At 37.0% G+C, this 53,371-nt stretch carries 51 protein-coding genes and 5 tRNA genes (1 of these 56 cut by a window edge); 15 read left to right on the forward strand and 41 right to left on the reverse strand.

What is annotated here, in order from left to right:
• Window positions 1-931, forward strand: partial view of an MFS transporter gene (locus ACL9RH_RS14870; protein ID WP_422694149.1) — the 3' portion only. The gene continues 362 nt to the left of window position 1, outside the view; the window shows 931 of its 1,293 coding nt (coding positions 363-1,293); its start codon lies off the left edge, out of view; its stop codon occupies window positions 929-931.
• A gap of 54 nt (window positions 932-985) precedes the next feature.
• On the opposite strand, the gene ACL9RH_RS14875 is transcribed toward ACL9RH_RS14870, so the two are convergent.
• On the reverse strand, window positions 986-1,201 hold the full coding sequence (locus tag ACL9RH_RS14875; RefSeq protein WP_422694150.1) for a hypothetical protein: 216 nt from the start codon (window positions 1,199-1,201) through the stop codon (window positions 986-988).
• A 227-nt stretch (window positions 1,202-1,428) separates the two neighbouring features.
• On the opposite strand from ACL9RH_RS14875, the gene ACL9RH_RS14880 reads away from it, so the two are divergent.
• The 5 genes from ACL9RH_RS14880 to ACL9RH_RS14900 all read left to right on the forward strand — a co-directional run bounded on the left by ACL9RH_RS14880 (window position 1,429) and on the right by ACL9RH_RS14900 (window position 4,847).
• On the forward strand, window positions 1,429-2,103 hold the full coding sequence (locus tag ACL9RH_RS14880) for a DUF4919 domain-containing protein (protein WP_422694151.1): 675 nt from the start codon (window positions 1,429-1,431) through the stop codon (window positions 2,101-2,103).
• Between the two features lie 228 nt (window positions 2,104-2,331).
• The gene (locus ACL9RH_RS14885; protein WP_422694152.1) at window positions 2,332-3,183 is read left to right on the forward strand and encodes an alpha/beta fold hydrolase; all 852 of its coding nucleotides are present in this window, start codon (window positions 2,332-2,334) and stop codon (window positions 3,181-3,183) included.
• The gene (locus tag ACL9RH_RS14890) at window positions 3,183-3,653 is read left to right on the forward strand and encodes an RNA polymerase sigma factor (RefSeq protein ID WP_422694153.1); all 471 of its coding nucleotides are present in this window, start codon (window positions 3,183-3,185) and stop codon (window positions 3,651-3,653) included. The genes ACL9RH_RS14885 and ACL9RH_RS14890 overlap by 1 nt, the downstream gene beginning before the upstream one ends.
• Complete coding sequence (locus ACL9RH_RS14895) at window positions 3,643-4,233, forward strand: hypothetical protein (protein ID WP_422694154.1); 591 nt, start codon at window positions 3,643-3,645, stop codon at window positions 4,231-4,233. The genes ACL9RH_RS14890 and ACL9RH_RS14895 overlap by 11 nt, the downstream gene beginning before the upstream one ends.
• Window positions 4,233-4,847, forward strand: a complete 615-nt coding sequence (locus ACL9RH_RS14900; protein ID WP_422694155.1) for a class I SAM-dependent methyltransferase — start codon at window positions 4,233-4,235, stop codon at window positions 4,845-4,847. The genes ACL9RH_RS14895 and ACL9RH_RS14900 overlap by 1 nt, the downstream gene beginning before the upstream one ends.
• A gap of 165 nt (window positions 4,848-5,012) precedes the next feature.
• On the opposite strand, the gene ACL9RH_RS14905 is transcribed toward ACL9RH_RS14900, so the two are convergent.
• Window positions 5,013-6,770, reverse strand: coding sequence for an ABC transporter ATP-binding protein (locus ACL9RH_RS14905; RefSeq protein WP_422694156.1), 1,758 nt, complete (start codon window positions 6,768-6,770; stop codon window positions 5,013-5,015).
• Between the two features lie 455 nt (window positions 6,771-7,225).
• Window positions 7,226-7,963, reverse strand: a complete 738-nt coding sequence (gene truA / locus ACL9RH_RS14910) for a tRNA pseudouridine(38-40) synthase TruA (RefSeq protein WP_422694157.1) — start codon at window positions 7,961-7,963, stop codon at window positions 7,226-7,228.
• A 110-nt stretch (window positions 7,964-8,073) separates the two neighbouring features.
• Between truA and lpxK the strand changes: the two genes are divergently transcribed.
• The 6 genes from lpxK (at window position 8,074) to ACL9RH_RS14940 (ending at window position 13,648) form a co-directional block, all read left to right on the forward strand.
• Window positions 8,074-9,099 carry a tetraacyldisaccharide 4'-kinase gene (gene lpxK, locus ACL9RH_RS14915; RefSeq protein WP_422694158.1) on the forward strand — a complete coding sequence of 342 codons (1,026 nt, stop codon included), beginning with the start codon at window positions 8,074-8,076 and terminating at the stop codon, window positions 9,097-9,099.
• Window positions 9,083-9,898: a purine-nucleoside phosphorylase gene (locus ACL9RH_RS14920; RefSeq protein ID WP_422694159.1), complete on the forward strand. Its 816-nt coding sequence runs from the start codon at window positions 9,083-9,085 to the stop codon at window positions 9,896-9,898. Before lpxK ends, ACL9RH_RS14920 begins: the two co-directional genes overlap by 17 nt.
• 100 nt (window positions 9,899-9,998) lie before the next feature.
• Complete coding sequence (locus ACL9RH_RS14925) at window positions 9,999-10,514, forward strand: TlpA family protein disulfide reductase (RefSeq protein WP_422694160.1); 516 nt, start codon at window positions 9,999-10,001, stop codon at window positions 10,512-10,514.
• A 20-nt stretch (window positions 10,515-10,534) separates the two neighbouring features.
• On the forward strand, window positions 10,535-10,987 hold the full coding sequence (locus ACL9RH_RS14930; RefSeq protein ID WP_422694161.1) for a GNAT family N-acetyltransferase: 453 nt from the start codon (window positions 10,535-10,537) through the stop codon (window positions 10,985-10,987).
• Window positions 10,988-11,032: 45 nt separating this feature from the next.
• On the forward strand, window positions 11,033-12,130 hold the full coding sequence (gene dinB / locus ACL9RH_RS14935) for a DNA polymerase IV (RefSeq protein ID WP_422694162.1): 1,098 nt from the start codon (window positions 11,033-11,035) through the stop codon (window positions 12,128-12,130).
• 57 nt (window positions 12,131-12,187) lie between these two features.
• Complete coding sequence (locus tag ACL9RH_RS14940) at window positions 12,188-13,648, forward strand: alpha-amylase (protein WP_422694163.1); 1,461 nt, start codon at window positions 12,188-12,190, stop codon at window positions 13,646-13,648.
• Between the two features lie 62 nt (window positions 13,649-13,710).
• On the opposite strand, the gene ACL9RH_RS14945 is transcribed toward ACL9RH_RS14940, so the two are convergent.
• The 5 genes from ACL9RH_RS14945 to ACL9RH_RS14965 form a co-directional block, all read right to left on the reverse strand.
• Complete coding sequence (locus tag ACL9RH_RS14945; protein ID WP_422694164.1) at window positions 13,711-13,884, reverse strand: hypothetical protein; 174 nt, start codon at window positions 13,882-13,884, stop codon at window positions 13,711-13,713.
• Between the two features lie 27 nt (window positions 13,885-13,911).
• Entirely contained in the window at window positions 13,912-14,202 is a 291-nt protein-coding gene (locus ACL9RH_RS14950) for a hypothetical protein (RefSeq protein ID WP_422694165.1), read from the reverse strand.
• A gap of 60 nt (window positions 14,203-14,262) precedes the next feature.
• Entirely contained in the window at window positions 14,263-14,523 is a 261-nt protein-coding gene (locus tag ACL9RH_RS14955) for a hypothetical protein (RefSeq protein WP_422694166.1), read from the reverse strand.
• A gap of 156 nt (window positions 14,524-14,679) precedes the next feature.
• Window positions 14,680-16,044: a carboxylesterase family protein gene (locus ACL9RH_RS14960; RefSeq protein ID WP_422694167.1), complete on the reverse strand. Its 1,365-nt coding sequence runs from the start codon at window positions 16,042-16,044 to the stop codon at window positions 14,680-14,682.
• 126 nt (window positions 16,045-16,170) lie between these two features.
• Window positions 16,171-17,073, reverse strand: a complete 903-nt coding sequence (locus ACL9RH_RS14965; RefSeq protein WP_422694168.1) for a helix-turn-helix domain-containing protein — start codon at window positions 17,071-17,073, stop codon at window positions 16,171-16,173.
• 131 nt (window positions 17,074-17,204) lie between these two features.
• Here ACL9RH_RS14965 and ACL9RH_RS14970 point away from each other — a divergent pair, with 131 nt between their 5' ends.
• Window positions 17,205-17,609: a cupin domain-containing protein gene (locus ACL9RH_RS14970; protein ID WP_422694169.1), complete on the forward strand. Its 405-nt coding sequence runs from the start codon at window positions 17,205-17,207 to the stop codon at window positions 17,607-17,609.
• A gap of 31 nt (window positions 17,610-17,640) precedes the next feature.
• On the forward strand, window positions 17,641-18,693 hold the full coding sequence (locus ACL9RH_RS14975; protein ID WP_422694170.1) for an NAD(P)-dependent alcohol dehydrogenase: 1,053 nt from the start codon (window positions 17,641-17,643) through the stop codon (window positions 18,691-18,693).
• 58 nt (window positions 18,694-18,751) lie between these two features.
• On the opposite strand, the gene ACL9RH_RS14980 is transcribed toward ACL9RH_RS14975, so the two are convergent.
• The gene (locus ACL9RH_RS14980) at window positions 18,752-19,180 is read right to left on the reverse strand and encodes a winged helix-turn-helix transcriptional regulator (RefSeq protein WP_422694171.1); all 429 of its coding nucleotides are present in this window, start codon (window positions 19,178-19,180) and stop codon (window positions 18,752-18,754) included.
• An 81-nt stretch (window positions 19,181-19,261) separates the two neighbouring features.
• Here ACL9RH_RS14980 and ACL9RH_RS14985 point away from each other — a divergent pair, with 81 nt between their 5' ends.
• The gene (locus ACL9RH_RS14985; RefSeq protein ID WP_422694172.1) at window positions 19,262-20,140 is read left to right on the forward strand and encodes an NAD(P)H-binding protein; all 879 of its coding nucleotides are present in this window, start codon (window positions 19,262-19,264) and stop codon (window positions 20,138-20,140) included.
• Window positions 20,141-20,236: 96 nt separating this feature from the next.
• On the opposite strand, the gene ACL9RH_RS14990 is transcribed toward ACL9RH_RS14985, so the two are convergent.
• The 32 genes from ACL9RH_RS14990 to ACL9RH_RS15145 all read right to left on the reverse strand — a co-directional run bounded on the left by ACL9RH_RS14990 (window position 20,237) and on the right by ACL9RH_RS15145 (window position 53,370).
• Window positions 20,237-21,520, reverse strand: coding sequence for an ectonucleotide pyrophosphatase/phosphodiesterase (locus ACL9RH_RS14990; RefSeq protein WP_422694173.1), 1,284 nt, complete (start codon window positions 21,518-21,520; stop codon window positions 20,237-20,239).
• A 104-nt stretch (window positions 21,521-21,624) separates the two neighbouring features.
• The gene (locus ACL9RH_RS14995) at window positions 21,625-22,470 is read right to left on the reverse strand and encodes a GNAT family N-acetyltransferase (RefSeq protein WP_422694174.1); all 846 of its coding nucleotides are present in this window, start codon (window positions 22,468-22,470) and stop codon (window positions 21,625-21,627) included.
• Window positions 22,471-22,640: 170 nt separating this feature from the next.
• Entirely contained in the window at window positions 22,641-23,399 is a 759-nt protein-coding gene (locus ACL9RH_RS15000; RefSeq protein ID WP_422694175.1) for a T9SS type A sorting domain-containing protein, read from the reverse strand.
• A gap of 1 nt (window position 23,400) precedes the next feature.
• Window positions 23,401-23,925 carry an ankyrin repeat domain-containing protein gene (locus ACL9RH_RS15005; RefSeq protein WP_422694176.1) on the reverse strand — a complete coding sequence of 175 codons (525 nt, stop codon included), beginning with the start codon at window positions 23,923-23,925 and terminating at the stop codon, window positions 23,401-23,403.
• Entirely contained in the window at window positions 23,922-24,467 is a 546-nt protein-coding gene (locus tag ACL9RH_RS15010) for a YceI family protein (protein WP_422694177.1), read from the reverse strand. The genes ACL9RH_RS15005 and ACL9RH_RS15010 overlap by 4 nt, the downstream gene beginning before the upstream one ends.
• Before the next feature lie 10 nt (window positions 24,468-24,477).
• Complete coding sequence (locus ACL9RH_RS15015; protein WP_422694178.1) at window positions 24,478-24,825, reverse strand: c-type cytochrome; 348 nt, start codon at window positions 24,823-24,825, stop codon at window positions 24,478-24,480.
• Between the two features lies 1 nt (window position 24,826).
• A complete protein-coding gene (locus ACL9RH_RS15020; RefSeq protein ID WP_422694179.1) occupies window positions 24,827-25,669 on the reverse strand; it encodes a DUF5777 family beta-barrel protein in 843 nt (280 codons plus the stop codon).
• A 125-nt stretch (window positions 25,670-25,794) separates the two neighbouring features.
• Window positions 25,795-26,445 (reverse strand): Crp/Fnr family transcriptional regulator, encoded by a 651-nt coding sequence (locus ACL9RH_RS15025; RefSeq protein WP_422694180.1) that lies wholly within the window; start codon window positions 26,443-26,445, stop codon window positions 25,795-25,797.
• Window positions 26,446-26,686: 241 nt separating this feature from the next.
• Window positions 26,687-26,992, reverse strand: a complete 306-nt coding sequence (locus ACL9RH_RS15030; RefSeq protein WP_027375539.1) for a DUF3467 domain-containing protein — start codon at window positions 26,990-26,992, stop codon at window positions 26,687-26,689.
• A gap of 87 nt (window positions 26,993-27,079) precedes the next feature.
• Complete coding sequence (gene rpoC, locus ACL9RH_RS15035) at window positions 27,080-31,345, reverse strand: DNA-directed RNA polymerase subunit beta' (protein WP_422694181.1); 4,266 nt, start codon at window positions 31,343-31,345, stop codon at window positions 27,080-27,082.
• Between the two features lie 126 nt (window positions 31,346-31,471).
• Window positions 31,472-33,022, reverse strand: coding sequence for a hypothetical protein (locus tag ACL9RH_RS15040; protein ID WP_422694182.1), 1,551 nt, complete (start codon window positions 33,020-33,022; stop codon window positions 31,472-31,474).
• A 53-nt stretch (window positions 33,023-33,075) separates the two neighbouring features.
• The gene (rpoB, locus tag ACL9RH_RS15045; protein WP_422694183.1) at window positions 33,076-36,897 is read right to left on the reverse strand and encodes a DNA-directed RNA polymerase subunit beta; all 3,822 of its coding nucleotides are present in this window, start codon (window positions 36,895-36,897) and stop codon (window positions 33,076-33,078) included.
• A 657-nt stretch (window positions 36,898-37,554) separates the two neighbouring features.
• Window positions 37,555-37,920 (reverse strand): 50S ribosomal protein L7/L12, encoded by a 366-nt coding sequence (gene rplL, locus ACL9RH_RS15050; protein WP_422694184.1) that lies wholly within the window; start codon window positions 37,918-37,920, stop codon window positions 37,555-37,557.
• Window positions 37,921-37,966: 46 nt separating this feature from the next.
• Complete coding sequence (gene rplJ, locus ACL9RH_RS15055) at window positions 37,967-38,557, reverse strand: 50S ribosomal protein L10 (RefSeq protein ID WP_422694185.1); 591 nt, start codon at window positions 38,555-38,557, stop codon at window positions 37,967-37,969.
• Window positions 38,558-38,574: 17 nt separating this feature from the next.
• Entirely contained in the window at window positions 38,575-39,267 is a 693-nt protein-coding gene (rplA, locus tag ACL9RH_RS15060; protein ID WP_047099699.1) for a 50S ribosomal protein L1, read from the reverse strand.
• 11 nt (window positions 39,268-39,278) lie between these two features.
• Entirely contained in the window at window positions 39,279-39,725 is a 447-nt protein-coding gene (gene rplK, locus ACL9RH_RS15065) for a 50S ribosomal protein L11 (protein WP_034702033.1), read from the reverse strand.
• 434 nt (window positions 39,726-40,159) lie between these two features.
• Entirely contained in the window at window positions 40,160-40,828 is a 669-nt protein-coding gene (locus ACL9RH_RS15070; protein WP_422694186.1) for a hypothetical protein, read from the reverse strand.
• A gap of 7 nt (window positions 40,829-40,835) precedes the next feature.
• Window positions 40,836-41,483 (reverse strand): hypothetical protein, encoded by a 648-nt coding sequence (locus ACL9RH_RS15075; protein ID WP_422694187.1) that lies wholly within the window; start codon window positions 41,481-41,483, stop codon window positions 40,836-40,838.
• 15 nt (window positions 41,484-41,498) lie between these two features.
• The gene (locus ACL9RH_RS15080; protein ID WP_422694188.1) at window positions 41,499-42,119 is read right to left on the reverse strand and encodes a hypothetical protein; all 621 of its coding nucleotides are present in this window, start codon (window positions 42,117-42,119) and stop codon (window positions 41,499-41,501) included.
• Window positions 42,120-42,515: 396 nt separating this feature from the next.
• Window positions 42,516-43,058: a transcription termination/antitermination protein NusG gene (gene nusG / locus ACL9RH_RS15085; protein WP_002976412.1), complete on the reverse strand. Its 543-nt coding sequence runs from the start codon at window positions 43,056-43,058 to the stop codon at window positions 42,516-42,518.
• 21 nt (window positions 43,059-43,079) lie between these two features.
• A complete protein-coding gene (secE, locus tag ACL9RH_RS15090) occupies window positions 43,080-43,286 on the reverse strand; it encodes a preprotein translocase subunit SecE (RefSeq protein WP_422694189.1) in 207 nt (68 codons plus the stop codon).
• Window positions 43,287-43,298: 12 nt separating this feature from the next.
• Window positions 43,299-43,369: transfer RNA gene (locus ACL9RH_RS15095), tRNA-Trp, on the reverse strand.
• A 57-nt stretch (window positions 43,370-43,426) separates the two neighbouring features.
• A complete protein-coding gene (gene tuf / locus ACL9RH_RS15100) occupies window positions 43,427-44,632 on the reverse strand; it encodes an elongation factor Tu (protein WP_291938601.1) in 1,206 nt (401 codons plus the stop codon).
• 254 nt (window positions 44,633-44,886) lie between these two features.
• Window positions 44,887-47,985 carry an efflux RND transporter permease subunit gene (locus tag ACL9RH_RS15105; RefSeq protein ID WP_422694190.1) on the reverse strand — a complete coding sequence of 1,033 codons (3,099 nt, stop codon included), beginning with the start codon at window positions 47,983-47,985 and terminating at the stop codon, window positions 44,887-44,889.
• Between the two features lie 75 nt (window positions 47,986-48,060).
• On the reverse strand, window positions 48,061-49,146 hold the full coding sequence (locus ACL9RH_RS15110; RefSeq protein WP_422694192.1) for an efflux RND transporter periplasmic adaptor subunit: 1,086 nt from the start codon (window positions 49,144-49,146) through the stop codon (window positions 48,061-48,063).
• 5 nt (window positions 49,147-49,151) lie between these two features.
• On the reverse strand, window positions 49,152-50,393 hold the full coding sequence (locus ACL9RH_RS15115; protein WP_422694193.1) for a TolC family protein: 1,242 nt from the start codon (window positions 50,391-50,393) through the stop codon (window positions 49,152-49,154).
• A gap of 224 nt (window positions 50,394-50,617) precedes the next feature.
• Window positions 50,618-51,982, reverse strand: a complete 1,365-nt coding sequence (locus ACL9RH_RS15120) for an ATP-binding protein (protein ID WP_422694194.1) — start codon at window positions 51,980-51,982, stop codon at window positions 50,618-50,620.
• The gene (locus tag ACL9RH_RS15125; RefSeq protein WP_422694195.1) at window positions 51,983-52,663 is read right to left on the reverse strand and encodes a response regulator transcription factor; all 681 of its coding nucleotides are present in this window, start codon (window positions 52,661-52,663) and stop codon (window positions 51,983-51,985) included. It lies immediately after the preceding gene.
• 262 nt (window positions 52,664-52,925) lie between these two features.
• Window positions 52,926-52,997, reverse strand: a tRNA-Thr gene (locus tag ACL9RH_RS15130).
• A 40-nt stretch (window positions 52,998-53,037) separates the two neighbouring features.
• Window positions 53,038-53,110, reverse strand: a tRNA-Gly gene (locus tag ACL9RH_RS15135).
• A gap of 87 nt (window positions 53,111-53,197) precedes the next feature.
• Window positions 53,198-53,278: transfer RNA gene (locus tag ACL9RH_RS15140), tRNA-Tyr, on the reverse strand.
• Between the two features lie 18 nt (window positions 53,279-53,296).
• Window positions 53,297-53,370: transfer RNA gene (locus ACL9RH_RS15145), tRNA-Thr, on the reverse strand.
• Window position 53,371 lies beyond the last annotated feature (1 nt).

Genomic DNA, 53,371 nt, shown 5'->3' on the forward strand with positions numbered 1-53,371 from the left:
AAGATTGCTTCAGGGATTAAGCGTTGGAGGAGAATATGGAGTTTCCGCAACCTACCTCAGCGAAATGGCAACACAAGACCGAAGAGGATTTTATTCAAGTTTTCAATATGTAACGTTAATTGGAGGACAGCTTATCGCTTTAGGAATCCAGCTTATTTTGCAAAAATTATTATTAACAGAACATCAGCTGGAAGAATGGGGCTGGAGAATTCCATTTGTGATTGGTGCTATGCTTTCGATCATCGCATTATATCTGCGGGCTAATCTTCACGAGACGGAAGCTTTCGAAAATAAAAAAGTGATCAGTGAAAAGAAAAAAGGAACCGTAAAAGAACTCCTTAAGCATCCAAAAGCACTGCTTACTGTTGTAGGATTAACGCTAGGAGGAACCTTGGCATTCTACACCTATACCACCTACATGCAGAAATTTTTAGTCAATACCGTAAAGCTTACTAAAGAAGAATCTACCTTGATATCGTTTATCTCTTTATTCATATTTGCCTGCTTGCAGCCTGTATTTGGAGCCTTGTCAGATAGAATTGGAAGAAGACCTCTTCTTTTAGGTTTTGGAATTCTGGGAACTTTATGTACTGTTCCTCTTCTTACTGCATTAAGCACCACAACTTCAATGTTGAGTGCTTTTCTCCTGATTATGGCCGCTCTGATTATTGTAAGCGGTTATACTTCCATCAACGCTGTAGTAAAAGCAGAACTTTTCCCTTCTGAAATAAGAGCTCTCGGAGTGGGACTTCCCTATGCCATTACGGTAGCGATCTTTGGAGGAACAGCCGAATATATTGCGCTTTGGTTCAAAAAAATAGGCTCAGAGGAATATTTCTACTGGTATATCACAGGATGCATCCTTTTCTCCCTGATTGTGTATATCGGAATGAAAGATACCAAGAACTCCTCTACACTGGATAAAGATTAATATAAAATCATAAAAACCGTGCGCCGAAGATTCTCTTCGGCGCACGTTCTATTTTTAGTGATAAGCTTGCTTAAATTTTTCTATGATAGTGTCCAGATTATGACGTTGGACATACACACTTTTTACCTCCTCATACCTTGGCGATTTGTAGAAAACCTCGTGGAAATCCATACTGCCATTTCCTACTTTTACGACCTTCTGTACTTCGATATTCAACTTTCTCAATTCGTCTTTAAAGACTTTAAATTCATCTTGGATACTGCTACTCATTAATATTTTTGGATTTTAATTAAAAAACTGTTTTTACCATTGAGCCCCCTGTCTATTTTAGGGGTTGCCTCTCAAATTCCGAATAAAGTTACTAAATTTATTGACACAACATAACAGTTTATCAATATTTTACTATATTTTTTACAAATAATCAGAATATTTTATTCCATTGGTACATATTCCGTATTTTTACCTGAACGATCAATTGTAATAACCTCATAAAAAACATGACTATCAAAGTATTTTTCTCTTTATTCTTCTTCATTGGATTCACTTTCCTACAGGCCCAGAAACTAAAATTCAAGGCTCCTGATTATTCTTTAATTGAAAAAAATATTCAGGATAAAAACTCAGAATTCTATTATCCGAAGCTTTTAAAAAGATTACAACAAAATGATACTATTCTTACAAACGATGAATATCGACATCTTTACTTCGGTTATATATTTCAAAAAAGCTATAGTCCTTACAAAATAAGTAAGAAAGCAGAGGAAATGACCAAATATTACCGTGGAGAAGGAATCACGGAAAAAGATTTGCCAAAAGGAATTCAGCTGTTTAAAGAAGCACTCGAAGAAAATCCGCTCGACATTCGTGCCATGAATTACCTTGCTTATATGTATCACCTCACAAATGATGAGACCACAGCTAAAAAAATTGCTGAAAACTTTCGTGGATTATTGGAAGCCATCCTTTCTTCGGGAGATGGCTTAACGTGTGAAACCGGGTTTCATGTCATTTCAGTGACCGATGAATATGTCATGATGAACAGATTTCAGATGGAACCCATATCTCAAAGCTATAAGGGACAATGTGATTATCAGAAGTTTGAAAAAGACAAATATACAGTTCCAGGCCTGTACTTTAATGTCAGTAAATTTTATGGGAAAATAGTAGACTGATCTGCTTTTTTGCACAAAAATTATAATCCAATATCTTACTCTCTATAATATATTCTGACAGCTACCGTAATTCTGAAACACCCTATTCAAATAATACCGATGTAATAATATCCTAAACACAGAGATTCCAGAGAAGGAAATTTTTTTTTCAAAAAAAGTAAAATGAGTTGTAACATTTTAAAGAGGTTCGTCTCTAAAAGACAAATAAACCTTAAAACTTTAGAAATCATGAAAAAATTAACATTCCTTCTTATCATCATGTTATTCTTTTTAGCAGTATGTAATATATTCGGGCAGACAAAAACCTATCCTTTTGAAGTAAAGAAAACCGGAAAAGGTAAACAGTCTTTAATTTTCATCCCGGGATTTGCTTCTTCCGGAGAGGTATGGAACGAAACCGCTGCAAAGTTTGAAAAAAATTTCACCTGTTATACCTTAACGATGGCAGGATTTGCCGGGGTAAAACCTGAAGCCAATCCCAGCTTCACAAACTGGGAAAACGAAATCGCCGCTTACATCAAAAACAATAAAATTGAAAAACCTGTAGTGATAGGACACAGCATGGGCGGAGGACTGGCGTTGGCTATTGCCGCAGATTATCCTGACCTTGTAGCAAAAATCATTATTGTAGATACTTTACCTTGCCTCGCAGCCCTTTCTGATGCTAATTTTAAGGCCAAAGAAAATAATGACTGTACTCCTATGATTAATAAACTGACAGCAATGACCGATGAACAGTTCCGCCAAATGCAGACGCACGCTATCCCAAGCCTTCTTGGAGATACTTCTATGCAGGAAACGGTAATCGGATGGAGCATGAAATCTGACCGAAATACATTTGCTAAAATATACTGTGATTTTTCCAATACAGATCTCCGAGACAAAATAAAAAATATACAATGTCCATCTCTTATTCTGCTGGAATCTTTTTTTGCTAATATGAAGCCTGCTATTGAAGCTCAATACAAAAACTTAAAGAACCCCAATATGCAGTACGCTTCAAAAGGATTACACTTCATCATGTACGACGATAAAGATTGGTATTTCAACCAGCTTACTAACTTTTTATCTGCGAAATAATGGCTTTCGAAGAGATATATGAACTCTACTGGCAGAAAATATTCCGTTTGTGTATGGGATATGTGAATAATTCGGAACTGGCACAGGATCTGGCGCAGGAAACCTTTATCATTGTTTGGCAGCAGCTTCCAAAGTTCAGAAACGAATCCAGCGTGGGAACATGGATTTTCAGAATCGCTTCCAACCATTGTCTCCGCCAAATTGAAAGAGAAAAGAAATTCGCCAAAACAGATCTTCCCATGAATCTGGAAGAAAAGAAACAGGAATCTTTGGAACCTCAAATTCAAATGCTTTATCAGTTTATTTCTGAACTTCCTGAAACCGACAGAATTATTATTTCATTGGAACTGGAAGAAGTAAAACAGGCTGAAATAGCTCACATTGTAGGCCTCTCAGAATCGAATATACGGGTAAAGATTCACAGAATAAAAGAAAAATTAACGCAAAAGTTTAAAGAAAATGGATTCTAATATCGACTTCAAAAATATCTGGAAACAGCAGACTTCCAACAAACCCAACTTGGAAGAGCTCCTCGGAAAACTTAAAAAATTCAGAAATGAAAATCTGCGTAAGCTGATCTGTTCCAACCTTTCATTGATAGCCACTTCCCTGTTTATTGCTTTCATATGGTATTACTATCAGCCTCAGATGATCAGTACCAAACTGGGAATTGTTCTGGTTATTCTGGCCATGATTATTTTCCTGACTGCCTATAACAGATTGTTCATGACATTTTATAAAATAGACAGCACACAATCCAACCAAGAGTATCTACAAAGTTTATATATGGTAAAAAACAAGCAGAAATTGATGCAAACTACGATGATGAATCTTTATTTCATCATGTTGTCTCTGGGAATATGTCTTTATTTATATGAATATACTTCGCTTATGACCCTTTTTTCAGCTTGCTTGGCTTATGGAATCACTTTATTATGGATCGCCTTCAACTGGTTTTATCTGAGACCCAAAACAATAAAAAAACAGGAAAGTAAACTTGATGCATTAATAAGTAAATTTGAAGAAATAAATAATCAATTAAAAGAATAATGAGCTCTTCAGATCACAAAAACCATTGGGAAAATGTATATGAAACCAAAAATCCTGATCAGGTAAGCTGGACGCAGAAAAAGCCTCAAACATCACTCGATTTCATCCACGCATGCGGACTTGGGAAAGAGGCAAAAATTATCGATATCGGTTGCGGAGACAGCAATCTTGTTGATTTTCTTCTCGAAGAAGGATATGAAAATATTACCGTACTTGATATTTCTGCCAAAGCATTGGAAAAAGCACAACAAAGACTTGGAACCTTAGCCGGTAAAGTAAAATGGATAGCCACCGATATTACCGCTTTCGAACCTATGGAAACCTATGATATCTGGCACGACAGAGCCGCTTTTCATTTCCTTACAACACCAGAGCAGATTTCAAAATATATTGATATTGCGACAAAGAATGTAAATCATTTCATGATCCTCGGAACCTTTTCCAAAAACGGACCTACAAAATGCAGCGGATTGGATATTCAGCAATATGATGAAACCTCATTATCCGAAACCTTTGAAAAAAGCTTTGAAAAAGTACAATGTATTACCGAAGATCACACCACCCCTTTTGAAACCATTCAGAACTTTGTATTCTGCCGTTTTAGAAAGAAATAGAAAAACATGATAAAAGCAGCAAATCATTAACACACCAAAAAGTGTCTACAAAATCTTATCAGGTAATTACTGAAAAAAAAGAATGGCTTAGAGAAAAGTATCAACTGTTATTCTCTAAGCCATTTTATATTTTACACTATTTTTTGGGAATTCCCCTCTTACAAACTAAGATTCTTTTTCCTCCTCCATCTCCACTTCATGACGAAGCTGGGCTTTGTAAAGAGTTGCATAATAGCCATCCTGATCAAGAAGATCTAAGTGCTTGCCCTCTTCCACAATTTTACCATGCTCCATGACAATAATTTTATCTGCTTTCTCAATGGTTGAAAGTCGGTGGGCAATGATGATGGAAGTTCTGTTTTTGGTAATTTTTTCTGTAGCTTTCTGAATCAGCTTTTCACTCTCATGGTCGATAGAAGATGTGGCTTCATCCAGAATTAAAATTTTAGGATCAGAAAGATACGCTCTCAGGAAAGACAACAGCTGCCTCTGGCCTAAAGAAATGGAAGATCCTCTTTCGCTTACAATATAATCATACCCTCCCGGAAGCTGCTCAATAAAATCATCTACTTCAATTTCTCTGGCCCCTGCTCTAATTTTTTCCAAAGTAATACTTTCATCTCCAAAAGCAAGGTTCTCGAAAATGCTTCCGTGGAAAAGAAAAACATCCTGCAAAACCACCCCAATATGACTTCTCAGATTATACAATTCATAATCTTTCAAATTCACATCATCGATAAGAATATTTCCTGAATTGATTTCATAAAGTCGGGTAATCAAACTGATGATCGTAGACTTTCCGGCTCCTGTTGCACCTACAATCGCAACAGTTTCTCCAGGATTTACTTTAAAGTCAATTCCTTTTAAAACTTCCTGCTTTTCATCGTATGCAAAATGTACTTTTTCGAATTCGATTTTACCGGCAAAGTGATCTTTTTTCACTGTTCCCGTATTCGACATAGAATTATCTTCATCCATTATTCCCAGTACTCTTTCAGCTCCTACAATACCCCTCTGGATATTATTGAAACGGTCTGCAATCTGTCTCAAAGGACGAATCAGCATCGAAATATACTGTATAAAAGCAATGACAACTCCTGCACTGATGGTAATATATCCTCCATAGAAAAGAATAAAACCAATAAACAGAGAAGAAATAAGTTCTACCACCGGAAAGAAGAGTGAGAAGATAAAAACCGTTCTCAGCAAAGCTCCTTTCAGGGTAATATTGATATCGTCAAATTTCTTGAATTCCGCTTCTTGTCTGTTAAACACCTGTATGATAGGCATCCCTGCCAGCCTTTCCTGTACAAAAGAGTTTTGATTGGCGGTCCAGGTTCTTTCGTCTCCAAATGCTTTTTTAAGTCTTTTCTGGAAAAATCTTGTGATCACCACCATCAAAGGAAGAATCGCCAATGTGATGTAACTTAAATGAACATTCGTACTGAACATCATGATCAATACGAAGAGAATTCTCAGAATATCTCCGAAAACCATCAAAAATCCATCTGTATAAACCGTAGCAATGGTTTCTACATCTCCCACCGCACGGGTTACCAGCTGTCCGATAGGTGTTTTATCAAAAAAGGAGGTTTTAAAATAAATAAGTTTCGCATACAGCCTTTCTCTGATGTCTCGGATAACGTTCTGCGAAATAAAGTTTGAAAAATAAACCAGAAAAAAGTTTAAAACAGTTTCTGCAAACACCAACCCTACCAGGATATAAATATGCTTCATCATTAAAGCTTTATCCTGAAGTTTGGTAATATCATTATCTACCACCTGCATCGTCAGATAAGGCCTGTAAGTAGAAACAATAGAAAGTATTACGGAAATTATCAGAGTAAGAATGAACCAAGAACGGAATTTCATTCCGATAAAGAACAGTCTTTTTATAATTCCCCAGGTATCTTGTTTTTTCATTGTACGAATCGAAGAAAAGAATTAAAATAAAATTCTATGCAAAAATAAGACTTTATAACCGGACTGCCTTTACAACTTTTACAAATCGTTATAGAAAATTTCAGATACCTGTCATTTACAGAATGAATATCTTTCCACTGCTTAGATGCTGTATTCCGGCCCGTTAAGAGATGATGAGACGCATTAAGCAGGATTTTCCTACCCAACAATTTTATCATTAATCAAAACAACTCTGTTTAAGACCTACACAACATCTCCGGAGGTTTAAAACAATAGTGAAACAAACTTCCGGAGGACTCCGTTGGTTTAAAACAAGGTTGTTTGTGACTTCCGGAGGACTCCGGAAGTCTCCTGCAAGTTGCGGGAAACCTCCGGAGTTCTCCGGTGATTTGTTTTAAGCCTGTTTGTAACCACAGGACTTTTTTACTGCTTCTAAAATTAAGGGCTGTTATTTCTCAGAATTCAAATTCGTATCCTACATCCACAAGATACAGTCCGTGTCCCGGTGCCGAGGTTCCGGCTGCATTTCGGTTTTTATCTTCAATCACTTTACGAAGATCTTCCGGCTTCAGTTTTCCTGTCCCTATTTCCACCATTGTCCCTACAATGGCGCGGACCATATTTCTGAGAAAACGGTTGGCGGAAACAGTGAACTTCAATTCCGTTCCGTTCTGTTCCCATTCTGCTTTATACATTTTGCAGATATTGGTTTTGTTATCGGTTTTGAGTTTGGCAAAGCTGGTAAAATCCTCATATTCGAAGAGAATCTTACAAGCTTCGTTCATTTTTTCAATATCCAGCGGTCTTTTCCAGTGCTGCCAGGCAGATTCCTGGGTAAACGGATTCTTCGTTAATGAAATATAATATTCGTACGTTCTGTAAGTGGCATCAAAACGGGCATGAAAATCATCCTTCACCTGGAAGATTCTTTCAATAGAAATATCGGGTGGCAAAAAACTGTTCAGCCTTCGGGGAAGTTCAGGAGTCAATTCCTGTTCTGTATCAAAGTGAGCGAATATTTTTTTGGCGTGAACTCCTGTATCGGTTCTTCCTGCTCCTGTTGTTTTAATGTCTTCCCGTAAGATGGTGGAAAGTGCTTTTTCCAGCTCTTCTTGTACAGAAATGGCATCCGGCTGTATCTGATAGCCGAAATAATTCTTCCCGTTGTAAGAAAATTCAATAAAGTATCTCAATTGTATAGTAATAACTCCACAAAAATACTGTAATTTAACGAAATATTTATTGAAAAGTCTTTGAGAATGTTGTTCCAAATGCTTCTGAAAATTCCTATTTTTGCAATCGTATGAAAAGATGGTACCTTTATCCTTTTTCCCTCGGTTATCATTTGGTAACGGGTATCCGGAACACGATGTATGATCTGGGAATTTTTAAGTCGACAAAATTCAAAACACCGATAATCAATGTCGGAAACCTTTCTGTGGGCGGCAGCGGAAAATCGCCTATGGTGATGTATCTCGCTCAGTTTTTATCCAAACATTACAGAACGGGGGTTTTATCCCGTGGATATGGAAGACTCACCAAAGGGTATGAAGTCACCAATTACGACAGCAACTACAAAATAGTAGGTGATGAAGCGATGCAGCTTTTTGAACGTTTCAAAAACCGTTTTGTCATTGCCGTTTCCGAAGAACGTGTTCCCGGAGCCAAAAAAGTAATTGATGATATGGACCTGGGAGTTTTGGTATTGGATGATGCCTTTCAGCACAGAGCGATAAAAGCAGGTTTCAATATTCTGATGACCGACTTCAACGATCCGTTTTTCAAAGACTATATTCTTCCTGCCGGAGATCTGAGAGAATCGAGAGCAGGTTATAAAAGAGCTGATATTATTATGGTCAGCAAATGTCCTGATGAACTGACGGAAGAAACCAAAAGATATTATATTTCAAGAATAAGACCTTCATACGGGCAGAAAGTATTCTTCTCCTCTATTGGCTACGACGAAAATGTATACGGAAAAGATAAGATCCTTCCTGATAACAACCTGAACTATTATGATATTCTTCTCATTACAGGAATTGCTAATCCGAAACCGCTTCTGGAACATCTGGCGAAATTCTCGAAAAGGGTAAAACATTTAAAGTTCAGAGATCATCATAATTTCACGGATGATGATATTAAAAAAATCGTTGCCGAGTACAAAAAATTAGGAGAATATAAGCTGATATTAACCACAGAGAAAGATTACGTACGTCTGAAAACTTTTGACTATCTTAGAGAAATTGTTTACTACTGGCCTATCAATGTTGTCATTGATAAGAAAGAAGAATTCAATCAAATCATCTTAGATTATGTTAAAAAAAATTAAAGAGACCGCTGATTTTATCAAAAATATCATTCAGGAAACTCCTGATTTTGCAGTCGTTTTAGGATCAGGACTGGGTAAGTTACAGCATGAGGTAGAACCGATCCATGTTTTAGAATACGAAGAGATTCCCCATTTTCCACAAACAACAGTTGCCGGACATACCGGAAAGCTTATTTATGGAATTTTAGAAGGAAAAAAAGTACTGATGATGAGTGGCCGTTTTCATTATTATGAAGGACATTCTATGGAAACAGTAACTTTCCCTGTAAGAGTGTTTCATCTGCTGGGAATTAAAAACCTCATCCTCTCCAACGCTTGTGGCGGAGTAAACCAGGCTTACAGTGTTGCAGATATCGTTATCTTAAAAGATCACATCAATATGATGCCTGAGCACCCGCTTCGGGGAAAGAATATTGACGAACTCGGACCACGTTTTGTGGATATGAGTGAACCTTACAATAAAAAAATGATCAGCACTGCTGAACAGGTTGCTTCAGAAAATAATATTAAAATTCATCAGGGAGTATACGTTGCCCTTCAGGGTCCCACCTTTGAAACTCCTGCAGAGTATGGAATGATCAAAGCCATTGGTGGAGATATGGTAGGCATGAGCACCGTTCCTGAAGTCATTGTTGCCAAACATATGGGAATGGATGTATTCTGCATGTCTGTGATTACAGATCTTGGTGGTCCTGATATTGCTTTCGCTGTTTCTCACGAAGAAGTTCTGGATGCAGCTAATAAAGCAATGCCTAACGTCATTACTGTTGTAAAAGGCTTGATAAAAAAGTATCAGTAAAATTTAAGATCCAAAATTCATAGAATTTTTCAATGGATTAATTTTCCTACTCTCCAATTCCAATTCATTGTTTAGCTTTGTATAAATGAAATTGTACGAAATGAGAAAGTTGTTATTAATGTTTATGATCGGTATTTTTGGAATCAGTTATTCACAAAAAGTACCTGCAGTTCTTAAAACCGGTTTTTCCAAAGAAGCTTTACAGCAGAAACTTGAAGATGAAGACGGAAAAGCGATTACCATTCAACAGATCCTTGATCAGCATAAAGGAAAAGTTTTATTAATTGATTTTTGGGCCGGATGGTGCAGAGACTGTCTTCAGGCCTTTCCAAAAGCTGAAATATTAGAAAAAAACAATCCTAATATAGATTTTGTATTCCTTTCCCTGGAAAGATCTAAAGAAGGTTTTGATAAAAGCCTTGTAAGATTCAATATGAAAGACAAAGAGAACTATTGGTTTGCTTCAGGATGGAAAAACGATTTCAACAATTATATTGACCTGAACTGGATTCCGAGATATATGATTATTGATCAGAAATCCGGTATCGCAAAATACTATGCTATTGCTCCGGACGACCCGGAAATTCAGCAAACGATAGACAAGCTTTTACAATAATTATCCATTCCATTTACACCATGATCACGAGAGAAGCCACAAAAGAAGACCTACAGGTTCTTCTAGCATTTGAACAGGGAATTGTTTCGGCAGAAAGACCTTTCAACAGCACCCTTATTGATGGAGAAATTCATTATTATGATCTGAATGAGTTTATTGATTCTCCGGATGCTATTTTAATCGTTGCAGAGGAAAATGATGAAATTGTAGGCTCAGGATATGCGTTGATAAAAAAGTCAGAGAAGGAGTATAATAATTTTAAAAATTATGCTTATCTGGGATTTATGTATGTAAAACCCGAATACCGAGGAAAAGGAATCAACAGAATAATTACTGATGAACTCCTCCATTGGTCCAAAACCAAAGGTGTTTCAGAAGTAAGACTGGATGTATATGCTCAGAATGAATCTGCTATAAAAGCTTATGAAAAAGCAGGTTTTGAACCTTTCCTTCTTACCATGAGACTGAAATAGTAACGAAAAATATATCGTAAATAAAGGAATCCATATCTTTGTGATATGGATTTTCTGTTACCACTCCGTAAAATTATTCACGTAGATATGGATGCATTTTATGCGTCTGTGGAACAGCATGATAATCCAACACTGAAAGGTAAACCTATTGCTGTAGGAGGCCAACACCGCGGAGTTGTTGCTGCGGCAAGCTATGAAGCAAGAAAATATGGCGTTCGTTCGGCAATGCCCAGCAAAACAGCGAAAGAAAGATGCCCTCATCTGATCTTTGTTCCTCCCCGCTTTGCCAGATATAAAGAAATCTCTAAAAAGATCCGGGAAATTTTCTATGAATATACCGACCTGGTAGAGCCTCTTTCCCTGGATGAGGCGTATCTGGATGTCACGGAAAATAAAAAAGGAATAGAATCTGCGAACCAAATCGCAAGAGAGATCCGTCAAAAAATATTTGAACAAACAGGGTTAACGGCTTCTGCGGGAATATCCGTCAATAAATTCCTTGCCAAAGTAGCTTCCGATATTAATAAACCCAACGGACAAAAAACCATTCATCCTGATAAAGTAGAACATTTTCTGGAAGAATTACCTGTTGAAAAGTTTTATGGGGTAGGAAAAGTTACGGCCAATAAAATGTTCAGTTTGGGAATTTATAAAGGAAAAGATTTAAAGAAAAGATCACTGGAAGAACTCGTGAAGATTTTCGGAAAATCCGGAGGACATTATTACAATGTGGTACGCGGCATTCATACTTCCGAAGTGAAACCTCATCGTATTCAGAAAAGTGTAGCGGTGGAAAGAACTTTCTTTGAAGATCTTTTTGATGAGCAGCAAATCAATGAAAAACTGGAAAGTCTAAGTGAGGAGCTTCATCAGCGTCTGCAGAAAAATAATATTCTGGGAAGAACTTTGACCTTAAAAATTAAGTATAAAGATTTTTCTCTTTTTACAAGAAGCATCACGAGAGAAGAATATTTCACGAATCCCGAGCAGTATTTCAATACGGGGAAAAAACTTTGGGAGCTTCGCCCTTATGACAAAGCTGTCCGTTTGCTGGGATTGTCTCTTTCTCACCTCAATACAGAGGAAAAAAAGCAAATTTCCGTTCAACTAAAAATCCCGTTTGAGGAATTTGAGAATCAGTAGATCATATTTTTTTGCTAAATTGTATACATCAAATCAGCAAAATTTATGAACCCAACAATGATTCAGTTTTTTCACTGGTATTCTGAAGGAGATGGAAAACTATGGAAAGAAGCCGAAAAACAGGCCAAATATCTCTCAAAATTAGGAATCACTTCAATATGGTTCCCTCCGGCTTATAAAGGAACAAATGGTGGGTATTCTACAGGATATGACGCTTATGATCTCTATGATCTGGGAGAGTTTGATCAAAAAGGAACCGTTTCTACCAAGTATGGTCTTAAAAAAGAATATCTCAAAGCTATCAACAGTTTAAAAAAACACAATATACAGGTTATTGTTGATATCGTTCTGGGTCATAAAGCCGGTGGTGATGAGCTGGAAAAATTCAAAGTGGTGAAGGTAGATGAAAACAACAGAGAGAAAGTTATCTCTGACATTATTGAGATAGAATCCTATACAAAATTCACCTTTCCCGGAAGAGGAAAAAAATATTCAGATTTTGAGTGGAACTTTACCTGCTTCAGCGGTGTGGATTATGCGGAAGGAATGGATTCCCACATCTACAAAATACAGTCTGAATACGGAAACGACTGGGAAGAAATGATAGATGATGAAAAAGGCAATTACGATTATCTCATGTACAACGACGTTGAGCATCGCAATCCTTTTGTTCGGGAAGAACTCAACAACTGGGCGAAATGGTATTTTGACCAGACTGATTTTGATGGAGTAAGGCTGGATGCTTTAAAACATATCTCTTTTGATTTTTATAAAGAATGGGTTACTCTTTTGCGCTCCAATTCAGGGAAGGATATTTTTGCTGTTGGGGAATATTGGGCTCCGGGATACCTTCATCTGCTTCAAAAGTATATTGATGTAACGGAGGGTTGCATGAGTTTGTTTGACAGTTCTTTGCAAAATAATTTCCATACGGCCTCAAAGGAAGGGGCGTCTTATGATCTCAGAAATATTTTTGAAGAAACCCTTACCCAAGCCGATCCTTTGCATTCAGTAAGTCTTGTTGCCAATCATGATACACAACCGCTACAGGCTCTGGAAGCTCCTGTTGAGCCTTGGTTCAAGCCTATAGCGTATGCTTTGATCTTATTGCGAAAGGACGGCTATCCGTGTGTTTTTTATCCGGATCTTTATGGAGCACATTATGTGGATAAAGACAAAGAAGGTAATGATCAGGAGATTTTCATGCCGAAAATTGATGGTATAGAAGAGCTTTTGAAAGCAAGAAAAGATTATGCTTACGGAGAACAAAAAGATTATTTTGAGGACGCTAATTGTCTGGGATGGGTTCGTGAAGGAGATGAGCAACATGCCGGATGTGCCGTAGTTCTAAGCAATAAAGATTCTTACAACAAACCTATGGAAATGGGAATGCTTTATGCCGGTAAAAAATTCAAAGATCTTTTGAAACGGTTCAAAGACAAAGTAACCATCGATGAAAACGGCTGGGGAAATTTTCCTGTTCCCGCAGGTAATGTAAGTGTTTGGATCCCTGAATAGAATTAATATAATAAAAGCATACATGATAGTCATGTATGCTTTATACGTTTTAAAGAGTTTTTTTAGCAGTAAATATATTGGCAATACCAAATATCTTTTGCCCATTCGCAGCAGTAGCCGTCTTCGTTGGAAGTACAGCATACCCGATCTCTATTAAGACCTTCTCCTTTGATATTCATTAGTTTTTTACGATCGAGCTTTCGCCCTTGATTCAATGTTGTGTTTGGATTTTTCATAGTAAAGTATTTTTGAATTGATATAATTTAATCACTAAAACAATTATTTGGACACGGATCTGAGGTCACATAAGAATAGGTACCACAATAGCAGGTGTGTATAGGGCCTGTTGTGCCCCCTCCTGTTCCTCCACCTGGTCCACCGCCGGAAGGGGTATAGGGAATGCACCGTCCGTTTTCACATATGTCACCCGGGTTGCAGCCTCCTTCTCCAGGACCTCCGCCTGAAAAACAATAAGCCGGTTCTCCGGGAGATCCTACGAGCAAATTACGGAGTGTTTCTCTGTTCAGCTCATGCCATTTCAATTTTGCATTCATAGTATGTTGGATTTTGGTCAATGGCTTTTAGAATTCATGAGTATATAGTATACTCTTTATTTATACGGTTTGCTCGGGATCAGGGCCGCCAGTATTTCCACCACCGCCAATTCCGCCGCCAGAGCCCCAGCCTCCTGTGCCTCCAGAATTACCATTACCGCCATTATTTCCGGAAAGTTCACATCCGTAAGGGCCACAAACATATGGATATAAGCACTGTCCTCCTCTGGCTGATACATTTGTACAGATATCGATATTACCTGCCTGTATTTTTTTGAGAATATCTCTGCTCAGTGGGTTCTTAGAAATTTTTGTTTTCATAATTATTATATTTTTAAAGTTTGGCAAATCAAATATACACAAAAAATAAAATAATAACCAATTCATTAACAATACAATACCAATTTCATCTTATATACTTATTTCTTCGTAAACAAATAAGTAACCCATCTTTATATTTACTTTTCAGATTTCGACCTACTGCTTACTTTCTGCAATACTTCGTTCAATTTTTTGCAACTCCAGAATTTCAGGGATTTCAGAATTATCGGAAATTCTCCCTGTTCTGGCGAACTCAGCCCAAAGAGCTCTTAGTTTTTTTCCATTCTCATGAATACGATTCCAGGGAATATCTTTCAGCATTTCGGATGATTTCCATGCAGATTCATTACCGAAGATCAAAGGAAGATCAATACAGTGAGAAGCTCCTATGTGATTCGCTTTTAATTTGGAAAATATTCTGAACAGGTAAACATTTCCTCCTCCATTGACATGATTTTCTGCAAACTTACGGGCAGGCTTTCCATAGATGAATTCTGTAGATTTTTCCACCGTCTTATCCAGAATTTTCAAACCTATACCCTTTCCGAAATATTTATTTAAGGCTTCAGAAGTTTTTAGATAGAAAGCAGTTTCATCATTATTTAACCCGATAAGTACATCATATTGAGGAGCATTTTCTTTCCATTTCCCTAAAGATTCTTCTTCTTTACACAAAGGAGGAAAACCATATTGAGTACCGAAAGGCATTGCGGCTTTCAACCCATATTTGATCACAGAGGGTACCAGTTTTCCATAATAGTCCATCATTTTCTGAACATCTGATTCATCTTTCAAAAATTCGGTTTTCTTCAGAAATTCTTCGGACATTCTCTGCCTTTTATAACGCAGCCCCAATGGTGCACTCTGGATAATCAGACGTTGGAAAAGGCCTTCTACTCCATCCGAGATCATAAGGTGAGCAATAGCATCTCCTCCTGAAGATTGTCCTAAAAGAGTAATATTATTTTCATCTCCTCCAAAATCTGCAATATAATTTTTGATCCACTGTAAAGCTTCTATAATGTCGAACAAACCTAAATTGGCAGGTCTTTTTTCATTCCCACCCAAAAAACCAAAAAGTCCTAGGCGATAAGAAACGGTAACAACAATAATGTTCTGCTCTTTTACCCATTCTGCGGGATCTGCTGTGGATAAGTCTCCACATCCTATTTCATGAGAACCTCCGTGAACCCAGACTACAACAGGAAGCTTTTTATTTTCAATTCTGCTCTCAGGGAGGGTTATGGAAAGGTATTGTGTAGATTCATCAGCTTCAAAACTTTCAACAGGAGTTGCACCAATCATTTTTTCTACGAGCGGGCTTAGCTTCTGTGGGCAAACAGGAGTTTTAGCAGGGGTGATAATTTCTGAGTCTGAAGGTTTTTCAGGTAAAGGTTTTTGATACCTTTCAGAATGGGCATACCTAATACTTCTTGCTTTGATAACTCCGTTTTCCTTTAATGCTGCGATTTTTCCAAAACGGGTCTCAAAAATAATGGTGTTTCGTTGATTGGGTGTCATCTTTAAAACTGTGAAAACTTTTCTCTTTAAATTTAATTATTTAAACACAAATTCCACAAATAAATCTAAACACAAATGACGCAAATGCAATCACAAATTGATGTAGTGCTGTTACTGTTGAAAAGCTTAGTTCAGGATTTTATACTCACTCGGAGAAATGCCCACTTTGGTTTTGAACAGTCTTGTAAAATGCTGTGGATATTTAAAACCTAAATCATAAGAAATTTCACTGATTGTTTTTGCCTGATCAAGAATCTGTTCTTTGGCAATATCAATAAGTTTGTTGTGGATAAATTCCTGAGCGGAGATTCCCAGTTCTTTTTTGATCAGATCACCGAAATAATTGGCTGAAAGATTCAGTTTTTCTGCAAAATAGTTAACCATAGGAAATCCTATATTTTTTGGATTTTCAGATTTTAAATAATCATCCACCAGATTTTCAAATTTTCCAATCACTCCTTGGTTGATATGATCTCTTGTAATAAACTGACGGTCATAGAAACGCATACAGTAATTTAGAAAAAGTTCAATATTATTAACAATCAGGGATTTACTATGTTTATCAATAGACTGCTCGAGTTCAAGTTTGATATTTTTAAAACATTCGAGAACAATTTCGCGCTCTTTTTCCGAGAGATGCAAGGCTTCGTGTACTTCGTAAGAGAAGAATGAATAATCTTTGATGTGCTTGCCCAGATTTGTTCCTTTTATAAGATCTGGATGAAAAATCAAAGCAAAACCTGCCGGCTGAACAAATTTGTCTTTATTATAAATTCCATAGGTTTGTCCGGGAGCAATGAAAACCAATGTTCCTTCCTGATAGTCGTAGCTGTTTTTACCATACAACATATCTCCACACATCACATCTTTCAAAAAAACGGTATAAAATCCGAATTTTCTTTTATACTGACAGATGGGATCGGACTTGGAAAAATCAATGACGCTTACCAACGGATGCAGCGTTTCATGATTAGCCATTTTATTGTATTCCGAGACACTATTATAGATTTCAACTTCCTGATTTTCCATAGAATGAATTTAAATTCTTAATCAAAATTACTACTTTCTCAGAGAACTGAAATTGTGTCTGTAAAATTGGTAAGTAATTCGGTAATCTGTATAAGTTGGGTTTGTTTAAAAGTTTCGACTTTTGTACCGTTATGGAAACTTTTAATTCAAACATCTTTCCGAAAGGAGAAAAAGCTTCTTCAGATTATTTTTCCGGAGGAATAGCGTGGGTCCAGATTGTAAAGCCCAATGACAGTGAACTGAACTGCCAAATTGGAAATGTAACCTTTGAACCGGGATGCAGAAATAACTGGCATTCTCATAGTGGCGGACAGATTTTAATTGTAACTTCAGGAACAGGATTTTATCAGGAGAAAGGGAAGCCTGCACAAGTTTTACATTCGGGAGATGTGGTGAATATTCTTCCCCATGTAATTCATTGGCACGGCGCAGCTCCTGACAGTGAGTTTACTCATCTTGCTATTAATACGAATACCCAAAACGGAATCGTAGAATGGCTGGAGCCTGTAACGGATGAAGAATACAAGAACTTATAACACATACTTATTAAAACTTAAACTAAAAAAGATGAGCACATTTACAGTAAAAGCTTATGGCGCAGAGTCCACGACAGCGGACCTGAAAGAAATGAATATTCAAAGAAGAGAGATCACAGCTAAAGATGTTGAGATTGAAATTCTGTATTGCGGAGTTTGCCACTCTGATCTTCATACGGCAAGAAATGACTGGGGAGGATCTTTGTATCCTGTAGTTCCTGGGCACGAAATTGTAGGGAGAATTACAAAAGTAGGAAGCGAAGTTTCGAAGTTCAAAGTAGGAGATCTTGCGGGAGTAGGATGTATTGTAGACTCTTGCGGACATTGCGACAGCTGCCAGCACGATTTGGAACAGTACTGTCTGAACGGTTTCACAGGAACTTATAATGGCAAAGACAAGCATTTGGGAGGTCATACTTTTGGAGGATATTCTCAAAAAGTGGTTGTAGATTCTCACCATGTATTAAAAGTACCTGAAAATCTTGATCTTGCAGCAGTAGCCCCCCTTCTTTGTGCGGGTATTACGACATGGTCTCCTTTAAAACACTGGAACGTAGGTCCGGGATCTAAAGTAGCCGTTGTTGGATTAGGAGGGCTAGGACATATGGCCATCAAACTTGCTAAAGGATTGGGGGCTGAAGTCACTTTATTTTCGAGAACTCCGGGAAAAACTGAGGATGCCAAGCAATTAGGTGCAGACCATGTTGTTATTTCAACAGACGATACACAGATGGAATCTGTAAAAGGAAAATTTGATGTGATTATTGACACCGTTCCTTATGTACATGATGTAAATCCGTATGTTGCTACACTAAATATTAACGGAACCCTGGTTCTTGTAGGATATTTAGGAGGTTTGGAACCTATTCTGAATACAGTTCCTATGATTATGGGAAGAAAGTCTGTGGCAGGTTCTGTTATCGGAGGTATTGCTGAAACTCAGGAATTGCTGGATTTCTGTGGTGAGCACAATATTGTTTCAGAAATTGAGCTGATCAAAATGCAGGATATCAATGAAGCCTATGAAAGAATGCTGAAAAGCGATGTAAGATACCGTTTCGTGATCGATATGGAGTCTTTGTAATTCTTTTATAAGATATTATATTAACAGAAACAGGACCTTCAGATTGAAGGTTCTGTTTTTATTTTTTTAGATTCTGGCTAAAAGTATTCTGATCATTATTCATCATATATCTGTTTCCTTCCGCATCTTTGTTTTCATTTCTTTCCATATCGTGAAAGGCCCAGGCTGCCATGGCATCAATAACAGGAGCCAGTTCATTTCCTGCTTCACTCAGTTTATAGGTTACATGAGGAGGGACTACTGGTTTTGCAGTTCTGATAATTAAACCATCGGCTTCCAGCTGCTTCAGATGTTGAATCAGCATCTTTTCTGTTACGGCTGGAATCGACTTTTTCAATTCGCTGTATCTTTTTTCTCCGGTAGAAAGATTGAACAGGATGATTGGTTTCCAAAATCCTCCAATTCTTTCCATAACGTACATTACAGGACAATCCTGTACAATCTTTTTATTTTCCTGAATGGTTGAACTTTCTTTAATGGCTGTCATATTTACATACTTTAGGGTAAGTACTTGTATAAAAGTAAGTACAAATATAACTTTGTTGTCAGAAATAAAAAAATATTTATTATGAAAATTGTAATCACCGGATCATTAGGAAATGTAGCCAAACCGTTAACTCAACAATTACTTTCAGTAGGTCATCACCTTACTGTAATCAGCAGTACCGATGCGAGAAAACAGGATATTGAAGCTTTAGGAGCTACTGCTGCTATAGGATCTATAACAGATGTAGATTTTTTAACAAAAACTTTTGAGGGAGCAGATGCTGTTTTTGTGATGACCCCTCCTGCCATCAGTGCCAGTAATATTGTTGAAAATACGACACAGGCAGGAAAAAATTACGCCGAAGCATTGAAGAATGCTCATGTAAAAAGAGCGGTTATGCTAAGCAGTGTTGGTGCTGCGTCTCCAATAGAAAATGGACCGATAAAAGGTCTTCATCATATTGAAAATCTATACCGCGACGTAGAAAATACTTCTTTTACTTTTTTGAGAGCCGGATATTTTTATAATAATTTTTTTAACGATATTCCATTGATACAAAATGCGGGAATCATTGGTGGAAATTATCCGGAAAATACTGAAATTCCGGTTGTACATCCCCAAGATATCGCTGAGGCAGCTGCGGAAGAGCTTGTGAAAAATGAAACCGGAAAAAGTATACGATACATTGTAAGTGATCTCCGAAAAGCTTCTGACTTTGCTAAAATTTTAGGGACTTCTGTCAGTAAACCGGAACTTCCATGGGTAGAGTTCTCTGATGAGGATTCATTGAATGGCATGCTTCAAGCAGGTCTTCCAAAAGACATGGCTGAGTTATATGTAGAAATGGGCCTTGGATTGAGAAAAGGAGTCGTACAGAAAGATTTCATTGAACATGGATCACCTGTTGCCGGAAGTATTAAACTGGAAGATTTTGCAAAGGAATTTTCTTCTAAGTTTTAATAATCTTTTCAGGTAAAGCTCCAGAAATAACATTTTTAACGGGATTCGGCGCACCTTTGGTGCGCCGAATCTTGTTGTATATGATCGTAATCTTTATTATTTGTCTTCTTTCAGTATTCCTTTTAATACTTTGAATTTCCCATCAATGGGCTGGTCTATCTTTAAGCCTAAGATATCGGCAACTAAAGGATAAACGTTAATATTGGCAAATTCATCAATAACCAGATTATTTTTAAATTCAGGTCCCCAGGCAAAGAATGTGGCTTTCATTTCCGGAACTTCTTTAGGGTTGTAACCATGTTTTCCTACTGAAGTTTTCTTTCCTTTTTCTAAGAAGATCTTAGGTGCTTTTGGCATCAGAAGAATTTGTCCTATTCTGTTGTACTTATCGTCTCTTGTTGCAAAATGCAGATATTTAGGAAGCTTTTTATCCAAATAAACTTCGTAATCTTCGGTTTTGTTAGCTTTAAGTTGTTTATACACCGATTTTACCTCATCCGGATTTTTAACATATACTCTTAACAAGGTCTGAGAATTATAGAAATCGAATCTGTTTTTATCAAAAAGAAGAGCCGGAATTTCCAATGGAGTTCCACCATCTACTTTGATCATTCCGTGGTCTGAAACAAAAACGAAATTAACATTTTTTAATCCTAATCCATTTACTTTCTGTACCAAATCTCCTATTGCCTGATCGATCAGATGAACAGCAGTTTCAGTTTCCGGAGTATCGGGGCCGTAGTGATGTCCGCTTCCGTCTACTTCAGGAAAATATAATGAAATAAAGTGTGGTCTTTTATCTTCAGGCAGCTTTAGCCAATTCACTACTTTTCCAACTTTTTCGGAAGGGGTAAATTTTTCGTGATAAGGATAATAATAAGTAGGTCTCATTCCTCCTGCATCACTTGCAGAGCCTACCCACATCAAAGAGGCAGATACGTTACCTTGCTTTTCAGCCAATGCCCAAAGTGGTGTTCCTCCATACCAGCTTCCATCTTCTGCATTTTTCTTGCTGTTCATCGCATAAGACTCTTTTTTCTTATAATCGTAGAAAAAGTTATCGATAAGTCCATGATGAGAAGGATATAATCCGGTGATCAGACTCCAGTGGTTAGGAAATGTGATGCTTGGATAACTTGGAATCATTGCTTTAGCCTGCACTCCGCTGTTGGATAACTTTAGCAGGTTCTCAGCATTATATTTTTTAGCATAATCGTATCGAAAACCGTCTGTAGAAATCATGATTACATAAGGTTTCGACTGGGCTTCCGGGCTGTTATGACGGCCTGGAACAATTACCTGAGCTGTATCACTAGTAACCTGTTGTGCAAAAGCTGTAAAAGAGATCAGTAACAGTAAAAGATGTATTCCTCGCTTCATTATTTAAAATTTTCAGCAAAGTTACGTTCTATACTCCGGCCTGAAAAGTTTACTGTATTAAAAGTATATTAAAACCTTTTATTCCATTACCAACCAACACGTTATTAAATATCCCTTTTCATTTCGAACTGAGACACCCAATTGTTTAATCCAATAGTTTTTTCAAGAAATTTTGTAGTATTTTCAGAAGCTTCATCCACGTTATTGAAAGATATTGGCTGCTTTTGATTGATATCTTTTATCGCTTTAAAAAGTTTTGTTCCTATTCCCTGATTTCTATATTTCTGGTCTACCGCAATTTGATATACTTTTTTTGAAACAGGGTGATAAATAATATATCCTACCAGTATTTCGTCTTTGAAGGCTCCTAATTTCAATACGTCTTTCTTTATATTTTCAAGTATCGAATTTTTTCCCTGCCATGAAGGTTCAATATCCCAGAAAGAACGGAATTTTTCCCATTGAAAATCTTCAAGTTCCTGAATAGATACTTCATTATTTTCTTTTACTGAATTAATATTACCATGGAAGCAAAGGAATTTTCTCACTATGGAAAAACCTAAGTTTTCATATGCTCTAATTGCTCCTTCATTCCCTTGAATAACTTCGAGAAGCAATACCTCAGCATTTCTTTCTTTCAATTGAGGAATAATAAAGTCATACATTTTCCTCACCAGACCTTTTCCTCTGAATTCCGGAACGATACCTGTTCCTCCGTTATAGATTATTTTTCTACCTTCTTCCTCTTTTTCTGCCTGAAGGATGAAACTTACCAGTTGATCATTTTCAAAGGCTCCAACGGAGATATTCAGATCCAGTTTTTCAGAATCGAGCTTTAAGAGTAAAACTTCTTTGGTAAGATGAAAAGGAACAATATAATCTGAAAATGAATGATTGAAAACTGATAAAAGTTCGTCTATTGAAATATGGGATAAGGTCTTAAATTCCATTGTCTGCAAAAAATTATAAGGCTAAGAAACTGCCTTTTATTACGAATTAGGATATACACAAATATATGAATTTTAAAGCATCCTTCCTGAAACAGACTTCTCTGAAAAAATGATACCCCTGAAAAATCAGAGGTATTCATCACTAAATATTTAAGGTGTATTAAAAAAAATTATTCTTTAATCAATTTTTCATAAGATGTGCTACCATCTTTAAGCTGAATTTCAAGATAATAACTTCCTGTTCTAAGATCCTGAACATTGATGTTTTCTCCATTCACTTGTACAGATTTTACTTTTCTTCCTGTAGCATCATAGATATCAACAACCTTTATCTTATCAGCATTCTTAAAGTTCACGGTTTCTTTTGCCGGATTTGGATAAACAGATACCTGTGTATTCTTTGCAGAAGCTTCATTTACTGCTAGAGTTCCAGTCAAAGTAAGTGCAGCATATCCTCTTCCTGCATCATGATACCCTAAAGAAGTTCCTGATCCTTTTCTTGAATAAAAGATATTGATTGTACCTGCCGCGTTAGGAATAGCAAAGTCACCTGCCCCTCCGGAAAGCGATCTTGTTGCAACAACAGTTCTTGTGGTTCCTGATACTGTATTGGAAGTTTCTGTCCAATCCTGAGAAGCATCCACTGTAGGGGTTGTCATTCCGATGAATGTATAGTCTCTGTTAGCCGAAGAATTATAGATAAATCCATCACTACCTGGAGCCATTCCTCCCGTAGAAGATCCGTTACCGCCAAATCCTATTCCCAACATCGAGTTGCTGTCTCCAGTCACCGTAAGAGTTACTCCTGTAGGAGAAGTGTCTAATTTTACCGTCATGGATGTAGCCGGTAAGTTTACCGTTCCTGACGAAAACTGTGCCCACGCAAGGTTTGCCAGGGCTAAACTAATTGTTAGTAGAGTTTTTTTCATATCAATTTTTTAAAAGATTTATAATTTCCTTGTTATTGGTTTGCAATGCATATTCAAATGGGGTCATTCCCGCTGAATCTTTTTTTGTTTTGTCTGCTTTATATTGTATCAGCAGTTGTACCAGTTCTTTGTTTCCAAATTTTACAGCCCAAAATAAAGGGGTAAATCCTGTAGAATCTGCAATATTAGGGTCAGCATTTTTCTTTAAAAGACTTTCTGTAAGATCTCTGTTGTATTTTACAGCCAGCCCGGCCAATGCTGTTCCTTCGCGGCTTTTATAGTTGACATCTTTTACATGGTTTATCAGAAAGTTGGCAACTTCTGTATTTCCTCTGTAACAGGCCAAAATGAGGGGTGAAAAACCATTTTCATTAACCTGATTAATGATATCGGGGTTTTGCTTCATCAAATCCTGTACTTCGGTAACCGTTCCGCTTCTTGCAATATCAAAGATTGATTTTGCTTTTTCCTGAGCATATAATAATGAGCCCAGGAAGATTCCTAAGACTAGCATTACTGTTCTCATTGTTTCAGCATGGTATAGTTATATTCAACATTTACATTTTCTGCCACTTTTTTAGTGACCATTTTAGGGATGGTAACTTTATAATCTGCAGGTTTTACCACGAAAGCTCCCTGCATATAAATTTTACCGTCTTTTGAATAGATTGTAGCTGATGAAGAAACCGCTTTATCTACTCCATGGAAGTTAAGAGTACCCTGAACGGTATATTTCTGAGGGCTTGCAGTAAGTTTTGTTTTATCAAAATTCACAACCTTTCCTTTGAATGTTGTTTTAGGATACTTCGCTGTTTCTGCGTAGCTTTCGTTGAAGTGCTCTTCCATTAATTTTGTTTTAAAATGAAAGTTCTTCACTGTAGAAACAGATGCCATTTCACCATTATCTGCATTTAAGATGACTATGTTGTTATCATCCTGAGCATAAATATCATCAAAGAGAGGTACTGAAGCTTCAAAGCTTAGCTTCCCTGTTTTTGTGCTATACTTCTGTGCGGAAACATATCCTGCAGAAAACACCAATACGCCTAATAATACTAATTTTTTCATATCAATTTTTTTAATTTTCAGTTAATCCGTCTGCTTTCCATTTTATGAAAATATTGATCTGTGCTGAAGACAGAGATCCTCCTTGTGGCATTTTACCGGGAACTCCGTTGGCTCTTTGAATACGGTCTAGAATACCATCAATATTATTTTTCACCTGATCGTAAGTAACCAATGGCTTAAAGCTTGCAGCCGAATGGCAACTTGCGCAGTTGTTATCCATGATAGGTTTTATATCTGCGGTATAGTTCACAGGTACTGTGATAGGTGTATTGTCTGAGATTTCTTCATAGGTTCTACTTTCACAGGCTATCAATAGAGTTGCTGCTGATGCCACCAATAATAATGTTAACTTTTTCATATTAAAAAACTCTATAAAGATTAAACCCAAAGAAAATATGCCCTTTTCCCCAATTTCCTGTAGCATTGGTAAGATATCCGATATCGGAATTGATCTGGGAATTGGTAAATAAAAGCTGGAAAATGTGTCCTCCCGTTTCCAGATCCAGTCCTAGTGAAAGAGGATTTTTGTAGAAACTGTGATTATCAAAATTCACAAAGTATTCTGCATTCACAGAAATTCTTTTAGAGATCTTGTAACGTCCTCCTAATCCTGCTAAAAACTGGTTTTTGTTTTCGATATTGGGATCATAAAGATTTTTATGAACATATGAAGGTGTTAGCTGTAATGATAACTTATCATTGAAACGTCTTGAAATAAGAGCTTGTGTAAGATAAGAAAGTCTGTCGCTGAACGTAAGGTAAGGATAAGCATCTTTACTCAGTTCAGTATTGGCTCCCATTACGTTGTATCCTACGATATCTACCGGAAAGTTTTCATTTTGTCTTAGCAATCGGTATTTTACCCCTCCTTCAAAAGTTTTCATATTGGTTTCTCTTGAAAGGCTTACTGATACGGCATCTGTAAGTCCATAGATTACGCCTAATTTGGTAGAGGCATGATCAAGTCCAAAAAAGTCTTTGAATCCTGCACTTACATCTCCGAATCTATGGGCCACAACAATATACCATTCTTTTTTGGCGGCAAGTTTTGTAGATTGGCCTGTAGCAATCTGAAGTGCTTTAAAGGCGGGTTGTGAAATTTCTGTAGTGGTTTTTACAGTGTCGATATCTTTCAACAGATCTTCCTGTGCAAAGGCGAGACCTGATGAAAATATCGACAAAAATAAGAGAGTTTTTGTCATAAACTAATCCATTAAATTATTGTTATGACAAACTTATAGAGTTATCAATTCAAAATCAGGTGATAAAAGTCACCGAAAGAATTGTTTTTATCAATCATAAAGATATACTTTTCAAACAAGCTAAATTAGACATTACTAACTTTTTCATTTACAGGAACTTTTATCCCTGCTTTGGTTTGTAAAATTTCTCCTTCATTTTCAATTTTTTTCATAACGCGGCTCACTACTTCTCTGGAAGTTCCCAAACTGTTGGCAATTTCACGATGTGTAAGCTTGATAGGGTTGTTTCCTGTGGAAGAAATCTGCTGTTTGATGTAATTGAGAACTCTCTTATCCAACCTGTGAAAAACAGCGTCATTCACCATGTTCATCACTTCTGAGAATCTGCGGTCGTACTCGTGATAAAATACTTTATTGATTTCAGGGAATCTGGTAAGCCATTCATGCATAATGGAAACCGGGATCAGGATTGCTTTGGAGTCTTCTTCTGCAATAGCATATACTCTGCTGATGTAATCGGTAAGAATAGATGAAAAGGTCATCAGACAGCTATCTTTTGGCTTTATATAATAATAGATAAGTTCTCTTCCATCATTCAAGGTGAACACTTTGATGGAACCTTCCACAAGAAAGGGTACAAATTTATTTTTCTGTCCTTCTCTTATGATTTCTGTTTTTGCTTTGATATCAATAACAACAGCATGTTTCTCCAGTTCAGATAAAAAATCAGCTCCTAAAAACCCAAATTTACTTATAGCGAATGAGTTATCAATCATATTTTATATTTTCTACTTTTTCTTAAACAAATATATAAAATTGATATATGGTTATGATATGTTTTTATTTTATTAAAAAAAATTAACAATTCTAAAAAATCTATTAGAAGCAAAAAACTAATAGAATAAATACTAAGATGTGAATGGAAATTATGAGCTTTAAGAAGTAAACAAACAATAATTTTAAATAAAAATGCCTCAGTAAAAAACTGAGGCATTCTATTTTATTGTTAAAGAAATCTTATGCTTGAACGTTGTTTCCTCCTAATACGAAAGGCTCAACTTCTTTGATTTCTCCGAACTGCTGCTCGTAGTTAGCGATGTTCTGTTGAAGAGCGCTTAATACTCTTTTAGCGTGAAGTGGAGCAAGAATAACTCTTGATCTTACTTTAGCCTGCTGAACACCTGGCATCAACTGAATAAAGTCTACTACAAATTCAGATGGAGAGTGGTTTACCAATGCTAAGTTAGCATAGATACCAGCAGCTACCATTTCGTTTAATTCGATGTTGATGTTTCCGTCTTGTGGATTTTGATTGTTGTCCATTGTTATAAATTATGTTTTTAAAATTCGAAATTTGAGATTGTGAAAATATAAAAATAATTCCAAATCCCAAATTTCAAATCATTAATTTTAGTTAAGGTCTTCGAATTCTTTCTTAGAACCTACGATAACACTTTGATACTCTTTAAGACCTGTACCTGCAGGGATTCTGTGACCTACAATTACATTTTCTTTAAGACCGTTAAGATCATCTACCTTACCAGCAACCGCAGCTTCGTTAAGAACTTTAGTTGTTTCCTGGAATGATGCTGCAGACATGAACGACTTCGTTTGAAGTGCTGCTCTTGTAATACCTTGCAGTACAGGAGTTGCCGTAGCAGGAAGAGCTTCTCTTACTTCTACTAAGCTTTGATCTTCACGTCTCAACTTAGAGTTTTCGTCTCTTAATTCTCTTGCAGTAATCATCTGACCTGGTTGGAATTCTTTAGAATCTCCAGCATCTACTACTACTTTAAGACCGAATACTCTGTTGTTTTCTTCCAAGAAGTCATATTTGTGCTCAAGAGCTCCTTCAAGGAATTGAGTATCACCTCCATCTACGATAGATACTTTCGTCATCATCTGTCTAACAATAATTTCGAAGTGTTTATCATCGATTTTTACCCCCTGTAGACGGTAAACTTCCTGAATTTCGTTTACTAAGTATTCCTGAACCGCAGTTGGGCCTTTAATTCTTAAGATATCTTCCGGAGTAATAGATCCGTCTGATAATGGAGAACCAGCTCTTACGAAGTCATTCTCCTGAACCAAGATCTGGTTGGAAAGTTTTACTAGGTAAATTTTTCTTTCTCCAGTTTTAGCTTCAACAATAAGTTCACGGTTACCTCTCTTAATTTTTCCGTAAGAAACTACCCCGTCGATTTCAGTAACAACCGCTGGGTTTGAAGGGTTTCTTGCTTCGAATAATTCGGTAACTCTCGGAAGACCTCCGGTGATATCCCCTGCTTTTGCAGATTTTCTTGGGATCTTAATTAGGACTTTACCAGCCTTAATTTTTTCACCGTCGTTAACCATTAAGTGGGCTCCTACCGGAAGGTTGTATCCTTTTTGTTCAACTCCTTTAGAGTCTACTACTTTTAAGGTAGGTACCGCTTTTTTATTTCTAGATTCAGAGATTACTTTCTCTTCGAATCCTGTTGCTTCGTCAATTTCCAATTGGAATGAAATACCCTGGATGATATCCTCGTATTCTACCTTACCAGAAGTTTCTGCAATGATTACTGCGTTATAGGCATCCCACTTACAGATTGTATCTCCTTTTTTCACTTTATCACCTGGCTTCACAGATAATATAGATCCGTAAGGTACGTTAGCTACCATTAATGGAGTTCTAGACTCATTATCAGCAACTAATCTGAATTCTGTTGAACGAGAAACTACTACTTCAGTTGTGTTACCGTTTTCGTCTTCAGAAGTAATTGTTCTTACTTCATCCATTTCAACGATACCATCTCTTCTTGCAACGATAGATGGGTTTTCTGATACGTTTCCTGCAGTACCCCCCTGGTGGAAAGTTCTCAACGTAAGCTGAGTACCTGGTTCCCCAATTGACTGTGCTGCAATTACACCTACCGCTTCACCCATGTGGATCACTTTACCTGTTGCTAAGTTTCTACCGTAACATTTCGCACAGATACCTTTCTTAGCTTCACAAGTTAATGGTGAACGAACCTCCACTGCTTCTAATCCAGCTTCTTCGATTCTCTTCGCCAATTCTTCAATGATCACCTGGTCTGCACTTGCAATAAGCTCGTCAGTTTCAGGATCGTAAATATTATGAAGAGATACTCTACCTAAGATTCTTTCAGAGATTCTTTCAACGATCTCGTCATTTTTCTTAAGCGCAGTAACTTCTGTTCCTCTTAGTGTTCCACAGTCGTCTTCTGTAACGATAACGTCCTGAGCAACATCTACCAATCTTCTCGTTAGGTAACCAGCATCGGCTGTCTTAAGAGCGGTATCCGCAAGACCCTTACGAGCACCGTGGGTAGAGATAAAGTATTCTAAGATGGAAAGACCTTCTTTAAAGTTTGCAAGGATCGGGTTTTCGATGATCTCCGCACCGGTAGAACCAGCTTTTTGCGGTTTCGCCATCAAACCTCTCATCCCTGATAACTGACGGATCTGTTCCTTAGAACCCCTCGCCCCAGAGTCAAGCATCATATATACAGAGTTGAAACCTCCTTGGTCAACTTTCATTCTGCTCATGATCATCTCAGTTAATCCAGCGTTGGTATTAGTCCAAACGTCGATTACCTGGTTGTAACGTTCTGTATCGGTAATTAGACCCATGTTATAGTTAGCTCTAATTTCGTCTACTGTTTCAATGGAAGTAGCGATCATTTGTTTTTTCTCAACAGGAACTACGATATCTCCTAGTGAGAATGAAAGACCTCCTTTGAATGCGTTTGAATATCCTAAGTCTTTCATTGCATCAAGGAACTTCACAGTTGTAGGGAAATCTGTATCAGCAAGGATCTTACCGATAACGTTTCTCAATGATTTCTTCGTAAGAAGTTCATTGATATATCCTACTTGCTTAGGTACAATTTGGTTGAATAGGATTCTACCTACAGAAGTTTCGATCAATCTTGTTACGATTACTCCATCTTCTTTTACTGGTAGTCTACATCTTACTTTAGCATTTAAAGATACTCTACCTTCAGCATAAGCGATTTCCGCTTCTTCAGGAGAATAGAATGCAAGACCTTCTCCTTTTACTTTCATCGTCTCTGTAGAGCTTAATTCTTTAGTCATGAAATAAAGACCAAGAACCATGTCCTGAGATGGTACTGTAATTGGAGAACCGTTTGCAGGGTTCAAGATGTTTTGAGAACCTAACATCAATAACTGAGCTTCAAGGATCGCTTCTGGTCCTAACGGTAAGTGTACCGCCATCTGGTCACCATCGAAATCGGCGTTGAATGCCGTCGTTACTAACGGGTGTAGTTGGATTGCCTTACCTTCGATCATCTTAGGTTGGAAAGCCTGAATACCCAGTCTGTGAAGAGTAGGTGCCCTGTTCAATAGTACTGGGTGACCTTTCATCACGTTTTCTAAGATATCATAAACTACTGGTTCTTTTCTATCGATAATTCTCTTTGCAGATTTTACTGTTTTTACGATACCTCTCTCGATTAGTTTTCTAATGATGAATGGTTTGTAAAGCTCAGCTGCCATATCTTTAGGAATACCACATTCGTGAAGCTGTAAGTTTGGACCTACAACAATTACCGAACGCGCAGAGTAGTCAACCCTTTTTCCTAGTAGGTTCTGACGGAAACGACCTTGCTTACCTTTCAATGAATCAGAAAGTGATTTCAATGGTCTGTTTGATTCAGATTTTACTGCAGAAGATTTTCTTGTGTTGTCGAATAATGAATCTACTGATTCCTGAAGCATACGCTTCTCATTTCTTAAGATTACTTCAGGAGCTTTGATCTCCAATAATCTCTTCAAACGGTTATTTCTGATGATTACTCTTCTATAAAGGTCATTCAAGTCAGAAGTTGCGAAACGTCCTCCATCCAATGGAACCAATGGTCTTAGTTCTGGTGGGATAACTGGAAGTACACGCATGATCATCCACTCTGGTCTGTTGATCATTCTTGTATTAGCACCTCTTAATGCTTCTACAACGTTCAATCTTTTTAGAGCTTCAGTTCTTCTTTGTTTTGAACCTTCGTTGTGAGCTTTGTGTCTCAAGTCGAAAGACAATGCATCAAGATCGATTCTTTTTAATAGATCTTCAACAGCTTCAGCACCCATTCTGGCGATGAATTTGTTTGGATCAGAATCGTCAAGATATTGGTTTTCTACAGGAAGAGTTTCCATGATATCCAGGTACTCTTCTTCTGTAAGAAATTCCATATTTTCAAAATCGGAACCGTCTAATTTCTTAGCAATACCCTGCTGAATCACTACATATCTTTCGTAGTAGATAATCATATCTAATTTCTTAGAAGGGATTCCAAGAAGGTATCCGATTTTATTTGGTAATGAACGGAAATACCAGATGTGTGCAATTGGAACTACAAGGTTGATGTGCCCGATTCTCTCTCTTCTTACTTTTTTCTCAGTAACTTCTACTCCACAACGGTCACAAACGATCCCTTTGTAACGAATTCTCTTGTATTTACCACAAGCACATTCGTAATCTTTTACAGGACCAAAGATTTTCTCACAGAATAGCCCGTCTCTTTCAGGCTTGTGAGTTCTGTAGTTAATGGTTTCCGGTTTTAAAACCTCTCCTCTTGAGTCCTGTAAAATAGACTCTGGTGAAGCTAAACCGATGGTTATTTTATTAAATCTACTTGATTTATTTTTATTTGACATAAAAAATGTTTTATTCTTTATTTCTAAATCTTTTATTGTACTATTATTTTCTTAGTTTCAGGTGGATATTTTTATCCTCATCTGAATACTTAACAAGCATACTCCAAAGATCAAACTTTAATCTGTTTATTGTTCTTTTTTAAGCTTTAACAAGATTACGTTATCATATTCCGGCTGCCAGACTTTAAGAGGGTTAGAAAAAGTTTTAACAAGATCAAAATCTGTCATTTTTATTTTACTAACATTTCTCTTCAGAAGACTGCTTCTCATTGTGTAGGAAACAGCATCATTCTGGTTGTCCGCTTCAATTCCGATGAACGTCATCGTTCCTTTTTTCTGGAATCCGGATGGAAGTATAACATACTGGATGTTATTTTCCGCCAGATATCTTTCAAAAGGTATTGATGCAATCTGCTCAAAAAAGTGTTTGTCTGCCACCAATCCATCTGCAGGTATAATCTGCAAATCTGAATAAAATGCAAGTTTCCCAGGCATATCATAGGTAAAAACCTTAGAACCTGAGGGAAGGCTTTTTTTCAACTCTTCTGCAAGAGCCCGCACTTTATCTTTTTTAACTTCTGTAATGGTTTCATTACTTCCTCCTACATTATATCCCAAACTTACGTTGGTGTTAGCTTTCATCAATGCCACTGCACTTAGAAAAGCTATACACCCCAGCAACATCGACGCTGTTACAGTTTTCCCCGGTTTAATACCTGACTTCTGTAACATTAAATGTACAGCATCATACAGCATAAAGGCAACTGCCAACATCTGCATGACAAAATACCACTGTCCTATCTGCGACTGAAAGTATAGGTTATATAATACCTGTACTATAGCCCCAGCAACGAAGTAAAGTTTTAATTTCTTAAAATCAACTTTCGTAAAGGAAAGCAATACTGCATATAATATATTTGAAACAAGAAAAATAGTTCCCCACTTATTTCCGAAAACAGAACCTTCTGCATGGGGAAAACTTGATTTTATTCTCCCGCTTATTGGAACCATATTTCCGAATTCAAATTTATTATACAATAGATATACACCTGCCAGTGCAATAAATACTGCTGCTGCTTTTAATAAGTCTTTTGTTTTGGGTTTTGAATCACCGGATAAACAATATAATCCTAAAAAAAGAAGGATAAAAGCATTGTCTAACCGGGATAAAAACACCATACTGGCTGCAAGTCCCAGAAGCCATCCGTTTACTGCTCTGCCCTGCATCAACAGATTGAGCAATAAAGCGGTACAAAATAAATTAAGGTGCGCCTCTGTCAAATACAAGGTTCCGAGTGAGAAAAAAACCAATCCCAAAAATCCGACTCCTACTATTTTCCCAATCCCTCCGTCTTTAAACAAAGGCTGCATACATTTTATACTTAAAAAGAACAATACAATCTGTGCTAACCATAGTATGTAGATCATTTCCTGTTTAGGAATTGCTATCATACTATCTGCTATGATACAGAATACCATCCATAAAGGATGAAAACCATTGGTTGGGTAGATGTCATTGAATTTAAAGCCTAATCCATTCACAAAATTATGGGCTATCTGCGGATAAAAAAATCCATCATCAGCAGGAAATTTTGCAGGACTCAACAAAAAAAATAAAGCAGGAATTATAAAAAGCCAATAGCCGTATTTTTCCGTTTTGCCTAAATTCTGAAACATTATCCTTTCAATAGGGTTTTAAATTAAAGATTGTTCTAATTAAAAGATTTAATTTATTCTTCCAATCTTACGTCTAATCCAAGACCTTGTAACTCGTGAAGTAATACGTTGAATGATTCTGGAATACCTGGTTCAGGCATAGATTCACCTTTTGCAATAGCTTCATAAGTTTTTGCTCTACCAATCACGTCATCCGACTTCACAGTCAAGATCTCTCTTAGGATGTTTGATGCACCGAATGCTTCAAGTGCCCAAACCTCCATCTCTCCGAATCTCTGACCTCCGAACTGAGCTTTACCTCCTAACGGCTGCTGAGTAATCAATGAGTAAGGACCAATAGAACGAGCGTGCATTTTATCATCAACCATGTGACCTAGTTTCAACATATAGATGATACCTACTGTAGCTGCCTGAGTAAATCTTTCTCCGGTACCACCATCATAAAGGTGAGTGTGACCGAATTTAGGAAGACCTGCTTTCTCAGTATACTCAGTAATTTGGTCAAGGCTAGCTCCGTCGAAGATTGGTGTAGCGAACTTCATTCCTAATTTTTGACCAGCCCATCCAAGAACTGTTTCATAAATCTGACCGATGTTCATACGAGAAGGTACCCCAAGTGGATTCAATACGATATCTACTGGTGTTCCGTCCTCAAGGAATGGCATATCTTCTTCACGAACGATTCTCGAAACGATACCTTTGTTACCGTGACGTCCTGCCATTTTATCTCCTACATTCAGTTTACGTTTCTTAGCGATGTAAACTTTAGCTAGTTTCATGATCCCTGCTGGAAGCTCATCTCCGATTGAAATTGCGAATTTCTCACGGTTTTTAACTCCCTGGATGTCGTTATATTTGATTTTGTAATTGTGAATCAATTGTTTGATCAATTCATTCTTATCAGCGTCTACTGTCCAGTCTGCACCGCTAACGTTTACATAATCTTCAACTGAAGTTAATAACTTGTGAGTAAACTTCACCCCTTTACCGATGATTTCTTCGTCAAGGTCGTTTTGTACTCCCTGAGAAGTTTTACCGCTTACAAGGGTATTTAATTTTTCAATTAACGTGTTTCTCAACTCGTCAAACTTAGCTTTGTAAGTGTTTTCAATCTCTTCAAGTCTAAGTTTCTCTTCAGTTCTTTTCTTTTTGTCTTTAATGTTTCTAGAGAACAATTTCTTGTTGATAACAACTCCTCTTAATGAAGAGTCAGCTTTCAATGATGCATCTTTCACATCACCAGCTTTATCACCGAAGATTGCTCTAAGAAGTTTTTCTTCAGGAGTCGGGTCAGATTCACCTTTTGGAGTAATTTTACCAATCATGATATCTCCAGGCTTCACTTCAGCACCGATTCTGATCATACCGTTCTCGTCAAGATCTTTAGTAGCTTCTTCAGATACGTTTGGAATATCTGCTGTAAGCTCTTCCATACCTAATTTGGTATCACGAACTTCTAGAGAATATTCATCTACGTGGATTGAAGTAAACCAGTCTTCACGTACAACTTTTTCGTTGATTACGATTGCATCCTCGAAGTTGTACCCTTTCCAAGGCATGAACGCTACTACTAAGTTTCTACCAAGAGCCAATTCTCCTTTTTCAGTAGCATAACCGTCGCAAAGTACCTGTCCTTTTTCCACTACATCACCTACTCTTACGTTTGGTCTTAGGGTAATCGTTGTACTCTGGTTAGTTTTTCTAAACTTAGTAAGTTTGTATGTTTTAGTAGCAGACTCGAATTGTACTAAATCTTCGTCTTCGCTTCTTTCATATTTAATAACGATTCTGTCAGCATCTACGTACTCTACAGTACCTGTACCTTCAGCATTAATTAAGATTCTTGAGTCTCTTGCAACTTGTTGCTCAAGCCCTGTACCAACGATTGGAGCCTGTGGCTTCAATAGAGGAACGGCCTGACGCATCATGTTAGATCCCATCAATGCACGGTTCGCATCATCATGCTCCAAGAAAGGAATTAATGAAGCGGAAATACCAGAGATCTGGTTTGGTGCAACATCGATAAGGTTAACCTGAGCTGGTTCAACTACTGGGTAGTCACCATCTAGTCTTGCAATAATTCTGTCTGTTAAGAAATCACCATTATCGCTCAACTCAACGTTTGCCTGAGCAATTACTTTGTCTTCTTCGTCTTCTGCATTTAAGTAGATAGGATCTGCATTCAATTCAATCTTACCATCTTCTACTTTTCTGTACGGAGTTTCGATGAAACCTAGTCTGTTGATTTTTGCATAAATACCTAAAGATGAAATCAATCCAATGTTTGGTCCTTCCGGAGTTTCAATCGGACAAATTCTTCCGTAGTGAGTATGGTGAACGTCTCGAACCTCGAAACCTGCTCTTTCTCTTGATAAACCACCAGGCCCTAGTGCAGATAATCTTCTCTTGTGAGTGATCTCTGAAAGCGGGTTTGTTTGGTCCATGAACTGAGAAAGCTGGTTGGTACCAAAGAATGAGTTGATTACAGATGTTAATGTCTTCGCATTTACAAGGTCAAGTGGAGTAAAGATTTCGTTATCTCTAACGTTCATTCTTTCCTTGATTGTTCTTGCAATTCTTGAAAGACCTACTCCGAACTGTCCTGCTAATTGCTCACCAACAGTTTTAATTCTTCTGTTTGATAAGTGGTCAATATCATCAACATCAGTTTTAGAATTTACCAACTCGATCAAGTGTCTTACAATGGCAATAATATCTTCTTTTGTAAGAACTTCAGTGGTAGTTGGGATGTTTAGACTTAATTTTTTATTTAGTCTGTAACGTCCTACTTCACCTAAAGAGTATCTCTGCTCAGAGAAGAATAATTTTTCAATGATTCCTCTTGCAGTTTCCTCATCTGGTGGATCTGCGTTTCTTAACTGACGATAGATGTATTCTACTGCTTCTTTCTCAGAGTTCGTAGGGTCTTTTTGTAATGTATTCTGGATAATAGAGAATTCATTACTGTTTTCTTTGTGGATCAAGATTGATTTCACACCAGCATCCAGGATAAGATCTAAATGTTCTTTCTCAAGGATCGTCTCTCTATCCAAGATGATTTCGTTTCTTTCGATAGAAACTACTTCACCCGTATCTTCGTCTACGAAGTCTTCGAACCAAGTGTTCAATACTCTCGCAGCCAATGTTCTCCCTTCCACTTTTTTAAGGGCGGCTTTAGAAACTTTCACTTCTTCAGCAAGGTCGAAGATCTGAAGGATATCCTTGTCAGATTCGTAACCGATAGCTCTTAATAAAGTTGTTAATGGTAACTTTTTCTTACGGTCGATATACGCGTACATTACGCTGTTGATATCAGTTGTAAATTCCATCCAAGATCCTTTGAAAGGGATAATTCTTGAATAGTAAAGTTTGGTTCCGTTAGCGTGGTAAGTCTGTCCGAAGAATACACCAGGTGAACGGTGAAGCTGCGTAACAATAACTCTTTCTGCACCATTGATGATGAAAGAACCACTTGGTGTCATGTAAGGAACCGGACCTAAGTATACATCCTGAACCACAGTTTGGAAATCTTCGTGTTCCGGGTCAGTACAGTACAGTTTAAGTCTTGCTTTTAGAGGCACTGAATAAGTAAGTCCTCTTTCCACACACTCGTCGATTGAATAACGTGGAGAATCTACCAGATAGTCTAAGAATTCTAATACGAATTGGTTTCTTGAATCCGTAATTGGGAAATTCTCTTGGAAAGTCTTGTAAAGAGCTTCTGTCTTTCTGGCTTCAGGAAGTGTATCAAGCTGGAAAAATTCTCTGAAAGACTCGATTTGGATGTCCAAAAAGTCTGGAGTGATGATTTTTCCTTTCGCTGATGAGAAATTAATTCTCGGATTTCCTTGAGTTGTTGATTTTGTTTTACTCATAAAACTTTTAAGAAAGGGTTAAAAAATATTTTGATTCATTAAAAAATATCAGGAGAGAAAAAGAGAAAAAGAGTCTTAAAAAAAGAAAAAGTAAAGAAAATTTTGGCGCAATTATCGATCTTTGTTCTTTATTCTATGATCTTTAGGTCTTTGATCTGATTCCTAACTGCAACACTGGTATATCTTTTCACAGCGTAATGCAAAATATTTTTATTACTTTTGAGGCAGTTATTACCCGAAACATCTATAAACACAAAATCCCCTCCATGTTTTTACACAATGAAAGAGTTGATTTTCAGTATTTTATAGGTTTACAAACAATTTTTCGCGCCAAAAGAAGGGCAAAGATACAAAAACTTATCCACAATAACAAACAAATCCTCTCATTTTGAGTAGATTAAAAATGAAAGGCTTAACTGAAAAACAGCAGATTCCTCATCACTACTCATTTTTCAACAGTTACATTCCTATTTATTTCTTATTAAAGTTATTGCAAATAGATACCTACTCCCACACCTTTACTTTTTAATAGTAAAGAAATTTCAATTCGGTATTTGCAGTAAAAGTACAAAGCTTAATGTATTACTTTATAATATACAGCATACAAAAAAAGCCCAGGCAAATTGCCCGGGCTCTTATATTTATAATAAAATTGAATTATTTCAATTCTACTTCAGCACCAGCTTCTTCTAATTGCTTCTTAAGAGCTTCAGCTTCGTCTTTAGATACACCAGTTTTGATTGGAGCTGGAGCACCGTCTACGATATCTTTAGCTTCTTTAAGACCAGCACCAGTTAAATCTTTTACTAATTTAACGATAGCTAATTTAGAAGCACCTGCAGACTTAAGAATTACGTCGAATTCAGTCTTTTCTTCAGCAGCTTCACCAGCAGGACCAGCAACTACTACTGCAGCAGCAGCAGGCTCAATTCCGTACTCATCCTTAAGGATAGCAGCTAATTCGTTTACGTCTTTTACAGTTAGGTTTACTAGCGTTTCAGCTAAATTTTTTAAATCTGACATTGTTGTAATGTTTTTGTTGATTATTTATTTAATTTTTTGAGTCAATTTATTCAGCACTTGTTTCTTCAGTGCTTTCTGCAGCAGCTTCTGGAGCTTCAGCAGCAGGAGTTTCTTCTACAGCAGGAGCAGCAACTTCTTCAGTTGTAGCTTCTACAGCTTCAGATTTGTTTTGAAGAGCAGAAACAACTCTTTGGATTGGAGACTGAAGTAATCCGATGATTTCACCGATCATTTCTTCTCTAGACTTGATGTTAGCCAACATATCTAGGTTGTTGTCACCCACATAGAAAGTTTCTTGAACAAAAGCAGACTTTAAAGCTGGCTTCTCTTCTTTCTTTCTAAATCCTTGGATTAATTTTGCAGGAGCGTTTGCCGTTTCAGCAATCATGATCGCTGAGTTACCTTTGAAAGATACAAACATCTCAGAGTAATCTACTCCTTCGATTTGCTCCATTGCTTTTTGTAAAAGGGTATTTTTTACAACTTTTACTTTGATATTTTGTTTGAAAGCTTGTCTTCTGAAGTCAGAAGATTTAGCAGCGTTCAATCCTTCTAGATCTGCTACGTATACTACTTTTGCATCCTGAAGCAAGTCTTTGATCTCTTGTATTGCTACAACTTTTTGGTCTTTTGTCATTGTCTTAAGGATTATTATTAGTTAACAGATTTAGTATCAATTGCAATACCTGGGCTCATTGTAGAAGACAAATAAATGCTCTTCACATAAGTTCCTTTAGCAGCAGTTGGCTTCATTTTGATCAATGTAGAGATCAATTCCTGCGCGTTTTCTTTGATTTTAGCAGCATCGAAAGATACTTTACCAATACCAGCGTGGATGATACCATACTTGTCTACTTTGAAATCAATTTTACCTGCTTTCACTTCAGTTACTGCTTTACCAATTTCCATTGTTACAGTTCCTGATTTAGGGTTAGGCATTAAACCTCTTGGACCTAATACTCTACCTAATGGACCTAATTTACCCATTACAGCTGGCATAGTAACGATAACGTCAACATCTGTCCAACCTTCTTTGATTTTTTGTAAATATTCGTCAAGACCTACATAGTCAGCACCAGCAGCTTTAGCTTCTGCTTCTTTATCTGGAGTTACAAGAGCTAATACTTTAACATCTTTACCAGTACCGTGAGGAAGAGATACAACACCTCTTACCATTTGGTTTGCTTTTCTAGGGTCTACTCCTAATCTTACAGCGATATCTACTGAAGCATCAAACTTTGTAGTGTTCACTTCTTTTACAAGAGCTGAACCTTCTTCAAGGTTATAGATTCTTCCTTTTTCTACTTTGCTTAAAGCTTCCTTTTGCTTTTTAGTCAATTTTGCCATTTCTAATAGTTTTAAGCGTTAAAAGTTGGTTTAGTTCCTGTTACTCTTAATCCCATAGATCTAGCAGTACCTGCTACCATAGAAACTGCAGAATCCATTGTAAAGCAGTTAAGGTCAGTCATTTTGTCCTCAGCGATTTTCTTCACTTGATCCCAAGATACAGAACCTACTTTGTTTCTGTTTGGTTCACCAGAACCACCCTTGATTTTAGCCGCATCCATTAACTGGATTGCTGCAGGAGGAGTTTTAATTACGAATTCAAAAGATTTGTCTTCGTATACTGTAATTACTACAGGTAAAACTTGTCCTGGCTTATCTTGAGTTCTTCCGTTAAATTGCTTACAAAACTCCATGATGTTCACACCTGCAGAACCCAATGCTGGACCTACTGGTGGAGAAGGGTTAGCAGCGCCACCTTTCACCTGAAGCTTTACCATTTTAAAGACTTTCTTAGCCATTGTTTGTTTTTTAAATTTGAATAATTAATGAGTTTGGAAGCATTTATTATTCAGTAGGTTATGCACTCACATAACAATAAACCTACTTTTTGGACTGCAAAAGTATAAAATATTTTTGAAACTACAAACGGATATTGCTGATTTTTAAAAAGTTTAAAAGAAATAATTGAAATCCAAAGGTCTTATCTCTATTTTTAAAACTTCTTCTCCTTTCACTTCCAGCTTGGCTGAACCGCTGCTATAAAGTCTTTCTCAAAAAACATATACTTTTCGAAACTATAAAATTCACAATTTATTAAAAAACAACATTTTAAAATCAAATTGCCAAAAAAGTATAATTATTATATAACTCTGGCACAAGTAGTTAATATATAATAAAAGAAGAACCTTTTGAGTTCTTCTTTTATTTTGTCTAATATATAAGCAATCTAGTATTAAAATCCAGATGGTTTTGTAATCGTCTGCGTAGAACCATCAGTTCCACCAAGATTTGCTGTTACATCACTTATGTTCTGTTTGGTGATCAATCTTTTGTACGCCATCAGATAAAGATCAACTGTAAAATTATTATAACTTCTTGATGGTGGATTTGTATTAGCGGCCACTATTCTACTGTCTGTAAATCTTGCTCTGATATGCCATGTTCCGTTACTTTTGAAAGCAACTACATCAGGAGAACCTTGTTTGTTATCATTAACTCCGTTATCTCCATAATCAAGCATGACATTGGTTGTATTATCATTAAGTTTAAAAGAATAATTATGTAATACAACAAGGAAATTGTTGGCATCAATCTTAGTATCATAATCTGAAATACCAGTACCAGGCACTCCCGTAAGTGAAACTTTAAGATAATTGAAAAGTCCGCTGCTTTCTAAATTTGGATCATACAGCTGAAGAGCATTCTGCGATGTAGCCAGAAAACTTCCTCCGGTCATTGTAGGTTCGCCAGGGTTTCTAAGATACAAAGCATTGGTATGGGTTTTTCCATTAACGTCAAGGGTTTCGGTAGGGTTCGCAGTATTGATTCCTACTTTTCCTTTCTGGGCGTTCATCAATATTCCCAGAAATAGGATTATGGTAATATAAATTTTTCTTTTCATAGTTTTGTTATTGAAGCCCTAAAGGCGTGTTAGTAGATACTCCAGAATATCCAGGGGATGCTGAAGCTGAAACTGATCCATTGAAAGTTCCCCAATCTTTTACCAATGATTTTTCAAATACATTTAAAGTAAATGTCCAGGTTCCGTTTTGTGCCGAAGCTGTTCCGGCTCCTTTAAAGCTCAAATTGATGGCATGAAAATTTTTCCCGGATTTCACTACCTGAGTAACTTCGGTAGAATAGGAACCAAAAGATTTTGGATTTGTGGATGTATTTACACCTGGTACCGCTTCTGAAAAAACAGCCCCGGTAATAGCCACAACATATTTGCTAGCATCCAATCCTGTATCGAGGTTGACAACTTCGTCTTCTTTAACGTTTTTCAAAACGACATTATAGATATTAACAGGCGCAACATTACGAAGTGAAATATCCAATAATTTAACTTTACCTACAGGCGAACTGTCTTTAGAACGGGTAAGAAGAAGATAATTTCCGCCAGCTTTTGTGTTTTCAGTATCGATAAGGTAAGATTCCACAAGAGTTTCTCCTACCACATCAAGAGTCCCTTTAGGTGTTGTGGTATTAATACCGACCTGAGCATTTATATGCAAAGAGGCAAATCCTATAAAGAGTGTTGCAATAATTTTTTTCATAAAGTATTTGGTTTTTTACTGAATTAATGGAGCTGAAGCAGCACCTGTGCCAGTGCTATTAAGGTTTTGTGTAGTGGTAAATTCTTTAGCATATGATCGGTCAAAAACCAATAAATTCAGGGTCCATACTCCGGTAGGAAATGACGAGTCCGGTGCAAAACCTTGGTAATCGGCCTTTACTTTCCATGTTCCACCTGAAGAATAGGCAAAGATTTGAGGTACCGGTGTAAGCCAGTCAGCAGAAAAGGTTCTTGTGGGCTGAGTAAACCCAAAAGAAGAAATAACTACTAAAAATTTCTGAGAGTTGATCTTCGTATCAAACTGATTCACCCAATCTTTATCTGAAGGATCACAGGTAATTTTAAACTGAATCAGGTTAATTGGAGCCGGTGAATTGGGTACGAAAGTGTCGTTGTAAGCTGTAATCTTATTTTCCGGTGCAGGAGATTTAATGATAAAGGTATAGTTTTCATTAGTTCCCAATTTTTCCATCGGTTGTTTGAAAACCATTCCGGAAGTTTTCATGGTACCATTCACCGTAAGTTCCTTTTCAGGATTGGGAGTATTGATACCAACCTGAGCATTAGCCAAGAAGGCAACACCCACCAACAGGGTTGTCGAAATAATTTTTGTCATTAGATTGTGTGTTTATTTTACTATATTATTTTAACCTATGCATTTGTTTTCTTATTTATATAAATACAGAGGTGTGCCCACTTTTAATGTGCGCTTAATAAGAAAAAAATAAATTTTTATGGATTAATCGAAACGTAATTTGCAAGAAGCATGCCACTTATAGAACAAATTACAAAACAAAAGGGAATTTCGGAAGAAAAACAGAAAACTATCCTTTGAAAGAACTAATCTCATTCATATTTTCATCTACTATAAATTACCTAAAAAAAATAATTAAAAACTCTGTTTCAAAAAGTAACAGAATTTAGGAACAAATTTCATCTTCAATTTGTTTCATTGTACAAAATAAAAAAGACCGTTATTTCTAACAGTCTTTTATAATTTATATAAGTAATTTTATACTTTTTCTACTTGCATGTAGCTTAGTTCCATTGGAGTCTTTCTACCGAAGATCAATACAGAAACTTCAATTTTCTTTTTGTCTTCAAGAATTTTCTCAACTGTACCATTGAATCCGTTGAAAGGTCCATCGATTACTTTCACGTTTTCACCTACTACATATGGAATCTCAACATCGCTTGCGAATTCTGAAAGTTCATCCATTCTTCCAAGCATTCTGTTCACTTCAGATTTTCTCATTGGAACAGGATCTCCACCTTTTGTTAAACTTAAGAAAGATATAACTCCAGGGATGTTTTTGATAACGTGAGGAATTTCCCCCATCAGATCAGCTTCGATCATTAAGTATCCAGGGTAGTAAGGTCTTTCTTTAGGAACTTTTTTACCGTTTCTAATCTGAATAACCTTTTCCATAGGAATAACCACTTGAGTAACATACTGTTCAAACCCTAAACGTTTGATTTCTGTCTCAATATAGTTTTTCACTTTATTTTCCTGTCCGCTGATAGCTTTCAGCACATACCATTTCAATTCGCTCATTATGGGAAAATACTTTTATAATTAATTGAACAAGTTGATTAGCATTCCTATGATGTTGCTGATGGATTTTGAAAATAATTCATCAACTCCAAAAGTGAATAATGCCAGAATTACTGTCGCAACAGTTACTACAATAGTAGATGACTGAAGGTCAGCCCACTTTGGCCATTCAACTTTATGTCTGAATTCGTTATAAGAACCTTTTAAAAAATCGACAAATGAACTCATAATTTATATTTGCACGGGCACAAGGATTCGAACCCTGATCAACGGTTTTGGAGACCGGTATCCTACCATTGGACGATGCCCGTAGATTAAAAAGCTCCGTAAAGAAGTTCCTTACGGAAGCTTTTTATATTTTAAGATGATTAATCTAAGATTTCAGTAACCTGACCTGAACCAACTGTTCTACCTCCTTCTCTGATCGCGAATCTAAGACCCTCGTTAAGAGCGATTGGTTGTAACAATTCTACAGTGATCTCTAAGTTATCACCAGGCATTACCATTTCTACACCTTCTGGTAAGAAGATCTCACCTGTAACGTCAGTAGTTCTTACGTAGAACTGAGGACGGTACTTGTTGTGGAATGGAGTGTGACGTCCACCTTCTTCCTTAGAAAGGATATAAACAGAAGCTTTGAATTTTTTGTGTGGCTTCACAGAGTCTTTCTTAGCGATAACCATACCTCTCTTGATGTCAGTTTTTTCAATACCTCTCAACAATAGACCTACGTTATCTCCAGCTTCACCTCTGTCTAGGATTTTTCTGAACATCTCAACTCCTGTAATAGTAGAAGTTAATTTTTCTTCACCCATACCAACGATATCAACTGGATCTCCAGTGTTGATAACACCAGCCTCGATTCTACCAGTTGCTACAGTACCTCTACCTGTAATAGAGAATACGTCTTCGATTGGCATCAAGAATGGCTTCTCAGTATCTCTTACTGGCTCGTCGATCCACTCATCAACAGCATCCATAAGAGCTTCAACAGTTTTGAACCACTTATCTTCTGAGTCACCGTTAGTAGCTGCAGTAAGTGCTCCAAGAGCTGAACCTTGAATTACTGGAGAGTTATCTCCATCAAAGTCATAAGTAGCTAATAGATCTCTAAGTTCCATTTCAACAAGCTCTAACAATTCTGGATCATCCACCATGTCAACTTTGTTCATGAAAACAACGATCTTAGGTACGTTTACCTGACGGCAAAGTAGTATATGTTCTCTAGTCTGAGGCATTGGACCATCAGTTGCAGCACATACAACGATTGCTCCATCCATCTGAGCAGCACCAGTTACCATGTTCTTAACATAGTCGGCGTGACCTGGACAGTCAACGTGAGCATAGTGTCTTTTTACAGTTTCGTACTCGATGTGAGCAGTATTGATAGTGATCCCTCTTTCTTTTTCTTCTGGAGCAGAGTCAATCGCAGAGAAGTCTTTTTTCTCAGCAAGACCTTTGCTAGCTAATACAGCAGAAATAGCAGCTGTAAGAGTTGTTTTACCATGGTCAACGTGACCAATAGTACCAATGTTCAAGTGTGGTTTGTTACGATTAAACGTTTCCTTTGCCATGATTTAAAATTATTTATTTATTGTTTTTCAAATTTTCGGTGTGCAAATATAATGAATTTTTAAATACCAAAAACTTTTTATTCAAAAAACTTTCAATATTATCATCCAGTGAAGGACAAACCTTATATTTCAACGTATTGAGACTGCAAATTTACACATTTTTCCCGATTGAAAAAAACTTTCTAAAACCTTTTATGAAAAAGCCTGAAATACAGAATATTCCAGGCTCAATTAATATATAAAATGAAAGATAATTATATCGAACGAAGCTTTTTGGTCCTATTAAATATCCAGAAAATGATAGGAAAAATAAGCAACGTAAGAACAGTTGCAGTAATCAGTCCACCAATAATAACAATGGCGAGAGGTTTTTGAGATTCTGAACCAATTCCTGTAGACAAAGCTGCCGGCATAAGCCCAATAGAAGCCATTAAAGCAGTCATAATCACCGGTCGGGTTCTGGATTTGACCCCATTTAATATCGCGGTGTCTATATCCATCCCATCTTTTGCATTCTGATGAAACTCTGTGATAAGGATCACTCCGTTCTGAATACAGATTCCCAAGAGAGCAATCATTCCTACTCCGGCAGAAATACCAAAATTGATTCCAGTAACGTGAAGTGCTATAATTCCTCCAATTAATGCAAAAGGAACATTAGCCAACACTAATAATGAATCTTTAATGTTACCAAAGAGAATGAACAACAGGAAGAAGATCATCAGAATACTTACCGGAACTACCTGTGCCAATCTATGCGAAGCACGCTGTTGATTCTCAAACTGACCTGTCCATCCTACAGAATATCCATCAGGAAAATCTATAGTGGCCACTTTTTTCTGAGCATCTGCAATGGTCCCCCCTAAATCACGGTCGCGAATTGAGAATTTTACCCCGATATATCTTTTAATATTATCTCGGTATATGAATGCAGCTCCATTGTCTTTAACAATATTGCTGATTTCTTTCAAAGGAATTTTAGCACCATCCTGTGTAGGAACCATTAGAGAAGCAATATCGTTTTCATCGGTTCTGTATTCCTGAGAATAACGAAGACGGATTGGAAATTTTCTTTCTCCATCAAACATTTCTGAAGCAGTCTTTCCTCCAAAAGCCATTTCCAGTACCGCCTGTGCATCAGCAGGCATTACTCCGTATGCAGCCATTTTATCTCTGTCTAATACGACACTTACTTCCGGTTGACCAATATTTTTGATGATTCCGGGATCTTTCACACCGTCTACATCTTTAATTTTGGCCAACACTTCATGAGCAAGTTTATCCAGTGTTTCTAGGTTGTCACCATAAATCTTGATTCCGTTTTCAGCTTTAAAACCTGCAACCGCTTCTGCTACGTTATCCGAAATTGGTTGTGAATAGTTGAACGTAATTCCTTGGTAGCTTCTCAATTTCTTGTCTATCTCATTGATAAGCTCATCATAGGTGATCTTACGTTTCCATTCTTCTCTTGGTTTAAGGTTAACGGCAAACTGTACAAATCCGAATCCGTTCGGGTCTGTTCCATCATTACTTCTTCCCGTCTGTGCAAGAACGTCTGTCACCTCAGAAAAGCTCATAATATCTTTTTTCAGGAGATCGGCAGTTTTCAGGGATTCTTTTAACGATGAACTCATCGGCATTTCTGCGGTGATCCAAAGTGAACCTTCATTCAGCTGTGGCAAAAATTCTGTTCCAAGAAATTTACCGGAAAATAATGTCACTGCAAGAAAAGAGATGGCTACAATCATACTCGTTTTCTTATGTTTGAAGGTTGCATTGAACCCTTTTAAAACGATTCTGTCCCAGAAATTAACAAATGGATTATTTTTTTCTCTTACATTTTTATTTAAAAGGATATGGGAAAGAACGGGAACCAGTGTCAATGTAAAGATTAACGCTCCCATTAATGCAAATCCGAGGGTAAATGCTAAAGGAGAAAACATTTTTCCTTCCACCTTCTGAAAAGAGAAAATCGGAATAAGAGAGGTAATGATGATCAGCTTTGAAAAGAAGATCGCTTTTCCTAAACCTGTACCGGTTTGTTTAATCCAGCCTCCTTTTGCAAGCTTGTTGAATTTCTCTGTTCCATATTTGTGGGCTTTATGATCGAGCATTACGAACAGTCCTTCCACCATGACGACGGCTCCATCGATGATGATTCCAAAGTCTACAGCTCCTAGTGAAAGCAGGTTGGCACTCATTCCAGCCAGTTTTAAACATAAGAATGCAAAAAGCAAGGATAAAGGAATGATGATAGAAACAATAAGCGTTGTTCTCCAGTCTGCCATGAAGATCAATACAATAACCGTTACCAGGACGATCCCTTCAATAAGGTTATGCATTACGGTATGAGTTGTGAAGTCCATCAGGTTATCTCTGTCATAGAAAGTAACCATTTTCACATCTTTCGGAAGGATTTTTTCGTTCAACTCTTTGATTTTGGCTTTTACCCCTACCAAAACTTCTCTTGGGTTTTCTCCTTTTCTCATTACAACAATTCCTTCTACAGTATCGTCATGATTATTAAGAGCGGCCTGCCCTACTCTAGGCATAGAGCTTTCGTGAACTTCTGCAACATTTTTCACCAACACCGGGTTTCCGCTGTCATTCTGAATGGTAATATTACCGATATCCCCTATCGATTTCACCAAACCGATTCCTCTTACTACATAGGCCTGTCCATTTTTTTCGATAACATCACCCCCTACATTAAGATTACTTTTTGTAACGGCATCGTACACCTGAAGCGGAGTAAGATTATATTTATCTAAAGCTCTCGGATCGATGCTCAGCTCGAATACCTTGTCCTGTCCTCCGAAAACGTTGATATCAGCAACTCCGGGAACACCTCTCAAAGCACGGTCAATCACCCAGTTTTGCAGAGTAAGCAGGGTTCGGGAATCTTTTGTTTTACTTTCCAGAGTGTATCGGAAAATTTCTCCGGTTGGCCCGTAGGGTGGCTGTACTTCTGGGTCTACTTCATCAGGAAGGTTAATGGTTCTTAATTGGTTATTGACCTGATTTCTGGCAAAAGTATCGTCCACCCCATCGTCAAACAGAATTTTAACAATGGAAAGACCGAACATCGTGGTACTTCTCACACTTGTTTTTTTCTGAACCGGGCTCATCGCCAATTCAATGGGGGTAGTAACAAAACGTTCTACTTCTTCTGCACTACGCCCATTCCATTGAGTAATGATTACAATCTGGGTATTGGTAACATCCGGGAATGCTTCAATAGGCATATTCTTAAAGCTTATGAAGCCTGAAATCGCCAGAATCGCCACCCAGATAAAGGTAAATGCTTTATTTTTTAATGAAAAAGCGATTATATTTTTTATAAATTTATTCATGATAGATAAATTGATGACCTAAAAAACCCATTGAAGGAAAACCTTAAACGTTTCTTTTAGTGGTTGAATAAAAAATTAACTGTTCAGTGAACGGTATATCAGCAACTGATTATTAGTAATCACTTCTTCACCTTCTTTCAGACCGTCGGCAATGTAAGTGACGTCACCTACCTGCTTCAGTACTTTAATTTCTCTAACCTTCACATCTGTTCTGGATTTGAAAATCACGACGAAACTTTTGTTATCATCAAAAATCACAGATTTAGAAGGAACAGTAAGCATTGTATTATTTTCTAAGCTGGAAACTTTGATGGTTGCCTTACTATCTGGTATCAGCAATCCGTTGGCATTATCCAGCACTACTCTAGCCTGCATGGCGTTGGTTTGCGGATCAATGATTTTAAATATTTTATCAATTTTACCATCAAAAACCTTATCAGGGTAAGAAAGTGTGGAAACCTGAGCTTTCATCCCAAGGCTGATCTTATCAATATCAGACTCGTTTACGTTCATGATCGCCCAAACGTTGGTTGTATTGGCGACATCAAAAATATTATCACTTCGGTCACTTCTTAGCTGCATATCTTTATTGATGCTTTTCTGAACAATATATCCGTTGATTGGAGCTACAACACTATAAATATTTCCTTTATTTACATTATAAACCGTACTTACGGCCGTTGCTCTCTGCAATTGGTCTTCTGCTTTTTGCAGCTGGCTTTTTGCTTCCAGAACGTCTCTTTCAGTATTCAGCTTTCCTTCGTACATTTCTTTGGCAACGCGCAGATTATTTTTAGCTACTACCAAATCTGTTTTAGCATCGCTTACATCTTTTTGAATTTCTGCCAACTCGGTACTTCTGATAGTTGCCAGAACCTGCCCTTTTCTTACGTAATCTCCCAATTCCACATTTACACTCAATACATTTCCTCCTACAAGCGGATAAACGTCTATGTAACTATTTTTATCGGCGGATATTTTCCCGTAGAAACTGTATTCATCTTCTATGTTCTTTTTCTCAACTTTTGCTAAAGAAATAGAATTCAGCATTGTATTGCTAAGCTCAAAACCTTTTTTAGCAGGATTTGGTTTTTCTTCCTCTTTTTTGGAACAGGCCATTAATGATAAGATCATCAATACTGGAATAATATATGTTTTCATCGTTATTAATAGAAGATTTTAGTTTGTACTAGTTGATTAAGCTGTTCTGCTGACTGCATGATTTCATTCTTCATATCATAAATTTGAAGTGCAGTTTCTCTGTAGCTATCCATAAAGTCTGTAAACTCAATAAGGTTTACGTTGCCTTTTCTGAAATTGGTAAGCATTCCGTTGTATACCAGATCCATATTCTGTAAATCTGTGGTTTTTATATCCAGCAACTGGTCGTATTGGGCTTTCCAAGCTTTGTAAGCAGCCTGTACTTTTGTTTCAAGAGTTAATTTTTGAAAATCTGCGTTTTTTTGATTCTGCTGGATAGCGTAGTTTGCTTTTTCTACATTTCCCTGGTTTACTCTCCAAAGTGGTAAAGGAATTCCTAAAGTCAAATTGGCTTCATTATTAAAAGTTCCACCTGCCTGATCCCAAGCTGCTCCTACATTAAGATCCGGAACATTGAGTGATTTCTGCCACTGTGCATACAGCTTACTATTGTCTATCAGCTTTAAATTGTAGCGATAATCTGCATTATTTTCTAACGCTTTATTTTTCAATTCTTCTGCATCACCAAAAGGCTGAGCTGCTAAAGATTCTTTGGCTTCGGCTTCTGATATTTGAGGATCTATATCATCGGTGACCCCTGTCAGCACTTTTAAATTCTGTTCAAAATCGAGAATATTTTTATTGATCTCAAGTTTATCGTGGTTCAGCTGAATTACCAGACTCTGCAATCTCACAGCATCTTTTAGCGATACGTTTCCTTTGGCAGATTGTACACGATAAGCACTTAGAAGATCATTCATATATCCTAACTGCTTATTGGTGTTTTCCAGTTTCAGTTTTTCATAGTAAAGATTAAAATAAGCGGATCGAAGCTGGGATCTTAAGTCAACAAGCAATTGAGAAAACTGCAACTGCGCCAATTCTTTGTTTGATTTGGCAAAAGCAATTTCGTTTTTCTTTTTGCCACCCATGTAAATAAGTTGAGTAATTCCCGCTCCTTTTGAATGTCCAACATCAAAAAACTTTTTTCCTCCAGGGTTGTAAGCATTGAACTGACCGCTCAGTTGTGGCAATTCCCAGATTTTGGCCTGCAGGATATCCGCATCAGCCATATTGATGTTGTATTGTTCGGCGAGCAGCTGGAGATTGTTCTTCTGGAATGCTTCTTCACAATCCAAAAGAGACATTTGCTGTTGTGCCGCCATGAATGAGGAAACGGCTAGGCACACCACTGCAATTCTGTTCATTATTTTTTCTTTTTAAATTACAAAATTGCTTTGATGCGATTAAAAGAAACTTAAATGAGCCTTAAAAAAATATTAAAATCTCCTTAAATAGGCGGTTTCAGCAGATTTTCCCTAAGAAAAAAGCAAAAATTATTCTCCAATTATTGAATTTAGGAGCAAAAATTAATCAAAAGTTTAACAAAAAATTAGGATTAATTCCCTTGGAAAAGGTTGTGATTGAAAAATTATTTCTTGAAAATAATGGTAAACTGATTCATAAGGTCTGCAGGTGAAGAGTACATGATATCTGCATCGTGATATTCCAGGATTCTTTTCACAATTCGAAGTCCCAGTCCGGAACCGGCAATATTTTGCGAATTGTTTCCTCTTGTAAAGGCTTCGAATAGTTTTATCTGTTCTTCTTCGGAAATTGTATTACCATGAGAAATGACATCAACAGACAAATTATCTGCCGTTTCAGTAATGAGAACCTTCACTTCAGTATCATCAGAATAAACGGCTGCGTTTTTAAAAAGATTGATGAAAACAATCACCAACAGCGATTGAATTCCTTTGATGGTCAGAAAAGCATTCTCTGAAATATCTTCACTAATCAAAAAGTCCAGCTTAAGTTCCGGATAGCTTTTCTCCACTCCTTCAAAAGCTTCGAAAATAACTTCATCGATTCTCACCTCTTCATAAATCGACTGAATATTTTCTTTATCAAATTTCGTAAGAAGCAACAACGAGTTGGTTAAATCTGACAATTGGTATACATCTCTCTGAATCTGCTGTAATGAAGATAATGTTTTGGGGGAATGCTCTTCAAATTTAATGAGATTTTCAAGCTGAAAAGCCATCCTGGTAATAGGAGTTCGAATTTCATGAGAAGCACTTGCTGTAAAATCCTTCTGAGACTGGAAAACATCATCCAATCTTCCTATCATGGTATTAAAAGATTTAGCAAGAACGCTAATCTCATCATTGGACTGCTGAACCGGAATTTGTGTAGTAAGTTTGTGCGCCGTAACTTCTGAAATTTCTTTATTCAAATCTTCCAAAGGGCGGAGAAATTTTTCTACAAAGTAATAACTGAAAAAACCTATAAGAAGCGTACTCATTGCATAAGCTGCAATTAATAAATATTTAAGATAGCCAAGTTTTGATTTACCATTGGTATCAAAGGCGCTGGTAAGAATATAGTAGTTTTCCCCATTGATATTTCTAAGCGCAGCATAAATTTCGGGAACCGTTTTCTCTGTATAAATAATCTTTTTCCTGTCAAGTTCCTTAAGCATTGCACTATCCCAGGTTACATTCCGGTCTTTGATAGTACTGTAGATAAGCTCTTTCTTTTCATTAAAGATCAAAATCTTTTCGTTCAAAAGAATATTATCTGAGTTTTCATTAAAAAATACAGGAGCTTCTTCTTCAAAATCTTTAGACTTGGAAATAAAATGAGTAGTAAATTCCAGCCTTTGCCTGAATCTCTCTTTAAACTCATCTCTTCTAAAATCATTAAAAGATAGATAAATGACTGCCATCACCATTCCAAAAAGTAATGAAAAGGCGATACTGATCGTTAAAGCTATCTTTCTTTTTAAAGACATTTATAAAGGACTTAGGTAATATCCGAACCCGGAGCGTGTATGGATAAGTTTTATTTTAAAATCTTTATCAATCTTTTTTCTTAGGAAATTGATATAAACTTCTACAGTGTTGGTATTCGTGTTAAAATTATGTTCCCAAACGTGTTCCGTGATCTGCTGTTTAGATACAGTTCTCCCCTGCGCTTCGGCAAGATAAACCAACAACTGGAACTCTTTCAAGGTAAGAGTAATTTCAGTTCCACCACGATATACTTTCTGCTCGGTTTTATTGATGATAAGATCATCTACTCTTAAAATATCCTGATCGGAAGAGTCTGATGGGGCTTTCCTCCTCAAAAGGGAGTTCATTCTCAAAAGCAATTCTTCAAACTGGAAAGGCTTTACCAAATAATCATCAGCAAGACGAGTAAAGGCATCTTTCTTATCCGAAATATCTCCATAGGCCGAAATAATAATGATCGGAGTATTTTTATCGAATGAACGGATCGTCTGGCAAACATCCAGTCCGTTTATCTTAGGAACATTGATGTCGAGCAAATACAGATCGTAAGTATTATTTTTAATCTGGCGGAGGAAAGTTTCTCCGTCATATATTTTATCGCAGGTAAAATTATTTGATTCTAAAAATCGGCAAAGTTCTGCGGAAAGAATGAGATCGTCTTCTAATAAAAGAATATTCATCAAAAATTATTTTACACGAATTTAATGAAAATTTTTATGATGACCGTTTTAAAAAGTGAAGGAATCTCATCTTATATTTTTTTAAATATAAACATCTGTTTCACAAATTTTGTAAGACGTATTCTGTTTTAAATGGAAAAGGAGAAATTCTGGTACATCCCACAAAGTTGCAGAACAATTCTGATCACAAACGATTCAGTCAAAATTGAGAATGTTAAAATATAAGCAAAAAAAATCCCGAAAGAAATTCGGGAAAAACGAGAGCCAACTACGGGACTTGAACCCGTGACCTCTTCCTTACCAAGGAAGCACTCTACCGCTGAGCTAAGTCGGCATTAACTAAAAAAATCACACTGAGTAGCGTGATTTTTTTGAGCGGAAGACGGGGGTCGAACCCGCGACATTCAGCTTGGAAGGCTGACGCTCTACCAACTGAGCTACTTCCGCAATTTTGTTTCCAAAACCATTGGTAAACGCTGTGCAAAACTAAGAAAATTAATTCAAACCTGCAACTTTTTTTTCTAATATAAAATGTGGGGAGAGCAGGATTCGAACCTACGAAGCCGAAGCAACTGAGTTACAGTCAGTCCCATTTAGCCACTCTGGAATCTCCCCAGATATTTATATTAAATGAGCCTCCAGAGGGATTCGAACCCACGACCCCGAGATTACAAATCACGTGCTCTGGCCAACTGAGCTATGGAGGCA

This window comes from Chryseobacterium sp. Mn2064 (genome assembly GCF_049319685.1).
Taxonomy (GTDB): domain Bacteria; phylum Bacteroidota; class Bacteroidia; order Flavobacteriales; family Weeksellaceae; genus Chryseobacterium.

Bases quoted from the DNA above. Each gene is read 5' to 3' on its own strand.
- ACL9RH_RS15000 (WP_422694175.1), bottom strand. From the start codon at position 23,399: ATGAAAAAAACTCTACTAACAATTAGTTTAGCCCTGGCAAACCTTGCG.
- ACL9RH_RS15125 (WP_422694195.1), bottom strand. From the start codon at position 52,663: ATGAATATTCTTTTATTAGAAGACGATCTCATTCTTTCCGCAGAACTT.
- ACL9RH_RS14920 (WP_422694159.1), top strand. From the start codon at position 9,083: ATGTTAAAAAAAATTAAAGAGACCGCTGATTTTATCAAAAATATCATT.
- ACL9RH_RS14980 (WP_422694171.1), bottom strand. From the start codon at position 19,180: ATGACAGCCATTAAAGAAAGTTCAACCATTCAGGAAAATAAAAAGATT.
- rplJ (WP_422694185.1), bottom strand. From the start codon at position 38,557: ATGACAAAAGACCAAAAAGTTGTAGCAATACAAGAGATCAAAGACTTG.
- ACL9RH_RS15080 (WP_422694188.1), bottom strand. From the start codon at position 42,119: ATGACAAAAATTATTTCGACAACCCTGTTGGTGGGTGTTGCCTTCTTG.
- ACL9RH_RS15010 (WP_422694177.1), bottom strand. From the start codon at position 24,467: ATGAAAAAATTAGTATTATTAGGCGTATTGGTGTTTTCTGCAGGATAT.
- ACL9RH_RS14885 (WP_422694152.1), top strand. From the start codon at position 2,332: ATGAAAAAATTAACATTCCTTCTTATCATCATGTTATTCTTTTTAGCA.
- ACL9RH_RS14880 (WP_422694151.1), top strand. From the start codon at position 1,429: ATGACTATCAAAGTATTTTTCTCTTTATTCTTCTTCATTGGATTCACT.
- rpoC (WP_422694181.1), bottom strand. From the start codon at position 31,345: ATGTCAAATAAAAATAAATCAAGTAGATTTAATAAAATAACCATCGGT.
- ACL9RH_RS15005 (WP_422694176.1), bottom strand. From the start codon at position 23,925: ATGAGAACAGTAATGCTAGTCTTAGGAATCTTCCTGGGCTCATTATTA.
- ACL9RH_RS14955 (WP_422694166.1), bottom strand. From the start codon at position 14,523: ATGAAAACAAAAATTTCTAAGAACCCACTGAGCAGAGATATTCTCAAA.
- ACL9RH_RS14940 (WP_422694163.1), top strand. From the start codon at position 12,188: ATGATTCAGTTTTTTCACTGGTATTCTGAAGGAGATGGAAAACTATGG.
- ACL9RH_RS14975 (WP_422694170.1), top strand. From the start codon at position 17,641: ATGAGCACATTTACAGTAAAAGCTTATGGCGCAGAGTCCACGACAGCG.
- secE (WP_422694189.1), bottom strand. From the start codon at position 43,286: ATGAGTTCATTTGTCGATTTTTTAAAAGGTTCTTATAACGAATTCAGA.
- lpxK (WP_422694158.1), top strand. From the start codon at position 8,074: ATGAAAAGATGGTACCTTTATCCTTTTTCCCTCGGTTATCATTTGGTA.
- ACL9RH_RS14900 (WP_422694155.1), top strand. From the start codon at position 4,233: ATGAGCTCTTCAGATCACAAAAACCATTGGGAAAATGTATATGAAACC.
- ACL9RH_RS14995 (WP_422694174.1), bottom strand. From the start codon at position 22,470: ATGGAATTTAAGACCTTATCCCATATTTCAATAGACGAACTTTTATCA.
- rplL (WP_422694184.1), bottom strand. From the start codon at position 37,920: ATGTCAGATTTAAAAAATTTAGCTGAAACGCTAGTAAACCTAACTGTA.
- tuf (WP_291938601.1), bottom strand. From the start codon at position 44,632: ATGGCAAAGGAAACGTTTAATCGTAACAAACCACACTTGAACATTGGT.
- ACL9RH_RS15040 (WP_422694182.1), bottom strand. From the start codon at position 33,022: ATGTTTCAGAATTTAGGCAAAACGGAAAAATACGGCTATTGGCTTTTT.
- ACL9RH_RS15070 (WP_422694186.1), bottom strand. From the start codon at position 40,828: ATGAAAAGAAAAATTTATATTACCATAATCCTATTTCTGGGAATATTG.
- rpoB (WP_422694183.1), bottom strand. From the start codon at position 36,897: ATGAGTAAAACAAAATCAACAACTCAAGGAAATCCGAGAATTAATTTC.
- ACL9RH_RS14985 (WP_422694172.1), top strand. From the start codon at position 19,262: ATGAAAATTGTAATCACCGGATCATTAGGAAATGTAGCCAAACCGTTA.
- rplK (WP_034702033.1), bottom strand. From the start codon at position 39,725: ATGGCTAAGAAAGTCTTTAAAATGGTAAAGCTTCAGGTGAAAGGTGGC.
- ACL9RH_RS15115 (WP_422694193.1), bottom strand. From the start codon at position 50,393: ATGAACAGAATTGCAGTGGTGTGCCTAGCCGTTTCCTCATTCATGGCG.
- ACL9RH_RS15075 (WP_422694187.1), bottom strand. From the start codon at position 41,483: ATGAAAAAAATTATTGCAACACTCTTTATAGGATTTGCCTCTTTGCAT.
- ACL9RH_RS14960 (WP_422694167.1), bottom strand. From the start codon at position 16,044: ATGACACCCAATCAACGAAACACCATTATTTTTGAGACCCGTTTTGGA.
- ACL9RH_RS14930 (WP_422694161.1), top strand. From the start codon at position 10,535: ATGATCACGAGAGAAGCCACAAAAGAAGACCTACAGGTTCTTCTAGCA.
- ACL9RH_RS14945 (WP_422694164.1), bottom strand. From the start codon at position 13,884: ATGAAAAATCCAAACACAACATTGAATCAAGGGCGAAAGCTCGATCGT.
- ACL9RH_RS14890 (WP_422694153.1), top strand. From the start codon at position 3,183: ATGGCTTTCGAAGAGATATATGAACTCTACTGGCAGAAAATATTCCGT.
- ACL9RH_RS14970 (WP_422694169.1), top strand. From the start codon at position 17,205: ATGGAAACTTTTAATTCAAACATCTTTCCGAAAGGAGAAAAAGCTTCT.
- ACL9RH_RS15110 (WP_422694192.1), bottom strand. From the start codon at position 49,146: ATGAAAACATATATTATTCCAGTATTGATGATCTTATCATTAATGGCC.
- ACL9RH_RS15030 (WP_027375539.1), bottom strand. From the start codon at position 26,992: ATGGACAACAATCAAAATCCACAAGACGGAAACATCAACATCGAATTA.
- ACL9RH_RS14925 (WP_422694160.1), top strand. From the start codon at position 9,999: ATGAGAAAGTTGTTATTAATGTTTATGATCGGTATTTTTGGAATCAGT.
- nusG (WP_002976412.1), bottom strand. From the start codon at position 43,058: ATGAGCGAATTGAAATGGTATGTGCTGAAAGCTATCAGCGGACAGGAA.
- ACL9RH_RS14990 (WP_422694173.1), bottom strand. From the start codon at position 21,520: ATGAAGCGAGGAATACATCTTTTACTGTTACTGATCTCTTTTACAGCT.
- ACL9RH_RS15105 (WP_422694190.1), bottom strand. From the start codon at position 47,985: ATGAATAAATTTATAAAAAATATAATCGCTTTTTCATTAAAAAATAAA.
- ACL9RH_RS15025 (WP_422694180.1), bottom strand. From the start codon at position 26,445: ATGATTGATAACTCATTCGCTATAAGTAAATTTGGGTTTTTAGGAGCT.
- ACL9RH_RS14965 (WP_422694168.1), bottom strand. From the start codon at position 17,073: ATGGAAAATCAGGAAGTTGAAATCTATAATAGTGTCTCGGAATACAAT.
- ACL9RH_RS14905 (WP_422694156.1), bottom strand. From the start codon at position 6,770: ATGAAAAAACAAGATACCTGGGGAATTATAAAAAGACTGTTCTTTATC.
- ACL9RH_RS15120 (WP_422694194.1), bottom strand. From the start codon at position 51,982: ATGTCTTTAAAAAGAAAGATAGCTTTAACGATCAGTATCGCCTTTTCA.
- ACL9RH_RS14875 (WP_422694150.1), bottom strand. From the start codon at position 1,201: ATGAGTAGCAGTATCCAAGATGAATTTAAAGTCTTTAAAGACGAATTG.
- ACL9RH_RS14950 (WP_422694165.1), bottom strand. From the start codon at position 14,202: ATGAATGCAAAATTGAAATGGCATGAGCTGAACAGAGAAACACTCCGT.
- ACL9RH_RS15020 (WP_422694179.1), bottom strand. From the start codon at position 25,669: ATGACAAAAACTCTCTTATTTTTGTCGATATTTTCATCAGGTCTCGCC.
- dinB (WP_422694162.1), top strand. From the start codon at position 11,033: ATGGATTTTCTGTTACCACTCCGTAAAATTATTCACGTAGATATGGAT.
- ACL9RH_RS14895 (WP_422694154.1), top strand. From the start codon at position 3,643: ATGGATTCTAATATCGACTTCAAAAATATCTGGAAACAGCAGACTTCC.
- ACL9RH_RS15015 (WP_422694178.1), bottom strand. From the start codon at position 24,825: ATGAAAAAGTTAACATTATTATTGGTGGCATCAGCAGCAACTCTATTG.
- rplA (WP_047099699.1), bottom strand. From the start codon at position 39,267: ATGGCAAAATTGACTAAAAAGCAAAAGGAAGCTTTAAGCAAAGTAGAA.